We start from the raw sequence: 57671 nt of genomic DNA, 5'->3' as shown, positions 1-57671 counted from the left end.
GCGGTACAGCGTTCCGGGATCCCACGCGCCGGCGTTCGCGGCCGGCTCGGTATAGTAGAAGGCGCCGTTCGCGAACCGGACGTTCTGCGCCTTGCGGGCCGTCAGCGTACGCGGATCCCCTCCGCCAAGCTCGACGCTCTTCAAGCCGGCGGACGCGCCGTCGACGTAGACGATCCGGCCGTTTACCAGCCAAAACGAGCTCGCCGCGCCCGTAAGCTTGACCTGCGTGCCGTCGGAAAGCTTGATTTTGTACACGGCCGCAACATCCTTCGGGTCGTTCTCCAGGTAACCGAGCGTGTAGAGCCAGCCGTCCTGAATCGCCAAGCTCGCGTTCCCCCCGAGCCCGATGCCATAATCGTTGATCGTGCGGGTGATGCCGTACGTGAACCCTTGCTGCCCGAATGCCGAGGAGGCGCCGGTCTTCCGATCGATTCGGACGAGATTGCCGCTCGCGTCCGCCATCGGATGGAAATCCGTCATGTATAGATATCCGCCGTCCTCCGCATAGTTGATGACGCTTTTCGCGTCCGCGACCTCCGTCAACGCCGCTCCGCTTACCTTGTACAGCGTCTCGCCGCCCATCGTCAAATCCCCGGTATGCAGGATCACGCGCAATTCCCCGCCGTCGCCGCGAATATCCGTTACCCAGCCGTCCTCCGGCTTCCATTGCGGAATGGCGGCGATCGTCCGGGATTGGCCGGACGCGAAATCGTAAGCATCCAGCTCGGAGGCGCCGCCGACAGCCGTCACGAAGTACAGCTTGCCGTCGATCGCCTTCGCGGCATGTAATTGCGGATTGCCCGGAAGCTTGACCTCGGCCGCCTTCCCGCCGTCGGCTTGGCGGTACAGCGTTTCGAAGGCGCCGTTCGTCCGGTACGCGGTTTTGTAATAGTAGGCCGCGTTGCCGAATTTGCCAAGCGGCGTCGGCGCGTTCTCGTACGCGACCGGCTTGCGGGGATCGGTCAGCACCCGCTTGATGCGGTCCTTGACCGCCAGCGTATCCGGACTCGTCAGATCGATGCGCTCGCTGCCGATCAAGATGAGACCGTCGAGCCAATCGATCTCCTTGTCCAGCGCCTCCGCCGCGCCGCGAAGCGGCAGCACGATCCGGCCGTCCACCCGGAGCGGCGCGGCGTCCATGCCGACCGGCTCGCCGTTGACGAGCATCGTCTTGCTGCCGACCGTGAACTGGACGCGCTTGTGCAGGTTCGGGTTGCTCAGCAGCACTTCCTTCGGGCGGGCCGCCTGCCACGCCGCGTCCCAGCTGCCTTTCCCCAGGTCGGCATTCGTCGCGAGCGTGCTCAACAGCCGAATGGGCACGAAAACGCGGCCGTTCCGCTCCACGATGTCGTAATCGCTGTACAATAAATCGGTCAACTGCCCGTTCAGGAACGCCTTGTCGCGGTAATCGAACGGCAGCACGATCAGCCGGTCGAACGCTTCGCGCAGCGTCGCCTTGCCAGGCGCATCCGCCGCCGCGCCGTTCGGCGCGAGTCCGAGGACGCCGCTCATCAAGCCCGCGCACGCAAGCGCGGTAATCAGCCGTTTCTTCATGCATCCCACTCCTTGGTTCTGAATTCGCCTAACCTAATCCCCCCAATAATGGACGCAGCTGGAATGGGATTGTTGCAGCGGATCGGCGGCTCGTTCCTGCGCATGTCAAAAAACCGCCGGCAGTCGCCGACGGTCAAGGGAGCTGGCGGAGCTTATGGACACCGTGCGCAGAGCCTGCCTTCGCGTTCGGACAGCGCGTTCGGTTGGCGGCGGCGGACGGAACGCTAACCGCGTTTCGCGATCTCGCTGCGAAGCATAAAGGTGAAGGCGAGCACGAAGATGCCGAGCCATAACGCCGCGAACAGGACGAGAAACGTGCCCAGGCCGAGCCCGAGCTTCTTCGAAGCGTAGACGGATACGGCGGTGGCGCCGAGCACGGACAGCACCAGCGCGTTGTTCTTGATTCGTTTGATCGGCACGCGAATGTTTTTCCGTTTCATTGCGACGCGCTTCGCGCGCGGTACGCGGATTTCGGGTACGGCACGGAAGCTTCCTCCCATCGATCGGGCAACCGGACGAGCAGCCGGGCCCAGCTTCTTTCGAACCTCAAGTGAACGATCCTGCAATAACGAACTTCTTTTGTACGACGATCCTGTAATAACGAACCTCTATTGTACGACGATCCTGTAATAACGAACCTCTATTGTACGACGATCCTGTAATAACGAACCTCTATTATACATGAAATCCGTCGTTCGGTGTCCGAATCCGGCGAAATCTTGCCGGCGCGGCGCAAACCGGTCGGACGCCAGCCGAAAAAAGCCCGCGCCACGCGCGGGCTCCCGGCATTCGGAACGTGAACGGATACCAACGCGTCAAAACCCATGCCCCGCTTGCGCCTGCGGCCGCCGCTACCGATAGGCCCGTTCCGCGGACAGCGGAGACAGCGCCCGGGTCCGATCGAAATAAATAAAGGCGTCGTAGCGCTTCGGTATCACGGTCGGCACATAATTGCCGCGTTCTCTCGACGGACGATACACGACGCCGATCGCCCGATGGCCGAGCTCGGTCTCGTCGAGCGCGGTCGCGGCGCCGCCGAAGAGCAGCAGCTTGTCCGACGCGCCGCTTCGATGCAGCCGTTCCTCCCAACTGCCGGCGATCGCTAGCGGAACGGCCATCTCCTCCGCCGGCGCACCCCAATCCTTCCCCGCGATAACCGTGCCGCCATAGCTGCCGTAGCCGACCGCGAACACGGCGTCCCCGCGCTTCTCGCGCAGCAGCTGGCCGACGTTGACCATCCCGTCCGCGGCCATGTCGGTCGCGCGCGCGTCGCCGACGTGCGTGTTATGCGCCCAGACGACCGCCCGGGCGCCGGGTCCGTGGAACGCGGTCAAGCGCTCCAGCGCTTCGACCATGTGGCGGTCCCGCACGTTCCACGATTCCGCGTCATGCCGGATCATCGTGCGGTAGTACGCTTCCGCGCCCCGGACGGCGAGCGCGTTCATCTCCGCCGCAAGCGCTCCTTCGCGGTCGCCCGCAGCCGCGTCCTTCCACTCGTCCTGCAGGCGGCGGAGCAGCTCCACGACCTCGTCTTCGCAGCCTTCGCCGTAGAGGGCGGCCGCCGCGCCGTACCGCTGCTCGTCTTCCCCGTGGGGCTCGAAGCAGGCAAAGGCGCGCTTGGCGGCCTCCAAATCCGAACCGGGCCGCGTCTCCAGGTAACGCAGAATCGCGTCCATCGACTCCCACAGGCTGTACACGTCGATCCCGTAGAAGCCGGCCTTGTCCGCTTCCGCCCGTCCGGCATTGTAGGCGCGAAGCCAGTCGGCGAGCTCGGCGATATCCCGGTTCGCCCACATCCACGCCGGCCAGCGTTCGAAATCGCGAAGCGCGGAACGGGCGTCCGCGCCGCCCTCCGGATGGCCTTTGACGTAGCGGTTCAACGTGAAGCAGGACGGCCAATCGCCCTCGACGGCGACGAAGCGGAAGCCATGCTCGGCAATGAGCCGCTTCGTCAGCGCGGCCCTGTCGGCATAATAATCGGTCGTGCCGTGGGACGCTTCTCCCAGCAGCACGTAATCGGCCCGGCTCGCCAGGGCCAGCAGCTCCCGCGCGTCGTCCGGTCCCCGGTACGGTTTCGCCAGCTTGCCGATCGCCTTCAGCACGGCATCTTCCATGTTCCCAATCCTTTCGCTTGCGACTTGCTGAGATCAGAAGGAGTTTGCGCGAAAAGGATGCGGGCTATGCGGAAACGCGGTCGTAGGCGCGGGACGATGGGCGGGTCAAATGAGCAGACGCGTGCACGGGACGAATAAGCGGAACGAATAAGCGGGACGAAAGCCGCCGGCAATCATCGGACTGCGAGCCGGCGGCCCTTCGTCGTACGGGCTACCCGAGCAGTCCCCGCGTCAGCATCGACTCGGCGAGCAGCACCGCGCCCTTGCCGGCGCCCAGCTTCGTGTTGTGGGAGACGAGGACGTACTTCACGCCGCCGAGCACCGGTTCGTCCTCCAAGCGTCCCATGCTCGTCGTCATCCCGCCGCCGAGCTCGCGGTCGAGGCGCGGCTGCGGGCGGAACGGGTCGTCGAACAGCCGGATGAGCCGGTCGGGCGCCGAATGCAGCGCGCTGCCGGCGAACGGATTGTACCGTTCGATCGCGTCCTTGATCTCAGCCAGCTCCGCTTGCCGCTTCAAACCGACGAACACCGACTCCGTGTGGCCGTCCGAGACGTTCGCGCGCGTACAGATGCAGTTGACGTCGATTGCCGCGGGCGAGATGCCGTCTACGTCGTAATCGCCGAGAATCTTCAACAGCTCCCGGCGCACCTTGCCCTCCTCGTTCGGAATGTACGGGATGATATTGTCCAGAATGTCCATCCCCCGCACCCCCGGGCTGCGCCCGGCGCCGCTCAGCGACTGCATCGAGACCATGAGCACGCTGCGGATGCCGAATAGCGCGTGCAGCGGCTTCAGCGTGACGGCGAGCCCGGTCACCGTGCAGTTCGGCACGGGCAGCACGAACCCTTGCCAGCCCCGTTCCCGCTGCTGCCTGCGGATCAATTCCGCATGGTCGTCGTTGACGCCCGCGATGAGCAGCGGCGTATCGTCGAAATACCGGAAGGCGGAAGCCGTCGAGAAGGTCGGCGTCGTCCGCGCGAACCACGGTTCCAGCTCCTGCGCGAGCTCCGATTCGATCGCCGTGAAGATCACGTCGACCGCCTCCGGGCGGAACGTCTTCGAGGACGTCACGGGAACGTCCAGCATATCGTCCGGTACCGGCGCTTGCTGAACCCACCGGGAAGCGCCGTTCGCTTCCCGCAGCGCTTCCCGGTACGTGCCGGCCGTCCGGGACGTCACCATTTGAACCACTTCGAAATTCGGATGCCGGGTCAAAGCCTGCACGAACTGCTGACCCGCCATGCCCGTCGCGCCGACGACGGCCGCTTTCAATCTTGTCATCGCTCTCACTCCTCGTTTTGTTAATCCCGCACCGCATGCTTGCCGCGCGCTCCCGAGCGGTCTTCGGATAATCCGCCCATACAAAAAAATCCCGCCCCCAAGACTATCGTAGTCTCAGGGACGAGATTGCTATGCTCGCGGTACCACCCGGATTCGCGGATTCGTCGCCTCCTCCGCCTCTTCGGGTACGGCATCTCCGCATGGCGGGACGCGATACCCTAGCTCTGTAACAGGAGCGCCTGTCGCGCCATCCCCCGAAAGGTTCCCGCGCGCTGCTCGGAGGCTTTCTTCGGCCAGGCGCGGCTTCGCTCCTTTTCAGCTGCCGGAGCTCTCTGCGGAAGCGCTGCTTGGCGTACTCTTCTCGTCGTCGCATGTCGATGTTAGCCAAGAGATTACCAGAGAACCGGGACGGTGTAAAGCGAAATGTTCGTTCCTTCGGCAGCCGGTCCGCCCGCGCGGTTCGATGGCGTCCGCGTCCGCGCGCCTACGCCCGCGGCGCGATGCGCGCGATAACGGGATAATGGTCCGACGGGTAACGGCCGTCAACGATGCCGCGGTCTACCTGCACGGCGGATACCGTTAGCTGCGCGTTGACGAACAGGTAATCGATCGGCTCCCCTTCCGTGCCGCCCCGAAAGTCGTGGAACGTGCGGCCGGGCGCTGCGTCCAGCGCGGCGTACGCGTCGGTCAGCTCCGAGCGGTCGCCGTCGATGTCGGTCTGTCCGCGAAGGAACCGGATGACGCGGTCGCCCGGCTCGGCATTGAAGTCGCCCATGAGAATCGCCGGGCGATCCTGCCCCTCGCGCGCCATGCTCCGCAGCACGAGCCGCATGCCCTGCTCCCGCGCCTGTTCCCCGATATGGTCGAGATGCGTGTTGTATACGGCGATCTCGCGTTCCGGCGACCCGGCGGCGCGGAAACGGCCCCATGTGCAGATGCGCGGCAGCGAGCTGTCCCAGCTCACGCTGCCCGCTTGCTCCGGCGTCTCGGACAGCCAGAATTGCCCCTGCTCGAGGAGGTCGAAGTCGGCCCTGCGGTAGAAGATCGCGCAGTGCTCGTCCTCCGTCCCGCCGCCGCGGCCCTCGCCGATCCAAGCGTAATCCGGCAGGAGCGCGTTCAGCTCCTCCAGCATGTGCAGGAACCCTTCCTGGATGCCGAACAGACTCGGCGCGTGCGCCCGAATCGTTGCCGCCGCCGCTCCGATACGGTTCGGCCAAGCGTTATCCCCGTCGTTCGCCGAGGAGTTCCTAAGGTTAAACGTCATCACGGTCCATGTCATTGCAAATCCCCTCCGGTTAGGTGCTGTCAAACCCGCCATTATTCTAACATGGAACCCCTTACAAGGATAGGGCTTGGCCGCAACTCTGTCGCCCTCGCCCCGCGATGCCGGGAGTTTCGCCGCCATCGGCGGAACCGGAGGCTTGCTGCCTCCGTCTTACAGATGCGAGCCGCCGCTGGCGTCGATCAGCTGCCCGGTAACCCACCGGCTGTCCGGCGACGCCAGGAACGCGACGACGTCCGCGACGTCCTCCGGCTGCCCCCATCGGCCGAACGCGGCGTAGCCGGCGCCGAACCGCTCGGCCTCGGGATCCTGCAGCATCCCGGCGTTCATGTCGGTCGCGACGAAGCCGGGCTGCACGGCATTGATCGTAATGCCGCGCGGCGCGAGCTGATTGGCCAGCGCGAGCGTGAGCGCGTTGACGGCTCCCTTCGTCATGCTGTACGCCGGGACGGCCGGCAAGGAAATGCGCGTGGCCGCGGACGACAGATTGACGATGCGGCCCTCGTTCCGAAGCCGCGGCAGCGCTTGCCGAATCAGGAAGAACGGCGCTTTCGCGTTCACCGCCATCAGCTCGTCGAAGGCGGTTTCCGTCGTATCGTCGATGGCGGCCGGCAGGCCGATGCCCGCGTTGTTGACGAGGATGTCGAACCGGACGTCGTCCGTGCGCGCGGCCAACGCCTTATCCAGCGCCTCGCAAAGCCGCAGCGCCCCGTCCGCCGAACGGAGCTCGGCCCCGATCGCGAACGCCGTTCCGCCTTCCCGTTCGATCTCCCGCACGACCGCTTCCGCGCGCTCCCGGTTCCGGCCGTAGTGCACGGCCGTCAGCGCGCCTTCCTTGGCAAGCCGCAGCGCGACCGCCCGGCCGATGCCGCGGCTCGCGCCCGTCACCACGGCGATTTTACCTTCCAGTCTGTTCATGTCCCCAGCTCCTCTCGTATCGGCGGGACCTCGCCCGCCCGCTTCCAGTTATACCACGGGGCGGATTTGGAAATATTGCGCTCTCATTGCATGAAGGCCGTGCGGGCGGGACCGCATGCAAAAAAGCCGCGCGATACGCGCGGCTCCCTCCGGTTCGCTTAAAGCTGAATGAACACTTTATTCGCTTCGACCTTGACCCGGTACGTCTGCAGCTCCTTGCAAGCGGGCACGCGAACCGCGGCTCCGCTCGGGATGTCGAAACGCCCGTTATGCTTCGGGCATTCGATCAGGTTCCCCATGACGAGGCCGTCCGCCAGATGGAACCGGCCGTGCGTGCAGAAGCCGTCGGTCGCGTAATAATCGCCCTTCTCCGTCCGGTAGACCGCGAAGGTCCGCTCGGCGAGGTCGAAGCGGATCACGTCTTCGACGTCGATCTCGCCCGCCTCGCATACTTCCACCCATTCTCCGTTTGTCATTACGCTTCGCTCCTTGTGAGATCGTCCGCTTCCGGTACGCGCTCGGGGCCGTACCGGTACGGCTGCGCCGTGACCGGCAGCGGCTTCACGACGACGTACGCCGGGTCGCGCTTCTGCTTGCGCAGCGCGGCGAACACTTCCGTTAGCGCGGCCCGGAAGCTCGGACGCGCCTGCGGGCAGTCGTGCTTCATCGCGTCGTGCAGCTTCGGCAGCGCGTGGAACGGCACCATCGGAAACATGTGATGCTCGACGTGGTAATTCATGTTCCAGTACAAGTAACGGAAGATCCGGTTCATATAGATCGTCCGCGTGTTCAGCCGGTGGTCCAGCACGTCCTCGTAGAGCCCGAGATGCTGCGTGATGCCGAACAGAAGCACCAGCAGGCCGCCGTAGAACGACGGCAGGACGATATACATCGCCGGCAGGATGCTCCCCGTGAACAAGCAGGCGGCGATGACGGCGAGGAAGATCAGCAGGTAGACGCGGGCTTCGCGGAACGCCTTCGGATACTCGGATGCCGGAATGTAGTCCTTCTCCTGCGCTTCCATCCGGCCGACGGCGTGCAGCGCGAACCGTTTGATTTCGATCGGGCCGCCGTAGAGATGGAACAGCTGCATGTACAGGATCTTCCAAATCGGCGGCCTCGGCGTAATGATCTCCGGGTCCCGGCCGACGATGATCGTATCGGTATGATGGCGGGCGTGGCTCCAGCGCCATGGCGTGGCGGACCGGAGCACGCAGAACGAGGCGATATGGTAGACGACGTCGTTCATCCACGGCGTCTTGAACGCGGTGCCGTGCCCGCATTCATGCCATCTCGAATCGCCGGGCGTCGCGTAGAGCAGACCGTAGAGGAAGAACGCCGGAACCGCCCACCACGTCCCCCAGGATAGATAGCCGAGGTAGCCCAGCACGATCAGGCCGCCGAACCAGATCAGCGTATCCCGGATCGCCGGGCCGTCCTTCCGCTTCATCAGTTCCTTCATCTTCGCGCGCGGAATCGCCGTCGCGTACCATTCCGCGGATGCGAGTCCCTTCTCCTCCGCCCGCTTGCTCTCGATGCCCTGCAAGCCGTAATCCCTACGCTGCACGACAACAGCCATCGTGTACGCCTCCTTTTTTCGTAGCCATACTTCATGTGCCCGGGCACGGACATGCCCAAAAAAGAAAGCCTTACAGGCTTTCGGGAATATAAATGTGCGTCTCCGTAAAATGGTGCTCCGCCTCGGGCTGCTTGCCGGAAAACACGTGGTCGAACAAGATCCGCAGCGATAAGTAGCCCTGCCGTTCCGGGTTCTGGACGATCGTAAAATCGATGATCCGCTCGCGCAGCCCCTGCTCCGCCGCCGGCAGCAGGTCGTTGCAGACCACGCGAATCCGGCCTTCCCTTCCGTGCCGCTTGATGGCGTCGACGCAGGCGGCGACGTCTCCGGTCGCCATATAGATGCCGGCAAGGTCCGGGTGCTCGGCGAGGACGCGGTCCAGCCGTTCGAACGTATCGGCGTAGCGGTCGAAGCCTTCGATCACGGCCACCGCTTCCAGCCGGCTGCCCCCTTCGGCGAGTCCCTGCCGGAAGCCTTCGACGCGCGAGCGATGGGCATGGAACTTCAGGCTGCCCGTAACGATGACGACCTTCGCTTCCTCCCGCAGCACGCGGTTCATGAGCCCGGCCGCGACGAGGCCGCTCTTGCGCAGGTCCTGGCCGACGAAGCAGAGCCGCTTGCTCCCCTCGACGTCCGAATTGAACGTGACGACGGGGACGCCGCGTTCCGCGGCGAAGTCGATGCTTGCCCGGATCAGCTCGTCGTCCATGACCGAGAACAAGATGCCGCTCGCGCCCGCCTCGACGAGCTCGCGGATCGCGGCGGCCCCTTCGTCGGGGCGTTCGTTGTCCACGTAGCGGTAATCGAGGCGGACGCCGAGATCCTTCAGCTCCTCGGCGGCGGCGCCGATGCCGCTGCGGATGAATTCGAAGAATTGGATGTCCTTCGGCGGCATCACGATGCCGAATACGATCGGTTTCTTCTGATAAGCCAGCGCCTTGGCGGCCAAATTCGGGACATAGTGCAATTCGTTCGCGATCTCGAGGATCCGGTCGCGGACATTCGGCTTGACGCCTGGCCTGCCGTTCAGCACCCGGTCCACCGTGCCCCGCGAGACGCCCGCTCTTCGTGCGATTTCCCTGATGGTTACGGTCATGATTCGCTCCTAATCCTGGTAGTGTGCTCGGGCACATTTCTCATTATAGAGCGAATCGCCGGCGCTCACAAGCCTATTTTGCGGTCAAGCCTTCCTGTTCGGAGACTTCTATCGGATACGCGGCGAGCCATGGCGCGGCTAACCGGCTCATGCCGGCGCGAATGCCGCGCTAGACGCCTGCCTGCTTGAGCTTCCCGTCGAGGAACGCTTTCGCGCGCGGAATGTCCGCCTCGTCCAGATGCTCGATGATGATCGGGATGTTCGGGTGCAGCTTCGCCAGCCGCTGCAGGTACAGATCGTAGTTCAGGTCGCCGAGCCCCGGCGCGGGCAGCTCGACGGCGCCGGCGCCGCGGAACGAGTGGGATTCCGAGGCGTCGATGGCGGCATGCTTCTCGCCGGTGTCCTCGGCCCGCTTGCAGTCTTTGGCGTGCGCGATTTTGATGCGATCCCCCAGCGTGTTGAAGATGCGGTTCAGCGTCTCGTCGACCCGGTCGATGTTGTCGTCGGTGAAATAATTCGTCGGGTCCATGAGCAGGCCGAGGCCCGGATGGTTCACGTCCGCGAACAGGCGCGCGACTTGGTCGACGGAGCCGATGACGTTGTTCACGTAGTTTTCGACCAGGAATACCGCGCCGTGGTCATAGGCGAATTTGGCCAATTCCTCGAGCTGCCGGCACGTCTCCTCGTACGCCTCCTCGGTGCCGTTGCGGGGATCCCACACCCAGTCGCTTTCGGTATTGAACGTGCCCGTCTCGCTGACGACGTAGGGGCTGCCGAGCTCGCGGGCGAACTCCAGGATCTTCTTCACGCCCTGCACGTTCTGCCGGCGCTTGGCCGGGTCGGCATGGATGAGGTTCGTATAGCCGGAGATGCAGACGATCGGCAGATTGGCGTCGCGGAACGCGTCGCGGATCACTCGGCATTTGTCCCGCGTCAGCGATTCCGGGGCCAAGTCCATGTCCTTGAAGGCCAAGTCGAGCTGCACGCAGGAGAAGCCGTCCTTCTTGATGCGCGCGATCGACTCCTGCAGCGTGTACGGATAATACGCGTTGAAAATGCCCACTGAAAGCATGAAGCATAACCTCCCGTAACGGTTAGTGTTCGCCGAGCGCGTCGGCGAACCGGATCGTCCTTCCTTCGGCGATCGACCGGTAGCAAGCGTCGACCGCGGCCATCGTGCGCAAATTGTCCCGCCCGCCGATTTCCGGCTCGGTGCAGGTCTCGACGGCTCGCAGCAGCTGCGCCATCGTGCCTTGGAACGCGTCCGGGAACCAGACGCGGTCCCAGCGCGGGCGAATCCATTCGTTCGGCGCTTGGCGGGTCGTGAACGCCAAGGTGCTCGGGCAGCGCTCCGGGTATGCCGGCCAGCCGATCGTCCCCGCGGCCATGCCGTCCAGCCCCTCGACGCGCCATTTGATGTACAGGTCCTTCTCCGTGCCTTCGCCCGGCCATGCCCAAACGTCGTCGAGGCTCGTCGCCATCAGCTCGCCGGCGTACCCGAACGTATACTGCGTGATGCCGTCGAGATGCGGGAACGCCGTGCGCGGATCGCGGCGCGCCACCGCCGTGACGGTCTCCGGGTCTCCGAACAGGTAGCGGAACGCGTCGATGTGATGAATGCCCATGTTGAGCAGCTCGATGCGGTCGTACTGTTCCAGAAACGGCTGCCAGTGCGGAATGGCCCGCATCTCGATCGTCGCGAGTACCGGCTCGCCCAGGAGGCCGCGGTCGAGAATCGCTTTCAGGGCGCGGATCGACTGGTCGTAGCGCATGTTGGAGTTGACCGCGAGCTTGATGCCCGCCTCTTCGCACAGCGCCACGATTTCGCGGGCTTCGCGCGTGTTCATCGCCAGCGGCTTTTGGCACAGAATCCCCCGGATATGGGGCTGCTTGACGGCTTCCCGCACGATCTCCAGCTGCCGGTCCGGCGGGAAAGCGACGTCGAGGATTTCGATGTCCGGATCCCGGACGAGCTCCTCCCACGCGCGGTGCACCTTGGGTATGCCGCGCAGCTCGGCGGCGGCCCGCGCGTTCCCGTACGTGCGGGAGGCGATGGCGACCGGGTTGAAGCCGGCGTCGCGGTAGGCGACCAGATGGCAGTCGCGCATGATGAAGCCCGAACCGATGCAGCCGATCCGGTAATCCATTCGCTTCGGCAGCTCCGGCGCGATGATCGATTCGAAATCGATAGGTTCCATGCGATCTTCCTCCTTCGCGTCTTACGTTTGGCGGTCTTCGATCCAAATGTCCGTCTCGAGGCGTCGTTCCTCGCCCGCGGGAAGGCCCTGCGCTCCCGTCAGCTCATGCTCGTAAGGCAGATTGAAGGCGTCCGTCACGTACGTGTAGGGCTCGATCGAAAACGCATCGTCCCAATCCGGACGGAACAGCAGCACGAACCGGAACGCGCGGTCGAGTCGGTACGCGATCGAGTAGCCGGCATCGCCGAGCGCGATGCGGCAGACCGGGTCGGCCTGCGGGTCGAGCGTCAGCATCGCGCAGCCGAGCGGCGGAATCTCCGCGAGCGGCGCGCCGCCTTCGCCGGCGACGGCACGGCTGAACGCGGTGGCGGACGGCCTGCCGGTCGCGAACGACAAATTCGTGATCGGCCATTGTTCCCGGGCCGGCACGTTAAGCGCCGCGCCGGCGGCGCCGTCTTCCGGGACCGCGAAGTACGGGTGCAGCCCGTAGGCGAACGGAGCCTCGTCCGTTCCCTCGTTCCGGATGACGCTCTCCATGCGCAGCCGGCCGTCCCGCAGCCGGTACGTGACCGTAAAGGTCAGCGCATGCGGAAAATAAGCCAGAATATCGGGGTGGTCCGCGTACCGGAACCGGCTGGTCGCCCATGCCCCCTCGGCTTCGTCGGCGCCGAAGCCGACGATCTCCCACGCGCGGCGGCACAGCTCGCCGTGTAGGTGATGGTCGGGCGGCTCGTTGAGCGGAAGCCGGTAATCGCGGCCGCGGAACGCGAAGCGGCCGTCCCGGATCCGGTTCGGCGGCGACAGCACGGGCGTGCCGTACCTCGATCCGGCCTCGTCCCGAAGCGTCCGGAGCGGGACCGGCGTCCGGATCGCGTCGCGGCCGCCGCTCGCGAAGGCGAACAGGTTATTGCCCGCATCCGGAAGCAGCCTCGCTTCGGAGCCGGTCCCCGCGTCCGTCAGCACGACGACGGACATGCCGTCCTCGTCGCGCAACGCCGCTGCGTATCGATGCATGCGACTTCCTCCCTTTACGTTAGCATTGCGTTGAACCGCCTTCTGATAGCGGTTACATTAATTTCGTGCTCGGGCACATAGATTATATAACGGACTTTGGATTCGTACAATAGCGTTTTTCGATGCGGCCGGCATACGAAAACCCCGCCGGACGTCGAGCCGTCCGGCGGGGTTGCGGGCATGACGATATAGGGATACGGGCTGCTGAAGCAACATCCATCATTTCGCCATGCGGCGCATGAACCGGCGATGCCATCTCGCGAACAACAGCGCGCAAGCATAGAAGCACGCCGAATACGCCAAGTGCCAATGCATATAAACGATAAACCGAACGTGAACCAACAGCGCTTCGAGCAGAACGGCAAAAACCAGCCATGCCGCGGCATAGATCAAAAACCGTCGCCTGCTCTCCGGCATGAAGTTCACGTACAGGATTCCGAAGGACGGCCCCAGCACGAGCTCGAGTACGTGCACCCAAAGCTGAATGCCGGGACCGTTGATTTCGTAGAGCTTGAAGTACAGACATAAGATGATATCGACGCTCAAGTTAATCGCCGCGACCGTGAACCACGTCGCGTAAATTTCGAGCCCGGACATCCGCTTCGGCATAAACCAGATAATCAGCAGGTTGATCGCGGCAACCGCGCCAGGAACTGCCCATACCAACGACATCGCCTAATTTCCGTCCATTTTCTTAGCCAGTATTGCCCAAGCGCCGGGCGGTTCATACTTGCCGTTCATGATAGACATCACACCGCCGACGCCCCCGGTTCGCCAAGCCGCCTCTCAGCGTTCGCGCAGCGAAAAAAGCAAGTCCTTCACAAGGACTTGCCCGCTGAAAAGCCCGTTGCGCTAAACGGTTGCCATCGCGTCGGCCGAAGCTTCAGGACGGCTCGCGCTCGAGATCGCCGATCATGTTCGCGAGGCGGCCCGCGAGCTTCACGATATCCGCATAAGCGGCGGCGGTCAGCTTCTGCCGTTCGGCGACGGCCTTCTGCCTCGCGGCCCGCGCCGCCGGCCCCGCGTCGTAGCCGTCCTCGCCGTCCTCGTCGGCCGCATGGGCGCCGCCCTCGGCTGCCGCCAGCCGGCCGATCGGCCGGCCTTCCGCCAGCAGCGACCGCATGTCGGCGACGTCCCCGGGATGCAGCTCCCGCCGGGCTCCCTTCAGCGGATTGCTGGCGTCCAGCCGCGCCGCGAGTTCCGCCAACTCCGCGTAATCGTCGGCGGTGACGGGGGATGGCTGCTCGTAGCCGCCGTCCTGCTCCAGCGCGGCCTCCAAGCGGGCATGCAGCTCACGGAGCGCCTGCAGCATCTCGTCCCGGTCCAGCCCCGGGTCGGTGTCCAGCTCCGTCAACACGTCAACGGTCGTTTCCTCGTCGATGCTCGCCTTGTAGACGGTCCGCCGCTCGATGACCGCCTCGGCGGCCGCGGGCAGTACGGGCAGCGCCGCCTCCGGCCGGATGTACCGGCGCCGGAGCTCGGCGGACAACTTGCCGGCATAGCTGCGCCCGTCGTCTCCCTCCAAGCGGAACGTCCGACCCGCCGCGTTCAGCCCGGTCAAGCTGCCGCGGACCGGGACGAAGACGGACGTCGTCTCCGTCGCGTCGATATAGGCGCTCACCTCGCGCAGCAGGCGCGCGTCCGCTTCCACGGCGCGGCGGCCGCCGGCCGGCGTCGCCCACTCGAAGACGACCGGCGCATCCGGCTGCGCCAGCACGGCCGCAAGCCCGCCGAAGGCCAGCACGGCCGGCGCGCGCAGCTCCCGCAGCCGCGCCCGCAAAGCATCGGTCACGCCGCCGCCGGCCGCTTGCATGAGGTCGAACAACCGGCCGGCGGCTCCGGTCGCGGCCGTGACGCCGAACAAATCCGCCGTGCCCGCCGACGCCAGCCGGACCGCGTTCGAGGCGCGAGCCGTCACGACGAGCGCGTTGTCCCGGCGAATCGCCGCGGCGGCGGTCTTCGTCCCGGCCGTCCAACGAACGTCGAGCGACGCGAGGACGACCTGCAGCGCGGCGGCCGGATCCCCGTCCCCCTGCGCGCCGAACGCCGCCGCGCCGCCGTCCGTCCGCGCGTACAGGCCGATGACGTCGCGGCCGGTCTCGGCCGCTTCCGCATCGGCCGTTTTCCAATCATGCCGTTCCAAGTCGGATTCACCTCAAAGCCATTCCATAATCGCGGGCCGCGGCCCGTTATAGCTCGCTCGCTTCAACCCTGCCCGGCTCGGCCGGAAACGCAATGACGGCTTCCGTGCCGAAGGAATCGGCATGCAGCGTCAGCTCGCCGCCCATCTCCAGCACGATCTGCCGCGAAATGAACAGACCGAGCCCGTTGCCCGAAGGCTTCGTCGTGAAAAACGGCATGAACAGCTTCTCCAGCACGTCCGGGGGAATGCCCGGCCCGGAGTCCTTGACGACGATCGACGCCTTGCGGCCGTCCCGCTTGACGGCCAGCGCGAGCGTGCCTCCGCTGCCCATCGCTTCAAGGCCGTTTTTGCACAAATTCAATATGACCTGCTTCAACTGCGCGCCGTTCGCTAGGAGGCAGGCATCGTCGCCAGTCAGCCCGGTTAGGTCCAACTGCGTGTTTTGCATGTTCGCGTCGACGTAGATAAGCGGCAGTACTTCCTGCAGGAGCGCCGAGGCGCTCAGCCGGGCGACGGAGCTCTCCTTCGGCTTGCGCAGCCGCAGCATTTCGCTGACGAGGTCGTTGATGCGGGCGAGTTCCGACAGGATAAGCGGAATGTAGGATTGACCGCCGAGTCCCTGCGCTTTCAGCTGCTCCCCGAGCAGTTGCACGAAGCCGCTCACGGCCGTCAGCGGGTTGCGGATCTCGTGGGCGGCGCCGGCCGCCAGCTGGCCGAGCGCGGCGTTCAGCTCGGAGACGCGCAGCATTTTCTCCATGTTTTTGCGCTCCGTGATGTCGACGGCCGATCCGAAAATGCCCGTAATCGTGCCGTGCTCGCGGCTCGGGCTCAACGTTTTGTATAAAATCCGCCCCATCAGCTCGAATTCGAGGCTGACGGTCTCGCCCCGCCATACCCGCTCGTAAAGATCGCCTTCCTTCTCCATGCGCCCCGGGAAGAGCTCGCGCACCGTCCGGCCGTAACTGTTCGCCGTCGTGTAGCCGAATTCTTCCGCGATTCGGCCTTCGGCAAGCACGTAATAAAACTCGTTGTCCGCGCGGCGCTTCATCTTGATGACCAAGGCGTCCATGGAGCGGATCGTCTGCAGCAGCTCTTCTTGCACGGACTCGTACCGGTAGTTCTCGATCGCGGTCACTTTCGTGATGTCCCGGCCGACGGTCAAATTGCAATGGACGCCGTCGATCGTCACCGTCTCGACGGATAGAATGAACGTCAGCGTCCGGCCGTATTTGTCGCGCAAATTCAGCACCAGATCCTCGACGCAGCCGTTTGCCGCTAGCTTCGCCTTGAAGGCATCGCGCGGCGCGGCGCCGTCCCACGCGCGCAGATCGAACACGGTCATGCCGTTCAGCTCGTCCGAACCGTAGCCAAGCCTTTCGGTAAACGATCGGTTCGCATAAATGATTTCGCCGTTATCGAAAGCCGTCACGCAAATGAATTCCGACTTCATGTTAAAAAAACGGTTCAGCAGCAAATGCAGCAGCTGCGGATTTTTTTGATGGAACAGCTCGTGCTCGAATGTCTCCCGGAATTCCCCCATGCCTGCCCCCAACTTCCCGTATCGTGTCCCTTGGTGTCATTATAAACGCTGGGCGGTTTTCGGCAAAGTGGCGTATTTTGACTTCCGGTATCCGTTATCGGCTTGCGGCGCCGCCGAGCATAAAGGCACGATGTGCGCCGCGATGGTCAATGCGGTCTTCCGGGCGGCTTCGATCATCGCGTCGCAATGGGCATCGCCCCGCCCGTATTCGGGAATCGGCAATGCCGTTCCCGGTTCAACGCCTCCTTCGGCCGCCGCGCGTATCCGCCCCCGTCTCGCGGCGCCGGCGTCCGCCGTTACATCGTCATTCTCTCCTATCCTTCTCTTTCGGCGGCCCGCCTTCCTGCCTGGGGGCGAAAGATCGGGCACCGGCGCGGCTCGCCGCCCTCGACAACGCGTTAGCTCCGTCATAGAATACCCCAGCAAGCCTGCTTGATCATTTCGCCAATCGGAGGTGCGCCGTGAAGAAGAATCGGACCCTGCAGCGTTCGTCCAGGGTCAAACGGAGCAAACCGGCCGCCGCTCGCAAGTCGGGCAAGAAGTCCGGGCGCGGCGCCGCCCGGTCGATGAAGCAAGCGCGGAAATCGCGCCGGCCCGCGCTCGCGGGACGTTCCCGCAGCCGCGCGGCAGGCGGGCCGTCCGCTCGCCGCAATGCCGAATCCGCCAACGAGAGCGCCGTCTCGCTCCGGGCTCCGGCGCTGCAGCTGCCCGAAGCGCGTCCGTTCGTTCCGCAGCCGCCGAATGCGCGCATGCTGTCGGGCGAGCGGCTGTCGATCCTGTACGTCGTCCATGCTTTCTACCCGGATGCGTATACCGGCACGGAAAAATTCGTCTTGAACCTCGCGCGCGGCATGATGCAGCGCGGGCACCGCGTGACAGTCGCGACGTACGGCGACCGGCTCCCGGAGGACGCCGCGGATGCGGACGGCATCGCCAGCGCGTCCTACGAGTATGACGGCGTACGCGTCTTGGCCTATCGGGACGTTCGCGAAGATCCGGCCGGAACAACCGACGTCGCCGAGAACCCCCGGTTATCGGCCTGGGCGGAAGCGGTGCTGCTACGGGAGCAGCCAAGCCTCGTCCATGTCGCGCACGCGATGCGCGGCTTCGCGTTCGTGCAGGCTTCGCAACGGCTCGGCATTCCGTACGTGATGACGCTGACGGATTATTGGTCCGTCTGTCCCCGGCTCAATCTGGTCCGGGTCGACAAGCAGCTGTGCGGGGGACCCGAAGGCGGGGCGGCTTGCCAGACCCACTGTCAAATTCCGCAGGCCGGGGACCGCTTGCAGGCGATCGCTCCCCTGCTGCAAGGCGCGCGGCGCCTATTCTCGCCTTCGATGTTCCTTGCCGCTTACGTGCGGCACGTACTGCCGGATTTGACCATCGAAGCGCTGCCGCACGGCATGCGAAGCGACACGCTCGCCGCCAATGCCCGCACGTACCGGACAGGCGCGCCGCTGACGCTCGTCTACGGCGGATCGCTGAGCGAGCACAAGGGCGTGCACGTGCTCGTCCGGACGATGTCTCTCGCGCGTTCGCGCCGGCTTCGGCTCCGCATCTACGGCGACGGCAAGCCGGAGTACGAGGCCGCGCTGCGGAGACGGGCCGCCGGCGACCGGCGCATCTCGTTCCACGGCGCGTATGCCGAGTCGGATCTCCCCCGCCTCTATCAGGAGGCCGATCTCGCCGTCGTGCCCTCCGTCTGGTACGAGAATTACCCGCTCGCGCTGCATGAGGCGCTGGCATCTCATGTGCCGGTCATCGCCTCCAACGTCGGAGGCATGGCCGAGAAAATCGTCGACGGGCTGAACGGGTATACGTTCCGGGTCGGAGACGCCCGGCATTTGGCGGACCGGCTGCGCCTGCTGCTCCGCAAGCCCGGGTTGATCAACGGTCTGAAGGCGAACATCCGGGCCAATCCGCTGCCCGCGGCGGAGGAAGAGCTGGGCGCGTACGAATCCGTTTATTTCGAGCATGCGCGCTGACGGCGGCGGGATTCCGGGCAGCGATTCGGCTGCCGGATCCGGCTGGCGCGTATGAACCGTCCAGCCCCGCAAGAACCGGAACGCAAAAGAGCCGCCAAGGATGAACCTTGGCGGCTCTTATCGCGGGCATCGGCGACACAGCGCCGAGCCTGGTCGCTTCAATCGTAGGGCAGCGTCGCGCCGTCCTGTTCGGCCGACTGCGTCACGCGCTCCACGAGCCGGAGACTGGCAAGCCCTTCGGCGATCGGACACCGTTCGGGCCCTTCGCCCCGCAGCGCCGCGACGAACGCTTTCGTTTCCTCCAGATAGACGTCGCGCTCTTCGCCGAACGCCTTGCGCACCGGCTCGGAGCCCGACGTGAAGACGAACTCCGCCCGGTTCGGGCCGTCGAAATACGCGGTCAGCTTGGCGCAAATGACCGTGAACGAGCTGTTCCACTCCGACGGCACCGCGCCGTTGGACGCGCAGATCGAAGCCATCGCGCCTGACGCGAACCGCACGACCGCCGCGCTGGTGTCCTCGACGGTATAATCGGGCACCTCGCGGTGCGCCAGATTCGCCATGAAGCCGCTGATCCGCGACGGCGTACCCAGCAGATGCATCGCCATGTCGTACGTATGGATCGCTTGCTCGAACACTTGTCCCCCGGAACGGCTGCGGTCCCGCCACCACGGCGTATGCAGCGAGTTGCAGTCGTAGCGCCCGTCGAACAGCATCGGCGCCCCGGCCGTGCCGTCCGCCAGCATCCGCTTCAGCTCTTGCACCGCCGAGCCGAACCGGTTGTGATAACCGACCTGCGACGCCACGCCGGCCTGCTCGACCGCGCGCGCCATGCGGGCCGCCCTGTCCGAATCGAGCGCGATCGGCTTCTCGACGAAGACGGCGATCCCCCGCTCCGCGGCGGCTTCCGCTTGGCCGATATGGCCGTCTGGCGGCAGACAGACATACACCGCGTCGAGCTTCTCCTTCTCCAGCATGTCCGCGTACCGCCCGTATGCGGCCGCGCGGCCGCCCGCGTGCTCGGCGGCGAACGCCTCGGCCTTCGCCTGCGTCGTCCCGCAGACGGCGGTTACGTTCACGCCCGGCAGTCCGTTCAAATGCTTGGCATGCAGCCGGCCCATTCCGCCCAAGCCGATAATGCCGACTCGCAATTCTTTCCCCACGTCCCCCGCACCTCCATGCGTTTTCCCGTACTTCCCATTCATTATAGGGTGGACGAAGCAAGGCGTACACTGCATCTTTACGACGCTGACGGGCGAAAGCCCTTTCGTCAGTTATTCGATTCCTGATCGCATTCGTTGCGGTATTTGAGCGGCGAGACGCCCGTTTTGCTTTTGAAGAAGCGCGAAAAATCGTCGGCATCCTCATACCCCGTCAGCTTCGCGATCTCGGCGATCGGCCGCTTCTCCGTCTCGAGCAATTGCTTCGCTTTGCGCAGGCGAAGGTGCAGCTGCAGCTGCATCGGCGTGATGCCGAAAATGCGCTTGAATTGGTTGGAAACGTAAGTCGGGTGCATGTGGTACCGTTCCCCTAAACCGGCGAGATCGATGCGCGCTTCCGGAGCTTCCAGCAGCTCGATCAAAATCGCCGTGAACGCGTCCGCGTAGACCGCTTTCAGCCGGACCTCGGGCCGCGCGAGCGCGCTCTCGATCAAAATCGCCGCGAGCTCCTGCGCTTTGGCCCCCGCCATCAAGCTGTCCGCGAGCGACCGCGGCTGTTCCGTGCATTGCCGGTACTCGAGGAAGATCCCTTCGAACCGCTCCGGCTCGGAAAGGCGGAAGACCGGCGGAAACTGAAACCATTGCAGCGCGTCGATGCAATCCGCGATCGTAAGCATGAAATGCCAAGAGAGGAAGGTCGCCGGCTCGTCCGAATCTTTCACGAGATCGTGAAGCGCGTGCGGCGGGACAAAGAGCGCTTCTCCTTTCCGCGCGCGGTAGTCCTTGCCGCCGAAGCGAAGACGGCAGGCGCCTTCCCGAACGAAGGCGACGACGTAAAACGGCAGGACGCGCTCGCGCTGCTGAAGCTCCGTACGTCGATGTAGATCGTGCTGCAGGATTCGGAGCGAAGCTTTCTCGATCAGCTGCAGCCATGGTTGCATGCCGTTCATTGATGCCTCCTGATGAATGATGGATTGAGAATGATAACAAAATAGACTTCTTTACATTATAAGTGACATTACGAGAATAGAAAGGGGGAAATTTGTACGGAATATATCATCCACAAGAACCATATTTAGGAATTACAAGCGGATAGACGGCATATTTCTCGCCCGTATTCGACGTCGGCGGACAAAATTCTCCCTTGCTTTCCGACTGCATATTGAATCCCTATTCCGCTGTTGCTTCGAAGTCTCGTTACTCGCTCGCCTAACCTTCGTCGCCGCTCCCGGACTGCCGCAAGGAACCGAAAGCGCAAAAAAGGCGCTCCCGGGCGAACGGGAAACGCCGTATTCCTTCTTCGTCTTGCCGCGTTTAGCCGGAGTGCGGCGTTTGGCCCTTCGGACCGCCCGGATTGCGCGCCGCGAACGTTACGCAATCCGTCGCCAGGTTGACGGCCCGGCCGTTCCGTTCGATGCCGAACGCTAACGGCTTGACGGACCGCATCAGGATGTCCCACCCGGCAAAGCGGCCGTCCAACAGCGCCAACAGGTCCGGCGTCGGCAGATTGATCTCGAACATCGGCTCGAGCGGCTCCCCGCTCAGGACATCCGTCTCCGTATTGCCGGTGCCGGCGATGATGCAGACGATGCCGCCCGCCCGCGTGCCTCGGACCATGTCGCCGAGTTTCGTTTCGAGCGCCGGCCGCGAGCAGAGATGCTCCAGCGTCGAGACGGCGATGATGAAGTCGTACCCGCCCGGTTCGATCGCGAAGGCTTCGATGCTCGACAGCGCGGGCCGCAGGCGCGATTCGACGCCGTACGTCCGTCCGTATTCGGCCAAGCGGCCGATAGCCGATTCCAGCAGATCCACGCAGACGACGGCGCCTCTTCGTCCCGCCAGCTTCTCCGCGATCGGGATGCCGTTCCGGCCGACGCCGCAGCCGAGGTCGAGCACCTGCAGCTCCTCCCGGTCGTCGAACGCCGCGAGCAGCTCCATGACGGTCCGCACGGGCTTATGCAGCCAAGAGCCGGGCGCGAACAGCCGGTGATTCCGGTAGCAATCGTCGTGATATGTCTTCTCCAGTCCGCGGATCATGGCGATTCGCTCGTCATCCCGACCCGGCGCAAGCTCCGGGTCGGCATTTTCCGTCGAGACCGGACGTTTCGCCGCCTCGTGTTCATTCTTCGTCATGTCCCCGCTCCGTTCGATAGGTCATTAAGGCTGCAGCACGCCGACGAGCCCCGTTCCTCGGGTGTAGCCGCCTTGCGCCATCGCCGGATCGACGCTCCACAGCCCGGCTATGCGCAGTACGTCCTCCTCGTCCGGGAGTACGGGGTCAGCCGCTTCCGGCCCCGTAAACAAGCGGTTGTCCGTTCGTTCCTCTTCGCTTGGCTCGCCCCGATCGAACACGATTTCTCCGCGTTCGCCGGCATACGCGAAGCCGCGAACGATTACCCCGTCCACCGACCTCGCCCAGGCGTGGTAGCCGGCGACGCGGTGCGTCCCGAAATAGCACGCTTCGCCGAAGGCGCGGCTGAGCGCCTCCAGCGCCGGAAGCGGCCCCGATTGCCCGTCGACGGTCCATTCCGGCATAGCCGGATGAATGACCAGCGTCCAACCGCGGACGGGCGGCGTCACGAAGCAATAGCCGGCGTCGGCCCCGGCCAGACCGGTTCGCCAATTGGCGCGCTGCCGCCCGTTCAGGCGAAGCAGGTCGGCGACTGCCCGCGTATCCGTCGTACGGACGGCGAACCATTGGCTCTTATAGCCGAACGGGAGCGGAAAATCGGGCTCGTCCGCGAACGCGGCCGGGACGGCTTCCCCGCCGGACTTGCCGGCGGGCGGCCGCATGGCGCGCTGCCTGCGCTGGTAATGCCATAATCCGTAGATCAACGCAAAAAACAAGACGGCCGGAACGGCCGCCGCAACGATTGGACTCACGATCGGTTATCCCCTTCATGCTGCAGTTTCTTGATGAAATAATAATGCCGGTGTCCGGCCGGCGCATCCTCGATGACGGCCAGCTCGGCATAGCCGTGTCTCGCGTAAAACGCCGGCGCCTGGAACGAGAACGTATTCAGCTTCACGAACGCGCAGCCCCGCTTCCTCGCCTCGCGTTCCGCCGCCTCCAGCAGCGCGGAACCCGCGCCCCGGCCGCGATAGGCGTCATCGACCCAGAGAATGTCGACTTCGAGCCAGGTCCAGCAATAGACGCTCAAGACGCCGCCGATGATTCGGCCGTCCGCATCCCGCTGGACCAGGTTGATCTCTTCGTAGCGGTCGCGATACGCTTCCGGCAGCCGGCTCGCGTTATACGCGATCAGCCGGTCGCGGACGTAGCCGCTCTCTTCCGCCGATGCGGCCGCTTCGGGCTTCGGCAGGTTCATGGTTCGTTTCTCTTCTTCACGAAGCTCTTCCTGCACGCCGGGCCGCACGGTCAGCGTGCCCGCCGCTTCCTCCGGGCTTGCGCCCCACATGCGGTCCAGCTTGTCCGCGTAGAAGCCGATCGCCTTCCCGTACGCCGCGATGCCCGAATCCCCGCTCGTCTCCGCAAGCTGGCTCAATAAGATGGCCATCGCTTCGGCATGCCGGTTCAGGTTATGCAGCGTCATCGCCCGGAACGTCTGAAACTCCCGCCGGCCGGGATACTCCCTGACGGCTTCGTCGAACAGATCCAGCGACTGCTCGTACCGTCCCAGCGTCCGCAGCGTGCTGCCCAAACCGAGCAAGGCGCCCGCCCGGTCTTCGCCCGCCAGTCCGCAGCGAAGCGCCCGCTCGTAGTGCGGGACCGCTTCCCGTTCCAGCTCCATGACGTCGTGTACCCAAGCCAGCTGGTACCACGCTTCCGCGTTGTCGGGCTCCTCTTCGACCAATTGCTCGAGGAGCCGCTTGGCCGCCTCCGGCTCGCCTCGTTCGCGCAGCGCGATCGCGCGCTGCAAGTTCGTTTGCTTCATGCGTAATGACATCCTTCTGTCTTTGGATTCTGACTGACTTTGGCTTCTGTCTTTTGCTTCTATCTTTGGCTTCTGTCTTTGGCTGCTGTCCGATTCGGCCGCCTACATATCGGAAGCGCCCGGCCGCCATCCGGTTTGCTGGCTCCATTTGCTCGCGCTGCGCAGCATGTCCCAAATGTACGGTTCCTTCTCCTCCACATAACGGTCCCGCTCATGGCGATGCGACTTGGCGAGCGAATGCTTGATCGCGGCGTACCGCTTCGCCTCGTGCGCGTGCGCGCGGACGTAATCGCGGAACAGCAGCGACAGCTGCTCCGAGAAACTGCCGTGCTCGCGAACGTGGATATGCGTCCGGCGCATGCCCTCCGACTCGCGGTAATACCGCTTCGTCAAATCCGGATTATCGGCGCGCAGCACGTACCCGAGGCCGGTCAGCGCATCGGAAATCGCCTCGAGATCGGTTAGCCCGCGGACGGAAACTTGCACGTCGATGACCGGTTTGGCATCCAAGCCGGCGATCGACGTCGATCCGATATGGTCGATGCGAACCGCACGGTCCGCGAGCGCGCGTCTCAGGTTGGCGCCGATGTCGGCGAATTCCGACCGCCAGTTCGCGTCGAACGGCACGATGACGACGGACTCCCTCATGATTTCACCTTCTTGACGGCTGCGAACAGCACGTAGCCGATCGCCAGCAGCACGAAGCAGACGGCGAATCCGATCGCGTAGCCCGTCCAGCCGACGTTCAGCACCAGGAAATAGCTGTCGTGATATTGAAAATCGTTTTGCTGGCTTTGCATCCGGGCTTGCAGCCCCAACGCGATAAAGTAGACAAACCACGGCATGACGGCGGAAATGCCGATTCCTTTCAGCAGCAGACGCAATTTCATAGTCAATCTCCTTTCGCGGATGAACGTCAAATAAGGAAACGCCGATGCTTTGCGCCAAAACGATGATGACACTTGTTACGCTAGACGGACGGAAAGCTTGCAGCCGTTAGACGGCCCGGCGGTCTGCGGTCGAACGGCACTTCGGGGAACCGCGCTTTGGGCAAACCGCTGCCGATCGTCCGAGTCAGGCGCCGGACCCGCCGAGCCTGCGCAGCGCATGGCCCAGCCGGTACAGCTCGGCCAGCTCCAGCCGGCCGCCGTCCAGAAAACGCCGTACCGCTTCGTCGATCGGAACCGGCTCCACGAGGACCACCCGCTCGCCGTCCGGAGGGTTCAGCGGCATGCCGACCAACTCGACCTCCCCGTGCCCGACAAGCCGGCGGAACCGGGGATGCGGAATGTACGGCCGGTACGGCGCCGGCGCGCTCGAAATGCAATCGAAATAGCCGAATACTTGATAATCGGACACGAGCTCCGCGCCCAGCTCCTCCCGCAATTCCCGCCGGAGACCGTCCCGATGCGGCTCGCCTTTCTCGAGCGTGCCGCCGGGCAGCTCCCAACGGCCGTTATCCAGCCGAATCATGACCACGCGGTCGCCGATATGCGGCACGATGCTGACGTTGCTGACGAGCGACAGGTCCCCGGGATCGTCGGCTCGCACGAAGCGTCCCGTCACCGGTCCCCAATCGACCGTCCCGGACAAGGTCGGATACTGAATGGCATTCCATGCGACCAGCTCGTTCTCCTCCTTTTTTCCGTCGGCCCGCGCTCGATCACGTCCAAGCCGACGATAAGATCGCGCCCGAGGCCATAAGGATCAAGCCCATCGTCCAAGCCCGTCCCAGCCTGCGCGAGCGTTCCGACTTGTACCAGCCGTTAAACTGCAGCGCGTTACGATACAGCACGACGAACAGGGCGAAATTGCCGACGCCCCGCAATAACGACGGCCGGGGCTCGCCGAACGTCCCGAAAACGGCTCGTTCCAGCCCGTCGAGCAGGAAGAGCGTCAGGAAAAGCAAAACGACGATTCGTGCCAGTTCGAGCAGAAAAGCGGCTCCTTTAACCATGCTGACCTACCTCCTTCTCTCCCGCGCTCGACGATTGACCGGCGTTGCCGCTGCGCTTCGCTGCCGTTATCCTAGACGGCATGATGTTGAAAAGGGTTACAATTTCCGGCAGATGACCGGATGCGCGGCCATGGGCACGTCAGGAACCGTCTTCCGGTCGTCTGTCGGCCGGCTCCGCGTCGATTCCGTCCCGCTCCATCGCTTCCTTGGCCGCGTTCCGGCGCGGCAGGCGATGAAGCACCTCCGCGAGCTGAAGCACGATGACGGCCAGCAGCGCCACGACGACGATCTTGAACAACATGCCGCACTGCCCTCCTTCGGCTAGGCGCTACTCGGCGCCGATCTGCGCTTTGACCAGCCGGACGAAGGTCTGCTGCTCCGCTTCGGGCGGCCGCTCCGTCAACCGCGCGGCCGCAAGCGGCAATATCCAAGACTCCACTTCCCGCAGCTGCATGCCGGTCCGTTCCAGATATCGCGTTAAATAACCGTTGACCAAGCCTTGCCGCAGCGCGTCGACCGTGCTGACGAGCGCTTCCGGCATGCCGGGCGGAAGCGCGCCGTACCGCAGCAGCAGCATCGTCCGCGCCGCGTCGCAGGCCGGATGTCCGCTTACTCCGTTCATCCAATCCATGATCCAGGCGCGATCCCCGATCATGATATTGTCGGGATGGAAGTCGCCGTGGCACAGCTTCGCCGCGTCCGGCAGCGCGTCCAGCCTTCGCAGCGCCGCCTCCTTCTCCGCCTCCGTCAGCCGCTGCGCTTCCCGGATCCGCGCCTGCAGCGTCCCGCGCTGCGACGGAAGCCCAGGAGGCGCATCCAGCTCGTGGACGGCGGCATGCAGGTCGGCCATCTGGCGGACCAACCCGGCCGCGCGTTCGGGCCGGGCGAGCATGGCGGCGAGCATCGTTTCGCCGGCGATTCGCTCGAAAACGATGCCTTGGCGCCCGTCGATCGCCAGGCGCTCGAGCGGAAGCGGCGTGGCGATGCCGGCTTCGCGCGCGCCCCTGCCGACGCGGAACTCGTCTTCGATGAGCGGCACCGGGATCCCGGGGCGGAAGAGCTTCAGCACCGCGGACTCGCCGTAGGGGTACACCTCGGCCGTACGGCCTTGCGCGAACGGTTCCGGCAATTGGCGCATGCGTTCGCTCCTTTCTCGGTCAGAGATCGATTCCCATATGAAACGTCAGCACCGCGCGCTCGTCCGTTGTCCGTACGGTCTTCAGATCGAACGGCAGGAAGCCGCGCTTCCGGTAAAAAGCGAATACTGAAACCACGGGCTGAAATCGAACAGGTCATCGGCGGATTGCGGAAACGAGGCGATCGCGTCGAGATCGGTCTTCCGCATCGGTCTGTCCGCGAAACGGTCATGCCTCGTTCTTAAACCTCAAGCCTTTAACGGCCATCGCTTCGCGGATCAGACCGACCGCCTTCGGCCCAATGCCGTGCAAGGCTTGAAACTCGCCGGCGGACAGCTTGGCCACCTGCGCCAGGCCGGTCAAGCCCGCATTCGCCAGCGCGCGCTGCGCCGGCTTCGACAAGCCGGCCGGCAAGTCACTGCCCGGCAATCTGGCGGGTTTGGTTTCCATCATGTCATACCCCCGTTTCGTTTATCAAATCCGGCGACAGCGGCAAAAGAACCTTTCGCGATCCGCCTCATCCGCCGTTCACCTGCCCGCTTCCTGCCAAACCGGCTCATTTGTACTTCCGGTCGAATTCGGCGCTTCTTTCTTTAACTACGTCGGAATAGCGCCGAATGATCCCTATAAAAAAACGACTTTCATACACGAGGATAGCCAATCCGATCACCGCGAGACCGATCGCCAGCCCGTGCGCCCAGGCGCCGCCCGTCTCGCGCAGCGCGGCCTTGAACCGCCCGTCCGACGGCTCCCGGAACGTCATGTTCGAAGCGTAGACGGCCGCCGCAATAGCGGTCCCGACGTACAACAGAATGCCCCCGATCAGCAGGAAGCCGCCCATCAGCATGCGTTTCATCGCGTTCACCTCGCTTTGCGCGTCCCCTCCTATTATAACGGCATTCTAAATATTGGAAAACAAAAAAAGGCCGAATTGTCCAAAATTGACAACCCGCGCCTTCCTTTTTCATCCATGAATCGCGCCCGTTCGGCTCAATCGCCCCCGCCTCGCGTCCCCAATCGGGCCCAAATGCGGTTGCCGGCATAGACCGCGAGCAAAAACGCCGCATAGACGCAGACGGCCGCGATCAGCGATTTCCGGTCTCCCGCGAGCTGTCCGCCGATGAAGGCGAAGACGAGCATCGCCGGCATTTTCCCGAGCAGCGACGCTCCGGCATAGACGGCGAAGGGGATCGGCAGGGCGGCGGCGTACACGTTCACCGCCTGCTGAGGGACGACCGGCAGCAGCCGCGCCGCGACGATCGAGCGAAACGGGTAGCGCTCGACGAGCGCCGTCCACCGCTCCGTCGCGCGATGCTTGCCGAGCAGCCGCCGCGCCCGGCCGTGCAGCGCGTACCGGAACAGGCCGTACATGACCAAGGCGGCCAGCCAGGCGCCGGTCAGGCTGATCAGCGCCCCGGGAAGCGCGCCGTACAAAAATCCCATCGTGCCGATGACGACGCTGAACGGGATCACGGGCACGAACGCGAGGCCCGTCACGAGCAGCAGCATGAGCGCCGGCGAGGCGTCGCCGGACTGCATCCAAGCGAGCAGCGCCGCTCGGTTCGCCCATACGGCCGCCAGCAGCGCGAGATAAGCCGGAATAGGCAGCCAGCGCTTCCAGGCGGTCGCGACTCCGTTGGGGGATCGTTCCATGTCGGCATCTACTCCTTGCGCAAGCATGCGTGAGGAAGCCGGCTTGTCCAGCCGGCCCGCATCAGGTACCTCCCATTATAGCGCCAATCCGCGGCGGGAGAAACCGCCGGGCCGCCCGGCCCGAAGAATATGCGAGCGCGAAGGATAGATTCGCCCCGCGAGCCGCCCCGAATCGCGAACTTCCGTCTATCCGTACATCCGTGCGCCGTGCCGAAAGCCTCCGAAGCAAGCGCCGCATGAACAAACAAAACCGGCGACCGCCTAACGAGAAAACCTCCCCGTTCGGCGCGCCGCCGGCCAGTTGCCTATGATCGCTGAGCCGTCAGCTTCAGCAAGACCGATTCCGCGGCCTCGAGCGGCACGCGCAGCTCGCCGCGCGCTTCGGAGACGGCGCCCGACCACAGCTCCTTGACCTGCCACCCGGCGGCGTCGCCGTCCGGAACGACGCGGCCGAGCGGGATCGTTTTCGTCGCCGGCGCCGACTTGTCGAAGTTGAATACCGCGAGCAGCACGACGCGCGTTCCGTCCTCTTCCTCCGACTCCAGCATGAACGCGTCTGCCGCGCCGGAGCCCGAATGACTGTCCACGGGCACGAAGGTCCGCCCGAGCCGGGCAACCGCCAGCACCTCCGCGTTCGGCAGCCACGCGGCCGCCCGTTCGCGCGCCTCGGGCTTGCGGAAATCGTCGCCCAAGAGGAGCACCGTGCCGCTGACGACCGACGCGTTCAGCCGGCTGCGCCCTTCCTGGGGTGCCGTCGGATCCTGGTTGAAGCTCTTGTACAGCACCGTGTGGTCGGGATCGTTGAACCGGTACAGCGCGTCGTTCGCCCACCAGGCGCCGGTCAGCGCGTTCAGCATGTATTCCGTGTCCGTCAGCAGGCCGAACGCGTCGCAGGAGATGCGCCGGCTGTGCCCGTATTCCGACGGGAAGAGCGGCGCGATCGACAGGTTGATATGGAACGGCCGGCCGATGCGCGCGGGATCGAGCAGCGCGCGGATATAATCCATGCCGACACGGTACGCCTGAATGCCCGTCTGCACGGACGCGTCGTAATGCCGCCCCTCCAGCGCCCCGTGTCCGAGAAAATCGAGCTTCACGTATTCGAAGCCCCACTCGACGAACCGGTTCAAATGATAGGCCGTGCGCTGCAGGTTGCCGGGATGCGTCGGGTCGATCGCGAGCCCGCCGTCGAGATCCGGCAGCAGCCGTCCTTCGCGGTCGCGCAGCAGCAGCTCGTCGTAGGTATGGCGGCCGTCGGTGCCTTCGACGACGCGACCGGCCTCCTTGCCCCAGAAGGCAAAAGGCGTCCAATAAATGCCCGCCTTCTGGCCGTTGCCCTTGACATGGGCGACCGCCCGCTCCAGCTCCTCCGGCGTCAAGTTCGTCCAGAACGAGTCGAAGTTGAGATAGACGACGCCGTCGTTATGATAACCCCGATCCTGCATCCCGCGCAGAAAATCCGAGGTCGACGCGTACAGGTCGTAGTCCAGCTTGTCGGCCGCCGCGGACCAGCTGTTCCAGCCGAACGGCACGCCGTGCGCCCAAGGCAGCGCCGGGGCGATCGCCGCGTTCGCCCGGCCGAACGCCTCGAGGCCGCGCCGGTAATCGGCATAGGCGCCGATCCAGATGTCCGGCGAAGCGATCGACCGGCCCGACAGCGCGCCGTGCGGAACGCTGTCGCGCGTCAGCTCGTCGGCGGCGCCGCCGAAGACGGCGATCGACTCGACGGCCGCCGCGCTGCCGCTCGAGAGCGTCAGCCCCGTTTTCCACGCGTCGTGGCGGATCGAGCCGAGCACGACGCCCCGGCGGGACGCCGGCTCGTATACGGCCGTCGCCTCGTAGCTCGCCGCGGCGCCGGGCAGCGCGACCGCTTCGTAGCGGACCCACTTGTCGTTGTCGAACGGCACGCGCAGCGCCGCGAGCGCTTCCCCTTCGCCTGCCGGCCCAACGCGCAATGCGCCGTCCATGGAGCTCGCGAGCAGCGGCGCCAAGCAGTTGGACGCCACTTCCCCGCCGCCCTCCGCTTCGAGCTCGAACGACGCGACGAAGCACGGCTGCGTTTCGTATACCGTGAACTGCTGTCTTACGGCCGGCAAGCCCGCCGCCTCGTGCCGGACGGTCGCCCGCACGCCGCGTCCCAGCGCGTCTTCGACATCCCGGACCGTCCCGCCGACGACCGCGCGCATCCGGTAATCCTTCTCCGTGCTCAGCAGCCGGTCCCCCAGCCGGTACGCCGCCGCCGCGCCGGCCAGCGACGCCCCCTCGCGCCAGACGGCGCCGTACGTCCCCGCAGCCAAGTCCACGGTCAGCGTCAGCGCGCCGTTGTCGATCGTCAGCGCCGTCTCCCCGATCGCCGCCGCGATCCGCGTTTGTTCGCTCTTCATCTCGCATCGCCTCCGTATGGACGGATAAGAGGGGGCTTCGCAGCCCCCTTCGTCATCCGGTTATTTCCAAAGCTCCATGCGCGTTTTGTAATTGTCCGTGATTGCCTTCTCGACGCTCTCGTCGCCCGCCGCCTTCATCTCCGCCAGCATGGCGTCAAAGCCGGCGTTCGCTTCCTGCTCGGACTTCGAGATGATGATCTTGGTCAGCGACTGCTTCATGATGTCCTGCACCTTCTGGTAGCTCAGCGATACCGGCGTGCCGCCTTCCGGGTTCAGGTTGTCGTACGGCGACGTGTCGTAGACGGAATCCAGCAGGTTCTTGGTCGCCATCTGCTCGATCTCGCCGCGGTTCAAGCGGGAGACGTCGTACGGCGTGCCGTCGGAGCCCAGGCCGTTCTTGATGAACCAGGTCCACGTCCGGATGCCCGTCTTCTTCGTCTCGCCCGCCCAGTCGTCCTTCAGCGCCTGCAGCACGTCCGGCTTCGGCGTATGCTTGCCGTCCTTCAGGTCCCACGTCTGGCCTTCGACGCCCCACATGAGGAGGTACTGGCCTTCTTCGCTCGCCAGGTAGTTGATGAACTTCATCGTCTCTTCCGGATGCTTGTTCTTCTTCGTGATCGCGATCGCGTCCCAGCCGAGCGGGCTGCGCGGTCCGAACGTCGTCTGCGACGGGTCGGTGCCCGGCGCCACGACCTTGTAGGCAAACAGCTGCTTATCCGCGCCGCCGTCCTTCTTCAGCGCGCCGTTGGCGTTGCCGAGATCCCAATACGCCGATACGGTCGAGAACACGATGCCGTTCGAGATCTTCTGCTCCCACGTCTGCGACTTGTTGACCGCCCAGTCCTGCTCGATCAGCCCTTCGCGGTACAGCTTGTTCATATAGAGGATCATATCGCGGTATTTCGGGTCCTTCACGTCGAATTTCAGGCTGTCGCCGTCCTCGTAGTACGGCTTCATGCCCCACATGCCCTTGAACGTGCCCAGCACCGCGCCCATGTTCTCGGCGTTCAGCGTCAGCGGAATCGAAGGCTTGCCGTCGATCGTCGGGTACTTCGCCTTGAAATCCTTCAGCAATTGCTCGAACTCGCCGGTCGTGAACGGCTGGCCGCCCTCCGCCTTGTCCGGCGCGAGCTCCTTCAGCATGTCCTTGCGCATCTGCACGCCGAACACGGGATCGTTGTCCATGCCGTACCAATTCGACAGGTAATAGTTCTTGCCGTCCTTGAAGCGCGTCTTCGATAAAATATCGCCGTACTGCGATTGCACGTCCGGCCCGTATTTGTCGATCAGATCGTTCAGCGGGATGATCGCGCCGGCCGCGATGTACTTGTTCACGATGTCGCCGCCGCGGTCCATCAGGATGATGTCGGGCAAGTCGTTGCTCGCGAGCATGAGGTTCAGCTTCTCCGACGGATTGCCGGTCGGCTGCTGGATTTCGACCTTCACGCCGGTGCGCTTCATGATTTCCTGGGCGACCGGATTATCGAACGCGGCGCCGGTGTTCTTGTCGAAGAAGGTCAGCGTGATCGGCTCCGACGGCTTGTTCGCGTCCGTCTGGTCGCCGCCGTCGTTCGCGGGCTGCGCGTTCGTGCCGGCATTCGAGCCGCCGTTCGCATTCGAATTCGTATTCGCCGCGTTATCGGACCCGCCGTCGCCGCAGCCGGCCAGCAGCGCGGGCATGAGCGCCGCCGCGAGCACGACGGGCAGTACCTGTTTTTTCTTCATGGAACGTATCCCCCTAGATCCGTAGTGGTTGCGATCCGCCATGCGGACCATCCTGTCTCGGTGATGCGCGTGTTACGAATTCGGCAGGCCGGGCGCGAATATGGCCGGCGGTCACCCCTTTCATGGCCGGCATTGCCGGCGCCGTCGCGGATCAGCTCTTGACGGAGCCGAGCGTCATGCCTTTGACGAAATACCGCTGCAGGAACGGGTACACCATGACGATCGGCAGCGTGGCGACCATCGTGGCGGCCATCCGGATCGTATCCGAGGACACCGCCAGCCGCTTGCTGGAATCCGCCAGCTTCTGGGCGTCCGACACCATCGCGCCGGTCTGGTATTGATTGAGGATCTTGACCAGCACCGCCTGCAGCGTCTTGAGATTCGACTTGTAGGTGAACACGTACGAATCGAACCACGCGTTCCAATGGCCGATCGCCGTGAACAGCGCGATCGTCGCCAGCACCGGCGTCGTGAGCGGCAGGATGATCCGGAAGTACACCTGCAGGTCGTTCGCGCCGTCGATCTTCGCCGACTCCGAAATTTCCTGCGGCAGCTGCTCGATGAACGTCCGCACGAGAATCATGTAGAAGACGTTCATGAGCCCCGGCAGGACGAACACCCAGAACGTGTCGATCAGATACAGATTCTTCAGCACCATGTAGTACGGGATGAGCCCGCCGCCGAAATACATCGTGAAGATGAAGTACAGCGTGACCGGCCGCCGAAACGCCAGCTCGCGGCTGCTGAGCGGGTACGCCAGCAGGCTGATGACCATGACGGTCAGCGGCGTGCCGATCACCGTCCGCGCGACCGTAACCCAGACCGCGTGCAGGATCTCATGGTCGGTCAGAATTTCTTTGTAGCTGGTGAAGTTCAGCTCCCGCGGCCAGAAATAAACGCCGCCCTTGATCGTATCGGACGCGCTGTTGACCGACAGCACGAACACGTTCCAGAACGGATAGAACGTCACGAACACGACCGCGATCAGGAACAGATACACGATGCCGGTATACAGCACGTCTCCCGTCGATTTGCCTCTCATGTCTCCACTCCTTTGCGTGATGGCTGCGGCTTAGAAGAGCGCCTGGTCATTGACCTTCTTGGCCAGCCGGTTGACGGCGAGCACCAGGACGAACGCCACGAGCGACTTGAACAATCCGACCGCCGCGCCGTAGGAGAACATGCCGTTCTGCAGGCCGTACCGGTACGTGTACGTGTCGATGACGTCGGAATACTTCAGCACGAGGTCGTTCTGCATCAGGTACTGCTGATCGAAGCCCGCGTTCAGCACGCCGCCGACCGCGAGGATGAGCAGGATGACGATCGTCGGCCGGAGCGCCGGCAGCGTGACGTGCAGCATTTGCCGGACGCGGCTCGCGCCGTCGACCTTCGCCGCCTCGTACAGCTCGGGATTGATCGACGTGATCGCCGCGAGGTACATGATGGCGTTGAAGCCCATGTCCTTCCACATGTTCGAGAAGCCGATGATCCACCAGAAGTACGGGCCGTGCTGGAAGAAGGCGATCGGTTTGTCCGTGACGTGCAGCACCATGAGCAGCTTGTTCACGAGGCCTTGCGTCGACAGCACCGAGATGATGATGTTGGCCGCGATGACCCACGAGATGAAGTGCGGCAAGTACGAGACCGTCTGCACGAACTTCTTGAACGCCCCGAAGCGCACCTCGTTGATCGCGATCGCCAGGATGATCGGCGCCGGGAAGCCGAGCAGCAGGCTGAGCAGGCTTTGCGCCAGCGTGTTCCGGAGAATGATCCAGAAGTCGCCGCTGTCGAAGAAATACTTGAACCACTGCAGCCCCACGAACTCGCCGCCGAAGAACGACGACGCGAACGAGCCTCCGGGGGTGTAATTGATGAACGCCATATACAGGCCGAACATCGGCGTATAGGAGAACAGCAGGGTGCAGATAAAGGCGGGCAGGATCATCAGCCACAGCAGCTTCTGGCTGCGTAACCGCTTCCAATTGCCCGGGCGCCGTACGGCCGGCAGCGGGCCGAGCGCTTCCGCGTCGGGTTTCACGATTGCTTTCCTCCGTCCACTTAAGTTGTCGTCTCGCATCGGAACAATCCCCATTATAGGAGACGGCCGCCCTCCCATCCATGCAAACATTCGCCGATTCATGCTCCAAACCGCCGCAGTTGCTTTCGTCCCATTGTTGAAATCCGCCGGCCGCACTACAATAATGGAGCGGCGATCGCCACTGCCGGGCGCCGCGCCCGCGCGATCTTCCGTTTCATATCGATAAAGGGATAAAAGGGGGCAGCACCATGTATTCCATCCTGCTCGTGGACGACGAAAAAATGGAATTGGATACGCTTTCGCGGTACGTTCCGTGGGACGCCATGGACATCGCGGTCGCCGGCACGGCCAAGAACGGCCGGGAAGCGCTCGAGCTGGCCAAGACGCTGGACCCGGACATCATCCTCACCGACGTGCGCATGCCGATCATGGACGGGCTCGAATTCGCCAAACGGGCGAAGCAGCACAGCAAGCGGGTCAAGATCGTCTTCCTGAGCGGCCACGACGAATTCCAATATATCAAGGCCGCCATCGCCGTGGAAGCGTCCGGCTACCTGCTGAAGCCGATCGATCTCGACGAGCTGCGCCAGCTGATGGAGAAGGTAAAGCTGAAATGCGACGAGGCGCGCCTCGCGGAGCAGACGATCGCGATGGCGAAGGAGAAGCTGCTGCGCGCGCTGTTCCTCGAACCGGGCGATGACGCCCGCGAAGAAGCGGCCGCGAAGCTGCTGCGCATGGACGGCATGCCGGAGCTGCTCCGGGGACCGCTCAAGGTCGCCTCCCTATCGGTCGCCTGGACCGGGGACGACGGCGGCTCGGCGTCCGGCGAGCAGACGCCGAAGCAACTGGAAGCGAGCATCACCGAAGCCGTCCGGGCCCGGCTCAAGGCGCTCGGCTTCGCCGGCGGGCTGATCGACGGGGAATACGGCGATTTCGCCGCGCTCTTCCCCGCCGCCGACCCTCGGAACGACGAAGCGTTATGGACCGGCCTGCAGCGGGAAATGGCGGCGAGCTTCCCGGTACGCCTCACGATCGGCCTGTCCCGGCCGGGCGAGCGGCCCGAGGACGCGTATGCCCTGCTCAAGGAGGCGCGCGCCGCGGCGGAGCACGCCTTCTACGTCGGCAAAGGCGCGCTGATTCGCGCGGACGCGGTCCGGGAGCCGAGCACCGGGGAGGTCGGCGTCGAAGCGTACCAAGCGGCGCTGATCCGCGCGATCGGCCAGCTGAAGCCGGACGAAGCGGAGGGGGAGATCGACCGTTTCATGGAAGAGCTGAAGACGCGCCGCGTTCACCGCCATCCCGCCCGGGCCGCCGCCGTCCGCCTGCTCTCGGGCGTGAAGCACCAGCTCGGCCAGGCGGTCAAGGACGCCGAAGCCGCCGGCCCCGTCCGCGGCGAATGGGACCTCATGAACGGCTGCGAGGTGCTGGGCGACATCGGCGATTGTTTGAAGCAGGCGTGCGGCAGCCTCATCCTGGTCCTCTCGGAGAAGGACCGCGACCGGCATCTCGGCATCGCCCGGAGCATCGAGGCGATTATCGCGCGCGATTATCCTTTGCCGCTGACCGTCGAGGACATCGCGAAGGAAGTGTACCTGTCGCCGAACTACATCCGCACGATTTTCAAGGAGAAGACCGGCCGCACCATTCTCGAGGCCATCACGGACATGCGGATGGCGCGCGCTTCCGCCCTGCTCGCGGACCGCTCGCTGAAGATCCACGAGATCGCCGGGCGGGTCGGCTACGAGAACGTGTCGTACTTCTGCTCGCTGTTCCACAAGACCGCCGGCGTCACGCCGAATCAATACCGCAAACAATTTTATTGACGCCGGAGGAGAATTTTTGTGCGACGCCCGCTGGAACGCTACCTCATCCGCCCCTTCCTGGACATGCGCCTGCGCAACAAGCTCTTCGTGGCGCTCGGCCTCGCGTCCGTCGCGCCCCTGCTCTTCTTCGCCGTCTACTCCTACGAGACGATGAAGAACGAGCTGAGCCGCCAAGTGTACGCCAGCATGGCAACGACGACCGACCAGATCGGCGCCAACCTGAAAATGAAGCTGGACTCGTATTCCAAAGTGTCCTCCTCCCTGTACCTCGACCGGCGGCTGCGCGATTTCTTGTCCGCCGACTACACGGACAGCAGCGCCTATATCGACGGCTACGATTACCTCGACGGCGTGTTCCGGAACATGCTCGTCACCAATTCCGACATTACGAGCATCTCCGTCTACCTGGACAATCCGACGCTGCCCGTCGACGAGGTCTACGTCCGGCGCGCAAGCGCCGCCGACCGGCTGACCCCGTGGTACGAAGCCGCGGGCAAGGCCTACGGCAACGTCACGTTCACCGCGATGCCGGCGACGAACCCGACCGACCAGCAGGTGACCCAAGGGGTGGAGGAACGCAAACCGTCGCGCATCGTGCTGGCCCGGCTGCTCGACAACGACAGCCTCAATTACCCGTACGGCATCTTGACGATGGACATCCCGGAATCCGACCTGTACGCCCTCATGGCGAAGGAGAACCGCAACAAGGACCTGTTCATCGTATCCGATAAAGGCGTCATCATCTCGGCGCGGGACAAGGCGAAGCTGAACCGTCCCCTCGCCGCGTTCGTGAAGGGCGCCGACGCAAGCGGCGGACGGACGGGCAGCTTCCTCGGCCAATACGGCGGCGAGCGCGTGTACGTCGTCTACAACGTCATCGAGAACGGCTGGAAGGTCGTCTCGATCGTGTCCTACGACAGCCTGCTCAGCAACGTGAAGCTCGCGTTCTCCCGCCTGTTCACGATCGCGATCGTCTGCATCCTCATCGCCATCATCCTGATCTATATCGCGGCGCGGATGTTCACGAAGCGCATCGAGAAGCTGCTGCAGATCACGCGCCGGATCGAGCGCGAGGACTTCGACGTCACGGCGGGCTCCGTCTCGCAGGACGAGGTCGGCCGGCTCATGTTCGCCATGACGAAGATGGCGGGCCGCATGAAGGCGCTCATCAACGAAGTGTACAAGAAGGAGATCGCCAAGAAGGAAGCCGAGATGAACATGCTGCAGGCGCAGATCAATCCCCACTTCCTGTACAACACGCTGGCGTCCATCTCCGCGCTCGCGATGCGCAGCGGCGACGAGCGAATCCAGTCGATGGTCACGCATCTCGCGAAGTTTTACCGGATCTCGCTCAACAAGGGCAAGACGATCGTCAGCCTCGGCGAGGAGCTGCGGCTCACGAATTCGTACATCGCCATCCAGCAGCTGCGGTTCAACGGGCTGCTTCACCTGCACGACGACATCGACGAAGCCGCGCTGCCGTATCCCGTCGTCAAGCTCGTGCTGCAGCCGTTCATCGAGAACGCGATCAATCACGCGATCTGGGACGACGATGCCGGCTTGAACATTATATTGAAAGCCCGGATCGAGGACGTGACGCTCGTGCTCGAGGTCATCGACGACGGAATGGGCATGCGCCCGGAGACGCTGCAGCGGCTAATCGCCGGCATGGCCGGCGACGCCGGAGGCGCGGCGAGCGAAACCGCAGCCGGCGCGGCCGGGCTTCCGGGCGATCCGGGCGGCGCCGCGAGCGGCGGGTACGGCATCCGCAACGTCGACCGGCGCATCCGGATGACGTTCGGCGATGCGTACGGCGTCCGGATCTACAGCTGGCTCGGCATCGGCACGACGGTCCAGCTGCGGATGCCGCTGAGCGGTCCGCTGTAAACCGCGGCGCGGTTGGACACGGAAACGCATGGATGCTGGATGCGCATGGATGCGTATGGAGCGCATGGATGCCGCAACGTCAATCGGGTCGCGCGGCATGCCGGGCGCCAAGCCGGCTTCCGCCGGAAGCGCGGACGATGAACGCGGCTTGGGGCACCTGCGGATGCGCGAACGGCGCCGGTACCGAAGCGCCTTGTTCATTCGACATCACGCAAAGAGACCCGGGGGGGAATCGCCCCTCGGGTCTCTTCTCTTGTTCACGCCCATGGCCTGCGCTGTTCCGCCGGTGTCCGTCCTACTTCGGCTCCAGCTTGAACAGCTTCGATTCCGCGGCGCCGAGCTGCACCGTCAGTTGGCCGGATACGGTCGAGGCGGCATTCGCCCACAGGTCGGTCGCTTTGTAGGCCGCGGCGCCTTTCAAGGCCGCCCGGGCCAAGTCGATCGTCTTGGCGGCGGCCGTCTTGTCGTAATTGAACACGGCCAAGTAATACGCGTCCTTGTCCTTCAGCACGAACGCGTCCGCCGCCCGCGCGCCCGTGTTGCCTTCGACCGGACGGAACGCTTCGCCCTTCTTCGCGAGCGCCAGCACGGCTTTGTTCGTCAAGAGCGCCTTCATGTACTCCTGGGCCCGCGCGTCGTGCACGTCGTCGGAATTGAGGAACACGGTGCCCGAGATGACGGCGGAGTTCACTCGGGAACGCGCCTCCTCGAGCGATCCCGCGCGGGTCAGCGCCATATGGTCGGGATCGGTGTAATGGTAAATCGTTCCGTTCTGCCACCAGCCGTACGTCAGCGCGTTCAGCTCGAATTCCGTGTCGGATATGCTGCCGAACGTGTCCGTCGCGATTCGGCGGCTGTGCGCGTACTGGCTCGGGAACAGCGGCGCGATCGACTCGCTGATGAACATTTGGTCCGCGACCAGCTTGTCGACGTACGCCATGCCCTGATTGTACGCCTGGGTGCCCGTCAGCACGTTCGGATCATTATGCTTCCCTTCAAGCGCGCCGTGCGTCAGGAAGTCCAGCTTGATGTATTCGAAGCCCAGCTGCTTGAATTTGTTCAAGTAATAGTCCATCCGCTGCTTGGCGCCGGGATGCGTCGGGTCGATGGCGTACGCGCCGTCGAGCTTCGGCAGCGGCTTGCCGGCCTTGTCCCGCAGGATGATGTCGCCGTATTTATACGTCGTCGAGCCTTCGACCGGCTGGTCCATGTTGTCGCCCCAATAGACGAACGGTCCCCAATAGATGCCGGCCTTCTGCCCGTTGCGCTTGATCGTTGCCACCGCGTCCTTCAGCTGCGCGTCGGACAGATTGTCCCAATACGAATCCATGTTCACGTACGTCGTGCCGTCGTTGTTCAAGCCCTGCTTCTGCAGGCTGGACTTGATGAAGTTCGAGGTATCGATGACGTCCTGGAACGTCAGGCGGCTCTCGAACGCGGCCCAGCTGTTCCAGCCTACCGGCACGCCTTTCGGGACGCGTTTGCCGAACGCGAGCGGCGGCGCGATGACCGCGTTCGCCCTGCCGTAGGCTTCCATGCCCGCGCGATAGTCGTCGTAGTAGCCGACGAACGCCGTCGGCGACTGCACGAGCGTGCCCGTCACCGTGCCGTGCGGCTGCGAATCGTGAGTCTTGGCGGAAGACGCGCCGCCGTAGACCTCGAGCGCGTTCAGCTTGTTGTCGCCGCCCGCGAAGCGGATGCCCGTCTTCCACGTGTCGTGCGTCACGGAGCCGACGACGAGGCCGCTCCGGCTCGCGTTGTCGTAGACCGCGGACACTTCGTAGCTCGTGTCGGAGGAGTTGATCGGCACGCCTTGGGAGCGGATCCACATGTCGTTGTCGTACGGCACCGCCAGCACGCGGCCGTCGTTCGCGACCCCGGCGTCGATGCCCCCGGCCGTATTGGTGACGACCGGCGCGAACCGGTTCGTCGCGATCGGGGCCGCGCCCTGCGCGTCCGTCCGCGTCAGGAAGAACGTCTCGCCGGCATAGATCTGATAGACCTGCGTCAAATCCGGCTGCCCGTCCTGCTTGTTCACGATCTTGAACGAAATCCCCTTGCCGAAGCCGTCCTTGATCGGCTTCACGTCGGCCATCGCGAACGTATGGGTGCCGTAACAGCTGCTGGCCAGATCGCCGAACTTGCTATAGACGCCCTTCGCGACCGTCTTGCCCTGCCACGCGTAGGACGCCATGCCCGTCTTCAGATCGACCGTGATGGCGTACTTGCCGTTATCGGCGACCACGGTGCCGGCAGATTGCTTGACCGCGATCGCTTGCACCGTCTTGCTCGCGACGCTCGCTCCCGGCTGCGCCGTCGTCTCGGCCGCGCGCTCGCACGGCTGCACCGCGCTGCCGTCATCGGCCGTGACGACGAGCTTGTCAAAGTCCGGCGCGTAGCCGCCGCCGTCGGAGAACAGGATGGCGTTCTCGCCCGCCTTCAATTGCGCGGTGAACGCATACGCGCCCGTCGTGTTCCAATCCGCCGTCGCCGGGAACAGGATGTTTTGCGCCGCGCCGCCGTTCACGCTGACGTCGGCCGCGCGGGCGTCGCCCGAAATGTAATGCACGGTCACCGTGTAGCTGCCCGCGGCCGGCACCTCGATGCCGTTGAACTGCAGCGAGGCGCCCTGGTACACATTGCCGACCTTTTTCCCGCCGGAGCAGCCGCCGCATTCCGCGACCTTCGCGTTGCCGGTCAGCGCGTTCGCCGGCGCTTCGGCTTCATAGCCGGACGCGAGCGGGGCGAGCGCGATGCGGTCGATGTCCGGCGAATATTGCCCGCCGTCGGAGAAGAGGACGTCGTTCTCGCCTTGGTTCAGCGTGACCGTCAACGACTGGCTGCCGACCGTGTTCCAATCCGCCGTTTTCTCGAAGTCCACGTGGCGCGCTTCGCCGCCGTTGACCGAGATATCCGCGCTGCGCGGATCCCCGGAGATGTAGGATACGGTCATCGTGTAGGCGCCGGCCTCCGGCACCGTCACGTGATTGAACCGCAGCGAGGCGCCCTGATACAGGTTGCCGACCTTCTTGCCGCCGGAGCAGCCGCCGCAATCGCTCACCGCCGCGTTGCCCGTCAGCGCGTTCCCGGGATCCTCGGCTTCGAAGCCGTCGTTCGCGGGCTTGACGTCGAGCTTGTCGATGTCCGGCGAATAGCCGCCGCCGTCGGAAATGTCGATCGTGTTGGCGCCCTGCTTCAGCGTCATCCGGATCGTCTTGGCGCCGAGCGTGTCCCAATCGGCCGTCTTCGCGAAGTCGTAGTGCTCCGGCGCGCCGCCGTTGACGCGAATGTCGGCGCCCCGCGGATCGCCGGAAATATAGGCAAACGAGACGTCGTATTGGCCGGCCTCCGGCGCTTCGACGTCCGCAAAGCGCATGCTGCTGCCCTGGTACAGCCCTCCGACCTTCTTGCCGCCCGAGCAGGCCGCGCAATCGGCCGCCGACGCGTTGCCCGTCAGCGGATTGCCGGGCGCTTCGGCTTCGTAGCTGGCGATCGGTTCGTCCGCCGCCGCTTCGGCGGTCAGCGCGGTCTGCTGCGCGCCGTCCGGTACGGACGGATCGGCCTTCAGCGTCGGAAGCGAGCCGGCGCCGTAGCCGATGCAGCTGGCCGCCAGCAACACGGCCGCGATCTTCGAAAGCGTTCTCATCATGGTCATCTCCTTCTCCTGTGCGAGTTGTGGTCGTACATGTCTCACTCTAATGGAGCTTTCGCGGAGCCGCCATATCCGAATCCTCCGAAACATGCCGCAAACCGACCGAAAAAAAGGCCTTGAAAGGTCCTTGCGCGCAAAAAAGGACGAATGGCCCAAGCCGTTCGTCCCTTCGTTCGATTGCTTCGATTTACAAAGCCTTGCGCATGTTCACGTGCGGAATGCCCGCGTCCAGAAACACGTCGCCGGGCTCGGTCTCGTAACCGAGCTTATGATAAAAGCCTTCCGCCGTCACCTGAGCGCCCAGCACGGCTGCCGAATAGCCCGCTGCCTTCGCGTCTTCCTCCATCGCCGCCAGCAGCTTCCGCCCGATGCCCGTGCCGCGGTACGGGAGCAGGACGGCGATCCGCTGCATCTTCGCGACGCCCGGCTCGTATGCCTTCCACCGGCCCGCCGCGATCGCCTTGCCGTCCTCCTTCACGACGAAATGATGGCACGAGGCCGGCGTCTCGTCGTACTCGTCCCGCTCTTCCTCGGGCGGCACCTTCTGCTCCTCAACGAAGACGGTGAACCGGACTTCGATCGCTTCTTCCAATAATTGGGGTGTGTCGATTTTTAAAATTTCCATAAAATGACTTCTACCTCTTTCCGTTGTCGATGAATCCGTTGGCGTTGGGCTGCAAATCCGCCTGCTGCCCGGCCGAATCGCTGGCGTAATAATCTTCGATCGGCCCTTTGAGAAAAGGGCTCACGGTGCCGAGCGCGAACAGGTGAAGCTCGTGCATCGCCCGGGTGCACACCGTATAGAAAAGCCGGCGTTCGCTTTCCTTGCCGTAGCCCGACGGTTCGCCGGACGCGTCGTAGACGAGCACCGCGTCGAACTCCACGCCCTTGGCCAAGTACGACGGGATGACGACGATCCCCGGCTCGAACGTCGACGTCTCCGACTGCACGAGACGCAGCGGCACGCGGTCGCGCAGCGCTTCGTAAACCGCCTTGCTCTGGGCGCCGGTCTTGCAAATGACCGCGATCGTGCGGTTGCCGTTCGCCGCCAGGCGCGCCAGCCGGCCTTCGATCAAACCGTTCAGCGCGTTGGAATCCGCCGCGACGGTCAATACCGGCTTGTCGCCGCCCCGGTTGAACGGCTCGATCCCGTCGCCGTCCGGGATCAGCTTGCTCGTGAATTCCACGATCGGGCGCGTGGAGCGGTAGCTCTGCCGGAGCACGATCGTCTCCGTCTCTTCCGACGCGTAGAGCGAAGCCAGCGCGGTGAAGCCCGTGCTCGCCTCCTCGGACGCGTGCGCTTGAATCGACTGGTTCAAGTCGCCGAGCGCCGTGATTCGGCTGAACGGGAACAATCGCTGCAGGTAGGCGAACTGGAACGCCGTATAATCCTGCGCTTCGTCGATGAGCACGTGCCGGACCGACGTATTCGTTTGAAAGCCGCGGATGCGCTCCACCACGTACAGGAACGGCGTCGCGTCCTCGTAGGCCATCTTCTTCACGAGCAGCCGGTCGATCGTGTCTTTGCAGATCGCCTCCCACTGCCCGGGCAGCTCGATGCCGGCTTGAGCCGCCGCGGCGGCGGCCATCTCCGAATCGAGGAACAGCTTCAGGAACGTCGAGCGCACGTCGACGAACGTGAGCTTCTTGATGCGCGTCCGCGTCGGCTTGACGGCTTCCATGACGACGTATTGCCCGAGCAGCTCGCGCTCGCGGTCGAAGTCGTCGAAGGATTCGTCCTTCAGCTGCCGGTTTTGGCGCCGCAGCGTCTGGTACGCTTTCAAGTACGTTTCTTTGTCGAGCAGCTCGACCGCGCCGTCGACCCACGGCTCCGTCCGCGCCGTCTTTTGGCGTTCCTTCAATAAACGCAGCAGCCATTCCGCCGTCAGGCGCATCCGGTTCGGCACGGAGATCGAGCGGTCCAGTCCGTAGAAATGCGCGCCGATCGCCGCGCCCGACACGAGCGTCTCCTCGCGGAACCGGACGTCGCGAAATACGAGGCCTTCCCGGCCGAGGACGCCAAGGAAGCCGTCGATCAACCGCACGAAGCCCGTCGTCGCCTTGTAGCGGATGCCTTCCATCCGGGAGCTGTAGCCGGGCTCGAGCTCGGCGCGCAAGGCGTATTCCAGCTGCGCGTAGGGATTTTCCAGCTTGAAGGAATGGCCGAGCCGAGCCCCCAGGTAGTCCTGGAACGTCGTCTGCTGCATGTTCTCCTCGCCGAGCTCGGGCAGCACCGTGGAGACGTAGCTGTTGAACATCGGGTTCGGCGAGAACAGCACGATCTGGTCCGCGTTCAGCGTCCCCCTGAAGCGGTAAAGCAGGTAGGCGACGCGCTGCAGCGCCGCGGACGTCTTCCCGCTTCCCGCGGCCCCTTGCACGAGAAGCAGCCGGCTTCGCTCGTTGCGGATGATCCGGTTCTGCTCCCGCTGAATCGTCCCGACGATGCTCCGCATCTGCGCGTCCGACTGCCGGCCGAGCACCTCCTGCAGCAGCTCGTCGCCGATCGTGACGCCGGTATCGAACAAGCTGACGATTTCGCCCTCGCGAATGACGAACTGGCGCTTGAGCAGCAGTTCGCCTTCGATGAGCCCCGACGGCGTCTTCAGCTCGGCCGGCCCCGGCGGGTAGTCGTAATACAAGCTTGCGATCGGCGCCCGCCAATCGTAGATCAAATAATGTTCGTCCGCCCGGTCCCGCAGCGAGGCGATGCCGAGATAGACCCGGTCCGCCTGGGCCTCGCCGTTCTCCAGAAAATCGATGCGACCGAAATAAGGCGAGGATTTGAGCTTGCGCAGCGTCTTCAGCTGGCGAGCGGCATGGCCGTGCGCGCGCTCCCGTTCGGACAGGATTTCGGCCTGCTGCTTCAAGCTCGCGAACGTCTCGGCCATCTCGGCCGAATCTTCGAAATTGACGGTGACGTCGTCCCAGAAGTTTTTGCGGATGTCGACCATTTCCAAGTGCGTGCCGGACGTCTGCTGCTCCAGCGCTTCGATGCTCCGGTCGACCTGCCGGACGACCTCGTCGACGCGCCGCTGCTCGGCCGTCCATTCCGGCTCTCTCTCGCTCACCTTCATCACCCTTTCCCCGTTATCGCCACAATGGCTATGTAGACATGCGACTCCCCTTCAACCGCCGTTCGCGCGAACGACGGAATCGAAGGGGAGCCGGTGCACCGCTTATGGTTACGCGTTGACTTTGCTATGTCCGAACGTCTTGGCCGCCTGCTTGGCTTCTTCGATCGCCTTGGCCTTGATCTGCTCGGCCTTGTCCGCCATCGCCGCCATGCCTTCGCAGAAGAGGCCTTTGAAATCCGTCACGCCCAGGAAGGACATGATGCTTTTCAGGTGGCGATGTCCGCTTTCCATGCCCATGGCCGGACCTTCTGAATATATACCGCCACTCGCTTGAATATGAATGGCGGCTTTGTCCGGCAGCAGCCCCACCGGGCCTTCCGCCGTGTACTTGAACGTTTTGCCCGCGACGCAGATGGCGTCGATATAAGCTTTCACGATCGGCGGGTACGAGAAGTTCCACATCGGCGAGACGAAGACGTACTTGTCGCCGGCCACGAATTCGTCCACCAGCTCGTTGAGACGCGCGATCTTCGCCTGTTCGCCGCCGGACAGCGCCGTGAACTCGCTCCCTTCGCGGAGCTTGCCCCAGCCGCTGAAGACATCGGCGTCGATATGCGGAATCTGCATGTTGTATAAGTCCAAATGCTTGATTTCATCCTGCGGATGAGCGTCCTTGTACGCGTCGATGAAAGCCTGTCCCACGGCCATGCTGAACGACTTGGAATGGTCGTGCGGATGCGCGGTGATATACAATAATTTCGCCATGGTCGAATGCGATCCCTGCCTCTTCGTTAAAGTGGGTTGACACGCCCTATAGGGTGCGCCGCCGCGAAGAGGTTCATGTAACGGGAAAGCGCGCAGACGCTCGAATGTTGCTGGTCGGTCTGCTTGATTTACCCGAGCGTTTCGGCCCCGCCTTGACGGTACGGCCCAAGCGCATAACGCATGGCGAGTCCGCGAAAACTAATCGAACATTCCGCGCGTTCGAACCGCAGCCGTCGTCCGTTTCCGGTCTGCCGTCTTACTGTTATAGCATAGTCTGAACGAATATGCCACTCGCATGCCTCAGGCCGGCCGGCTCGACGAATCGTCCTTCAGCATGCCGAGGAATCGCGCCGCCTGAGGAGGCAAATCCTCTTCCGCCCGCGTGTACAGCATGACGGGACTGCGCAGCTCGACGCCTTCGGCCTTCACGCGAGCCAGCTCGCCCCGGCCGACCGCCTTGCGCGCTTCCAGCGCGGACATGAGCGCGAGCCCGATGCCGGCGGCGGCCGCATGGAGCGCCTCGTGGGCGCCGCTGACCTGAATGGCCCCCCGCGGCATGGGCATTCCCCGCACCTCGCACAAGGCGGCGAGCTGCTCGCTCGCGTCGCAGTCTAACTCCCGCATGACGAACGGCTCGTTCGCGATCGTCCGGAACGGGACGCGCCGGCCCGCCAGCGGGTGATGCGGCGCGGCGACGAACCACAGTTCCTCCTCGCGCAGCACCTGGCCGAAGAGGCCCGGATGATTGCGGCAGCCGCCGCTGACGAAGGCGGCGTCCGCGTCGTAACGCCGCAGCGCTTCAAGCGCATCGTCCGGGCGCAAGGTTCGCAGCGCGATCGCGACGCCGGGGTGCGTCTCCCGGTATGCCGCCAGCAGCTCCGGCAGCAGAAAGCTGGCCGCCAGCGAGGTCGCGGCTAGGCGAAGCTCGCCCGCGGCTCCCGCGGCATAGGCGTTCATGTCGCGCGCTATCTCGCGCTGCAGCGCGTATAAGCGGGCCGCATGCGCCGCGAGCCGCGAGCCCGCTTCCGTCAGGAAAATCCCCCGCCCTTTCGGCGCGAGCAGCGCCTGGCCGAGCTCGGCCGACATGTTCCGCACGTGCGCCGTCACCGCCGGCTGGCTGATGCCGAGCGCTTCCGCCGCCTTCGTTACGCTTCCCGTAGCCGCCACATGGTGAAAGACGATCAATCCGTATAAGTTCATCCCGCGTTTCTCCTCGCTTGCCGGTTACTTGCCATCTCTTTACAATCATAATAATTTCTTATACCACTCTTACTATTTCGAGATTGGGCTTATTAAATGATTGTTATATATTGTAGGTTTCGTCCCGGACAGCCACAAGCGAACACCTATTAAAAAAGCGCTAAAGTCCGCGCGTTCATCGCCTAAGCCAAGCCGGCGGCGCGCGTTCGACGACAAGGATGCGGTCCAAAAGCAAAAGGCCGATCCGGTTTCGGAACGGCCCTGGATTTGGTCAAGAAGCAATCGGGAAGCGAGTGCGCATCCGCAATTGGCTTTCGTTCGGAATTCAGCGCATGCTTACCGTTCACGTCGAGCGCGTCGGCTGCGCAGGTGGCTGAGTTTCCTGATCCGCGAGCGGCAAGTCCGGCAGCGTCACGGTAATGGTCGTGCCGGCGCCCGGCTTGCTGCTTGCTTTCACCTCGCCGCCGTGCAGGTCGACGATGACTTTGACGATGGACAGCCCGAGCCCGCTGCCGCTGCCGTTCATCCGGCGCGACCGGGATTTGTCGGCCTTGAAGAATCGTTCGAAAATATGCGGCAGATCCGCCTCGGAGATCCCGATGCCGTTATCCGACACGCAGATGACGGCGCCGCCGGCGCCGCGCTTCGCCTCCACGGACACGGTCCCGCCCTCCGCCGTGAATTTCAGGCTGTTCGTCAAGAGATTCATCCACACCTGGGAGAGCAGCTCTTCGTCGCCGTTCACGAGCACTTTCTCGTCGAGATTGACGTCCATGTAAATATCCTTCTCCGACCAGACCGGCTCGCAGGCAAGAATCGTCGACCGCAGCTGCTGGTCCAGCCGGTACGTCTTCGGATGCAGCTGCTGCTGGTCCGCTTCCAGCGTCGTCAGCTTCATCAGGTTGTCGCTGAGCCGGGACATCCGCACGCTCTCCGCTTCGATGATGCCGGCGTAATGCTGGCGCTGCTGGTCGTCCAGCCCCTCCTGCTGGAGCGCCCGGGCGAAGCCCCGGATCGAGGTGAGCGGCGACTGGATTTCGTGCGACACGTTCGAGATGAACGCCTGGCGCATTTGCTCCATTTGGTTCAACTCCGCCGCCATGTCGTTGATGCTCGTCGCCAGCTCCCCGAAATGGCCGCGCATCCGGTCGGCCTTGTCGATCGACACCGTGAAGTCGCCCTTGGACATCCTGCGTATCGCCGAAATGTAGACGGAGAAGCCGCCCTGCTCCCGCCAAGGCCGGCCGATGAGCAGCATCAGCACGAACATGAGCAGGAAACCGAAGAACACCGTCATGACCTGCTGCCAGAAGTCCTGGTACAAGCTCGGCGCGGGCTGCTCCAGGAAGAGCGCGTACGGCTTGCCGCCGAGCGAGACCGGCACGCCCGCCAGCGCGGCGCCTTTGGAGAACGGATATTTCCGCTCGACGTGCGCCAACGCGTCTCCGGCCAACACCAGATCGAGGTTGGCCGGGCTTATGACCGGCTCGGCGGAAGAGCCGGAGCCGCCGCCGGACGCGGCGATCCGGTTGCCGGACGCATCCGCCAGCGCGACGGCATATCCCCGCTCCCGCGCGGCCGCCTGCAGCGTCGCCGGCCATTCCCCGGGCGGGCGGCTCGCCAGGGTGGCGCCGATCAAGCGGCCGTCCTGCGCCAGCCGTTCCGTGACGGCCGCGCGGCCGTGGCGCTCCTTGACGAAGCCGATGACGGTGAACGAGGCGGCGAAGCAGGTGTACGTCAGCAGGTTCATGAGCAAAATGCCCGCGATGATCTTCAAGGTTTGCTGCCAGATCGGCGGCCGGGATGCGGAGCCGGACCGGCCGCCCGGCGCTTTCGGGTTCGCGCGGGGGTTGAAGCCGGTCTTCGCGCTGCGCTTCGCGCCGACAGTACCATCATGGCCGGTAGGGTCCATGGGCGTCACACCTCCAGCCGGTAGCCGAGCCCGCGGATCGTCTGGATGCGGAAGTTGCACCGCTCCTCGGGAAATTTCTCGCGCAGCCGCTTGATATGCACGTCGACCGTGCGCTCGTCGCCTTCGTAATCGAAGCCCCACAGCTGCTCGATCAGCTGCTCGCGAGAGAACGTTTTGCCGGGGTAGCTCGCCAGCTTGAACAGCAGTTCGAACTCCTTGAGCGGGAGCGACACCGTCTCGTCGTCGGCCGTCACCGCGTACGTCTCGCGGTTCAGCGAGACCCTGCCCGCCTGCACGCTCCGCGACGTCGCGATCCGGTAACGCTTCAGCAGCGCTCTCACCCGCGCCACAAGCTCGAGCGGCTCGAACGGCTTGACGAGGTAATCGTCGGCGCCGAGCTCGAAGCCTTTGATTTTCTGGCTCGTCTCGCCTTTGGCCGTCAGCATGAGAACCGGCAGCTCCGTATCCCGCCGAAGCTCCCGGCACAGCTCCCAGCCGTCCATGTTGGGCATCATCACATCGAGAATCACGAGCTGCGGCTGGGTCGTCTCCAGGATGCGGAGCGCTTCCTCGCCGTCCTCCGCCTCGACGACCTGAAAGCCCTCGCGGACCAGAAACAACCGCACGAGCTCGCGAATATGGGGATCGTCGTCTACGACCAGCAATGTCGTCATGGCCATCATCTCCGCTTGTAGTCTAAGTCGGACCTGCTTACGCCGGTCCTTGCTGATTAACTATAGGACCGGTTCGTGAACGGAATATGAACGCGGGGGCGGGATTACGCCGGTTCTTGAACGCGAAGCAGCGAACCGTTCGGATGGTTGCACCCAAGCAGCCGGATCGCTTCGGCCGCGACGCGCGCGGGCGGCCAAAGTCCAGCCCTCACGCCTCCTTCGTGCTCCGTTCCAGCCGCTCGGTCTCCTCCTCGATCCGGCTCGGATCGATCCGCTCGAACAGCAGCTCCAGTCCTTCGACCGGGCGGCCCGCCGGTACGGACGCCGGACGCCAAGCCGGCGGGTCCAGCGCGAGGAAGCCGCGGAGCTTGCCGCAGGCGAACGGCAGAAACGGCTCCAGCAGCCGGGACAGATTGACGATCATCTGCGTGCAGGCGTGCAGCGTCTTGCCGCAGTCCTCGCGGCTCGTCTTGATCTGCGCCCATGGCTTCTGCTCGTCGTAATACTTGTTCGCGCTGCGGATGAACGCGAAGATCAGCTCCAGCGCCTCCTTGAACCGGCCCTGCTCGATCAGCGCCCCCGCGTCCGCGTACAGCCGCGCGATGGCTTCCTCCCATTCGCGGTCGAGGCTGCCGTCCGGAATGCGGCCGTCGAACGACTTGGCGACGAACACCAGCGTGCGGTTGACGAAATTGCCGAACGCGCCCAGCAGCTCGCCGTTATGGCTGTGGATGAATTCCCGCCAAGAGAAATCGGTGTCGCGCTTCTCCGGGCCGTTCGCGAGCAGAAAATACCGCACCGAGTCCGGCTGGTACCGGCTCAATACGTCCGGCACCCACACCGCCCAGTTGTTGCTCGTCGAAAATTTCTTCCCTTCCAGCGTCATGTACTCGCTCGACACGATGCGATCCGGCAGATGGAGACCGCCCCCGCCCATCAGCAGCGCCGGCCAGATGAGCGTATGGAACGGAATGTTGTCCTTCCCGTGGACGTAATACGCCGTGATCGGGTCTTGCCCGTCGAGCCAGAACGGCTCCCAGGCGCCGCCCGTTTCCTCGCTCCACTGCCGGCTCGCGGACAGGTAGCCCGTAACGGCCTCGATCCAAACGTAAATCTTCTTGCCCTCGAAGCCGGCGAGCGGCACGTCGATGCCCCAGGCCAGATCCCGTGTCGCGGCGCGGTCCTGAAGACCTTCTTCCAAATACCGCTTCGTCAGCTGCTTCGCGTTGTCCTTCCAGTCTTCGGATCGCTCCGCGTAGGCGGCGAGCGCCTCCTGGAACCGCGACAGCGCCAAATAATAGTGGTCGGTCTCCCGCTCGACCGGCGGGTTGCCGCACAGCTTGCAGGTTCGGTCGGTCAGATCGGACGGATCGAGCAGCGTCGAGCAATAATCGCATTGATCGCCGCGCGCCCGGTTGCCGCAGACGGGACAGGTCCCCTCGACGTACCGGTCGGGCAGAAACCGCCGGTCCGTCTCGCAATACGTCTGCATTGTCGATTTCGTATACAGCCAGCCGTTCGCGAGCAGCTTCAGGAACTGCTCCTGCACGACGCGCCGATGGACGGGCTGATCCGTGCGGGTATACAGATCGTACGAGAATCCGAGCTGCCGGAAGCAATCGGCGAACTCCGCATGATAACGGTCCGCGATATCGCCCGGCTCGACGCCTTCCCGGATCGCCTGCACTTCGACGGGCGTTCCGTGGCAGTCGCTGCCGGATACGTAGAGCACCCGATCGCCCTTCAACCGGAAATACCGCGCCAGCACGTCGCCCGGCAGCACGCTGGCCAACCGCCCCAGATGGAGCGAGCCGTTCGCGTACGGCCACGCGCCTCCGATGAATATCGTCGCCATTCCATTCCCTCCTTTGATGAATCGAAGCTTGCTCCGCCGCCTCATGGCGTGCCGAGATACGGAAGGCAGGCCGATTCGGCGCCGAAACGCCAAAAAAGCCCCCGTCCCCAAGGGACGGGAGCTGCATGCTCGCGCGGTACCACCCAAATTCGCCAATGCCTTGCGGCATTCGCCTCTGCGGGTACGGCGCCTGCGGCGCGTACCCAGCACGGTAACGGGTGCGGAACCCGGCGCAGCCTACGTCCGCGAACGGATTCGGTGCGCGGCTCGGAGACCATGTTCCCCGGGTCGTCTTCGCCCCTTCTCAGCTTTCCGGGGTTCTCTGTCGAAAGACGGCGAGCGGGTACTCTTTCTCTTCTTCGCCTGTGCGGATTTTCCAAGTTAGTGTAAATCATAGACAATCGCCTCGCCGAAGTCAAGCGGACGGCCGCCCGAATGCCGCCTGCGTGGCGCTTGGTCAAGCCCGGTTGCCGCGCCCGGACAGCACGCGGTCGGCCAGCCAGGCGAGACCGATGCCGGCGGCATAGCGAAGCAGGTCGACGGCCAGAAAGCCATGGCCGAGCGCGAGTCCGCCGAGCGTCGTTTCCCGCAGCCGGTCGATCCAAGCCGCCCGGTACAGCTGGCTGAACTCGTCGGCGTAGCATGCCAGCAGCGCCGCGAGCGCGGTCCCCGCCGCGGCGCCGGCCCCGCGGCCCGGGCGAATCGTCCGGAAGCCGAGGTAAATCATGGCCGCCCAGAGCGCGTCCCCCGCGTGCTCCGCCAGCCATGCCGGCAGCGCGTCCGCATATCGCCTGGAAGCAAGGCCGAGCAGGACGACGGCGACCGTCGCGGAGGCATAGCCGACCCGCAGCCGCCTGGTTCTTTCGCTCAAGACATGTCCCCCCTCGCCGGGCCGCGAAGGCCATCAATACGGCAAATTATCCGTTGGATTGCCGTTGCCGCCCGCGCTGCCATTGCCGTTCTGCGGGCTGTCGTCCTTCTCCTTGCCGCGCCCGACGACCTCCAGCACCTCCAGCAGATCCGGCGGCGTCAGCAGCTCGACCGGCGACACGCTGCGATCGAATTGAAAGAAGTCGCCTTCGATCAACGCCACGTAACGGCCGTTGTACGTCGCGAAATGAACGGATCGGCCGAACTCCGCCAGCGGTCCTTTGACCGACACGTCGCCGAGCTTGAACGCCACGGTCAGGTTCGGCTGCTGCTCCACGAGCCGGTCCGCCGCGGCGACCACCTGCTCATGCGACCAAGCTTCCTGCAGCTCCCGCTTCTCGCTCGCCGCCCATGCCTCGTACTGATGCGCCTCCTGCTGGCGTTCCTCGCTTTCGTGTCCCTGCCACTTATCCTCCATGTATTCGTGCACCATCGTCAGCACCTGCTCGTTCATGAGCTCGGGCATCGCCTTCTCGTAGCTGACGAACCGCAGGAAATCCTCGAAGTAGCGCGCGTGCGACGCCTGATGGATCTTCAGCTCCCAGTACTCCAGCATCCCTTCCTCCGGCATGTACGGGTATTGGATCGACTTCATGTTGCGGGCGCTGATGGCCATCTCCACGTGGGAGATCAGATTGCGCTCGTCGGTGATGCGGGCGATCTTCGGCTCGAAATCGCACTTCAGCACGAATAGAATCGGCTGGTCCGTGTACCGGTTCGGCGTGGCGTGCACGACGATGAACGCGCCTCCGCGCACCGCGGCGGCGTCCATGTACAGGCGCACGAGCTCGTCGGCGAAACCGTGAAATTCCGTCGCGTCCGCCGCGGTGCGCAGCCGTTGAAACGTATTGTAATTCGGGTTGCTGTCGAGCTCGTAGCCCGGCTCCGCGATGAACCGGCCGATCTTGGTCGGCGCCGCGTCCGTGGCGGGATGGCGCTCCGCCTTGCGCTTCACGATCCGCGCGAACTCGCCGTCCAGGAACGATTTCAGCTCGCTGTCCGCGTAATCCTCCCGGTCCATCGTCTGATAATGGGTAAACGTCTTGGCCGCGTTGTTGTCGCCGCCTTCTCCTTGAATGACGAAGAACGATAAATAGTCCACGATAAAATCCATGCGCGTCACCGAACTCCTTTTGCGAAATGCTGCGCGTGCGCCGAGAGCGGCGCCCGAAGGTCTAGCATAGCACAAACGGCGCGCGCTGTCGTGACCCGATGCGCGCCCGAACGCCTCTCCGCGGGACGAGACGCACATGAAGGCGCATCTGATGAAGCGAAGCGGTTATCCATCGAAAACATTAGCAGCCATAACCGCCCATCGCACCCGCGCCGACGCAGGAAGCGCCTGCGGCGCCCATATAAAAATCCGCCTGCGCGAGCGCAGGCGGATCTATTCACGCATCGTCACACCGCCGCCGGCTCGGCGACCAGCGACGTCAGCTCGCCGCGGTAGAGCAGCTTCAGCTTGTGAAGCGCGCGGGTGCAGGCGACGTACAGCAGCTTGGCGTCGTTGACGCCGTAGCTGACGCCGTCGGCGTCGGCCACGAGCACGGCGTCGAATTCCAGCCCTTTGGCCAAATACGCCGGCACGACGGTCAGCCCGCCGCCGTAGGCTTCCTGCTTGCTCTGCACGAGCGCCGCCTCGATGCCGGCCTCGCGCAGACGCGCCGCGATTCCGTCGCACGAAGCGATGTTGCGGCCGAGCACGGCGATCGTACGGTATTCTCCGCTCCGCTGCCAGTCCCGGACCGTCGCGACGACGTCGTCGAGGCGCCGTTCGTCGGTGGCGGCCCGGACGACGTCCACCGCCTCGCCGCTACGGAACACCGGCACGGCCGGCTTCACGCCGTCGCCCATGCCGCCGAGGACGCGATTGGCGAACTCGATGATTTCCATCGTCGAGCGGTAGCTGCGGTCCAGCTCGTAGTAGCCGGTGTCCGCCTGGGGGAACAGCGACGTCAGCTCCGTCCAGCCGTGGATGCCCGCATAGCCGTGAATGCCTTGCTGCAAGTCGCCGAGCACCGTCATGGACGGCTGGCGCTGGCACAGCTTCAGCGCCTCCAGCTGGAACGGCGAGTAATCCTGCGCTTCGTCGATGACGATATGGTCGTACGGCGACCCTTCGAAGCCGTTCAGCCGCACCTGGACATACACGAGGGGCGCCAGGTCCTCCGGCCGGATCAGCGCGGCCTTCAGCTGCTTGATCGTCGCGGCGGCGCTTTTGGCCGGGAGCAGCGCCTGGGCGGCGGGCTCGGCGAGCAGCGACGCGTACAGCTGGGCCGGCGTCGGCGCCGGAATTTTTTTGGCATAGGCGTTCAGCTTCGCGTTCAGCTTGGCCTTCAGCTTGGCGTCCGTCTGGCGGCGCGCCTTCCATTCCGACTCCAGCCAGCGCTTCAGGCGGCTGACGAGCCGCGCCCGGCGCTTCATGTACGGCTCCCCGACGTCGTCGGTCGCGAGCCACTCGGCGATCATCGACGGCGTCACGCGCCACCCGGCCATCGGCTCGAACGGTTCGTCCGGGATGAGCGACGCCTCCGTCAGCGCCAGCTTCGCGTCGACGAGCGCCTTGAAAGCGAGGCTTCCCTTGACGCGTCCCGCCGACGCGAGCAGCTCCTCCCGCGTGCGCGGCTGCTCGAACCAGTACGCCATCGGATCGTACGCCTCGTCGAGCCGGACGGTTTGCCCCAGCTGATCCAGCCCCCAATCCGCGAACGTCGTCTGCAAAATATCGCCGACGCCGAGCTCCGGCAGCACGCCGGAAATGTAATCCAGGAACATCCGGTTCGGCGCGAAAATGACCATGCGGTCCGCGCGGACGCTGCCCGCGTACCGGTACAGCAGGTAGGCGAGCCGGTGCAGCGCGACGGTCGTTTTTCCGCTGCCCGCCACCCCCTGGATGAAGACGGCTTTGTTTTTGTCCGTCCGGATGATGCGGTCCTGCTCCTGCTGGATGGTCGACACGATGTCGCGCAGCTTGTTGTCCTTGTTCTCGCCCAGCCGGTAAAGCAGGAATTCGTCGGTGACGCTCTCGTCCTCCTGTCCCCGAACGTAGCTGTCGACGACGCGCTCGAGCTTTCCTTCGCGCACGAGCAGGTTCCGCTTCAGGTGAACGGTGCCTTCCACCTCGCCGTCCGGCGATTCGTAGGCGATGGGGGCCTCGCCGCCGCTAAAGGCGTAAAACAAGCTCGCGACGGGCGCGCGCCAATCGACGACCATCACTTCGTTGGTCCGCTGGTCGGCCACCCCGGCCTTGCCGATATAAAGCGGTTTCGGCGCGGGCTTCGCGTCTTCCTGAAAATCGATTCGTCCGAAATACGGCTCGCGCTCCGCGACGTTCAGCCGCTGCTCCCGCTGCTCGCGCTGCAGCTCGAGCATTTGCTCCGTAAAATCGTTGCCGGTATAGCGCGGCCCGATCTCGCGCAGCTGCTTGCGGATGTCGGCCAACACTTCGTCGATGCGCTTCGCCTCTTCTTGAAAGGCACTTTGAACGGTCAAGTCAGTTACCTCCCTCTTCGACGCATGCCGATGCGAACGACGCGGCCGGCGCCGCCCTCCGAACCGACCGTGCCAAGGCCGAATTTCGAAAATGAAGGCGGCGAAAGCCGCATTCGCATGCGGCTTGGTCTGTTCGTATGAGTCATGTAATCGGTGCGTCCGTTAGGAGCATGAGTGCCCACTATAGCATAAGCGGCGAAGAACTGTCAATCGATGCCATTCGCCTCGCGGATTGATCGCGAGCGGCACGGCCGTTAGCGGCGGGGTCCTCGATCGCGAGCCTTTCTCGCGGTTATCGCGAAAGGCCGGCTTACAACGACTCCAGCCAAACGATAATGGCGATGTGGGCGAGCAGCATGACCGGAATGCCCGCGGCGAACGCGGCATGCTTCGTCTTGTGCCGGAACAGCCGCATGGCCGCGAACGCGCCGAGCGCGCCGCCGGCCGCGCTCGTCCCGAGCAGCTTGCGCTCCGGGATGCGGTGCCGGCGGTCCTTGACCGCCCGGATCTTGTCGATGCGCATGAGCGCGAACGCATAAATATTGATGATCAGCAAGTAGAGCGCGGCGATTTTTTCGATCGTCGTCATGGGTAGGCATTCTCCTTTGGCATGGCGGGCGGCTTGAATCGCAAGCCGCCGGATAGGCGTGACGCATGCGAGGCGACCGACGGAGCGTTCGGCATGCGGCGCGGCGCTGCCGGAACGGCAATCGCGGGGCCGACGGATGACCGCTCAACGCGGCGGACGCGGCTTGGCCCGATTGGTCGCCGGCGCTTCGAGCGGGTTATCCGGCCAGTAATGCTTGGGGTAACGCCCCTTGAGGTCCTTCTTCACCTCGAAGTAGGCGTGCTCCCAGAAGCTGGCCAGATCCTGCGTGACCTGCACCGGCCGATGCGCCGGCGACAGCAGGTGAATGGTAACGGGCAGCTTGCCCCCGGCGATGCGCGGCGTCTCCCGCAGGCCGAACAGCTCCTGCAGGCGGACCGCCAGCACGGGGGAAGCCGGATCCGCGTAATCGACCGGCACGCGGGAGCCGCTCGGCACGGTCAAATGCGTCGGCACTTCCTTCTCCAGCCGCTGACGATCCTGCCAGGACAGCAGCGATTCCAGAATCGCGACCATGTCGAGCCGCGCCAGATCGCCCCGGCCGCGCATGCCGCCGACGTAAGGGCCGAGCCACTCCGGCAGCGCCGCCAGCAGCGCTTCGTCGGAAACGTCGGGCCATTCCGGATTGTGCGCGTGCATCAGGTTCATCCGGTCCCGCAGCTGCTTCGCCGCTTTGGACCACGGCAGCAGCCCGAGCCCCTGCTCCGCGAGGCCGGCGAGCAGCGCCGCCTGCACGAGCGCCGGATCGGGATCGGCCCACTGCGTTTCCTTCAGCACGATCGCCCCGAGCCTGATCCGGCGGCGGGCCCGCACGGCTTCCGCATAGCGGTCCCATCTCGCTTCCGTCTCGACGAGCAGCTGGTCGCCGAAGTACGTCTCCAGCTCGTCCGGTCCGAGCGGCGCGGCGAGCTGGATGCGGCCGTCGCTGCCGCTGTCCTCCAGCTCGGCGACGGCGAGATACGCCGCGGACGAGAGCGGCTGCAGCTCCTGCACGGCGGCGCCCCGCCCGTTGCGGAGCAGGAAGCGGCCGTCGGCGCGCCGCTGCGCGATGCGGTCGGGGTACGCGAGCCCGAGCAGCACGCCGCAGGCGGCATCCGGGTGCGGCGCGGCTTGCGGCGGCGCGGCCGAGCCCGCGCTCGGCGATGC

49 protein-coding genes (1 of these 49 running past the window's edge) are annotated in these 57671 nt (G+C 64.4%); 3 read left to right on the top strand and 46 right to left on the bottom strand.

All coding sequences use genetic code 11. From position 1 onward, the window contains the following. The 15 genes from I8J29_RS03550 to I8J29_RS03480 all read right to left on the bottom strand — a co-directional run. Positions 1 to 1554, bottom strand: partial view of a stalk domain-containing protein gene (locus tag I8J29_RS03550; RefSeq protein ID WP_208846302.1) — the 5' portion only. It extends 237 nt beyond the left edge of the window; 1554 of the gene's 1791 nt are visible here — the first part of the coding sequence; it begins with the start codon at positions 1552 to 1554; its stop codon lies beyond the left edge, outside the window. Between the two features lie 224 nt (positions 1555 to 1778). Next, entirely contained in the window at positions 1779 to 1994 is a 216-nt protein-coding gene (locus I8J29_RS03545) for a hypothetical protein (RefSeq protein ID WP_208846301.1), read from the bottom strand. A 411-nt stretch (positions 1995 to 2405) separates the two neighbouring features. Beyond that, the gene (locus tag I8J29_RS03540) at positions 2406 to 3668 is read right to left on the bottom strand and encodes an erythromycin esterase family protein (RefSeq protein WP_208846300.1); all 1263 of its coding nucleotides are present in this window, start codon (positions 3666 to 3668) and stop codon (positions 2406 to 2408) included. Positions 3669 to 3879: 211 nt separating this feature from the next. Further along, a complete protein-coding gene (gene asd, locus I8J29_RS03535) occupies positions 3880 to 4950 on the bottom strand; it encodes an aspartate-semialdehyde dehydrogenase (protein ID WP_208846299.1) in 1071 nt (356 codons plus the stop codon). A 484-nt stretch (positions 4951 to 5434) separates the two neighbouring features. Continuing rightward, the gene (locus I8J29_RS03530; protein WP_208846298.1) at positions 5435 to 6229 is read right to left on the bottom strand and encodes an endonuclease/exonuclease/phosphatase family protein; all 795 of its coding nucleotides are present in this window, start codon (positions 6227 to 6229) and stop codon (positions 5435 to 5437) included. Positions 6230 to 6385: 156 nt separating this feature from the next. Next, on the bottom strand, positions 6386 to 7150 hold the full coding sequence (locus I8J29_RS03525) for an SDR family oxidoreductase (RefSeq protein ID WP_208846297.1): 765 nt from the start codon (positions 7148 to 7150) through the stop codon (positions 6386 to 6388). 158 nt (positions 7151 to 7308) lie between these two features. Further along, positions 7309 to 7626, bottom strand: a complete 318-nt coding sequence (locus I8J29_RS03520; RefSeq protein ID WP_208846296.1) for a MocE family 2Fe-2S type ferredoxin — start codon at positions 7624 to 7626, stop codon at positions 7309 to 7311. Continuing rightward, the gene (locus I8J29_RS03515) at positions 7626 to 8729 is read right to left on the bottom strand and encodes a fatty acid desaturase family protein (protein WP_208846295.1); all 1104 of its coding nucleotides are present in this window, start codon (positions 8727 to 8729) and stop codon (positions 7626 to 7628) included. Before I8J29_RS03515 ends, I8J29_RS03520 begins: the two co-directional genes overlap by 1 nt. 70 nt (positions 8730 to 8799) lie before the next feature. After that, positions 8800 to 9825 carry a LacI family DNA-binding transcriptional regulator gene (locus I8J29_RS03510; protein ID WP_208846294.1) on the bottom strand — a complete coding sequence of 342 codons (1026 nt, stop codon included), beginning with the start codon at positions 9823 to 9825 and terminating at the stop codon, positions 8800 to 8802. A gap of 169 nt (positions 9826 to 9994) precedes the next feature. Beyond that, a complete protein-coding gene (locus I8J29_RS03505) occupies positions 9995 to 10897 on the bottom strand; it encodes a sugar phosphate isomerase/epimerase family protein (RefSeq protein WP_208846293.1) in 903 nt (300 codons plus the stop codon). Positions 10898 to 10919: 22 nt separating this feature from the next. After that, a complete protein-coding gene (locus I8J29_RS03500; protein WP_208846292.1) occupies positions 10920 to 12023 on the bottom strand; it encodes a Gfo/Idh/MocA family protein in 1104 nt (367 codons plus the stop codon). Positions 12024 to 12044: 21 nt separating this feature from the next. Then, positions 12045 to 13037: an aldose 1-epimerase gene (locus I8J29_RS03495; protein ID WP_208846291.1), complete on the bottom strand. Its 993-nt coding sequence runs from the start codon at positions 13035 to 13037 to the stop codon at positions 12045 to 12047. Between the two features lie 219 nt (positions 13038 to 13256). Continuing rightward, positions 13257 to 13709: a hypothetical protein gene (locus I8J29_RS03490; protein ID WP_208846290.1), complete on the bottom strand. Its 453-nt coding sequence runs from the start codon at positions 13707 to 13709 to the stop codon at positions 13257 to 13259. A gap of 211 nt (positions 13710 to 13920) precedes the next feature. Next, complete coding sequence (locus I8J29_RS03485; protein WP_208846289.1) at positions 13921 to 15180, bottom strand: hypothetical protein; 1260 nt, start codon at positions 15178 to 15180, stop codon at positions 13921 to 13923. Between the two features lie 46 nt (positions 15181 to 15226). Beyond that, a complete protein-coding gene (locus tag I8J29_RS03480; protein WP_208846288.1) occupies positions 15227 to 16720 on the bottom strand; it encodes a PAS domain-containing sensor histidine kinase in 1494 nt (497 codons plus the stop codon). Positions 16721 to 17181: 461 nt separating this feature from the next. Between I8J29_RS03480 and I8J29_RS03475 the strand changes: the two genes are divergently transcribed. Continuing rightward, complete coding sequence (locus I8J29_RS03475) at positions 17182 to 18705, top strand: glycosyltransferase family 4 protein (protein WP_208846287.1); 1524 nt, start codon at positions 17182 to 17184, stop codon at positions 18703 to 18705. A gap of 158 nt (positions 18706 to 18863) precedes the next feature. Here the strand turns inward: I8J29_RS03475 and I8J29_RS03470 are convergent, their stop codons facing one another. The 18 genes from I8J29_RS03470 to I8J29_RS03380 all read right to left on the bottom strand — a co-directional run bounded on the left by I8J29_RS03470 (position 18864) and on the right by I8J29_RS03380 (position 34561). Continuing rightward, complete coding sequence (locus I8J29_RS03470) at positions 18864 to 19868, bottom strand: Gfo/Idh/MocA family protein (protein ID WP_208846286.1); 1005 nt, start codon at positions 19866 to 19868, stop codon at positions 18864 to 18866. A 107-nt stretch (positions 19869 to 19975) separates the two neighbouring features. Beyond that, positions 19976 to 20815: a helix-turn-helix transcriptional regulator gene (locus tag I8J29_RS03465; protein ID WP_208846285.1), complete on the bottom strand. Its 840-nt coding sequence runs from the start codon at positions 20813 to 20815 to the stop codon at positions 19976 to 19978. A 364-nt stretch (positions 20816 to 21179) separates the two neighbouring features. Beyond that, a complete protein-coding gene (locus I8J29_RS03460; RefSeq protein ID WP_208846284.1) occupies positions 21180 to 21998 on the bottom strand; it encodes a class I SAM-dependent methyltransferase in 819 nt (272 codons plus the stop codon). Positions 21999 to 22022: 24 nt separating this feature from the next. Continuing rightward, positions 22023 to 22748 (bottom strand): hypothetical protein, encoded by a 726-nt coding sequence (locus I8J29_RS03455; protein WP_208846283.1) that lies wholly within the window; start codon positions 22746 to 22748, stop codon positions 22023 to 22025. Then, on the bottom strand, positions 22745 to 23761 hold the full coding sequence (locus tag I8J29_RS34385; RefSeq protein WP_338113027.1) for a tetratricopeptide repeat protein: 1017 nt from the start codon (positions 23759 to 23761) through the stop codon (positions 22745 to 22747). The genes I8J29_RS03455 and I8J29_RS34385 overlap by 4 nt, the downstream gene beginning before the upstream one ends. Before the next feature lie 102 nt (positions 23762 to 23863). Continuing rightward, complete coding sequence (locus I8J29_RS03440; protein ID WP_208846282.1) at positions 23864 to 24409, bottom strand: GrpB family protein; 546 nt, start codon at positions 24407 to 24409, stop codon at positions 23864 to 23866. Continuing rightward, positions 24406 to 24651 (bottom strand): hypothetical protein, encoded by a 246-nt coding sequence (locus I8J29_RS03435; RefSeq protein ID WP_090637413.1) that lies wholly within the window; start codon positions 24649 to 24651, stop codon positions 24406 to 24408. Before I8J29_RS03435 ends, I8J29_RS03440 begins: the two co-directional genes overlap by 4 nt. 184 nt (positions 24652 to 24835) lie before the next feature. Next, positions 24836 to 25354 carry an NUDIX hydrolase gene (locus tag I8J29_RS03430; RefSeq protein WP_276316240.1) on the bottom strand — a complete coding sequence of 173 codons (519 nt, stop codon included), beginning with the start codon at positions 25352 to 25354 and terminating at the stop codon, positions 24836 to 24838. 70 nt (positions 25355 to 25424) lie between these two features. Next, positions 25425 to 25718, bottom strand: coding sequence for a hypothetical protein (locus I8J29_RS03425; protein WP_208846281.1), 294 nt, complete (start codon positions 25716 to 25718; stop codon positions 25425 to 25427). A gap of 139 nt (positions 25719 to 25857) precedes the next feature. Then, positions 25858 to 26019, bottom strand: coding sequence for a hypothetical protein (locus I8J29_RS03420; protein WP_208846280.1), 162 nt, complete (start codon positions 26017 to 26019; stop codon positions 25858 to 25860). Between the two features lie 27 nt (positions 26020 to 26046). Next, positions 26047 to 26856, bottom strand: coding sequence for a phosphotransferase family protein (locus tag I8J29_RS03415; RefSeq protein ID WP_208846279.1), 810 nt, complete (start codon positions 26854 to 26856; stop codon positions 26047 to 26049). Positions 26857 to 27082: 226 nt separating this feature from the next. Continuing rightward, complete coding sequence (locus I8J29_RS03410) at positions 27083 to 27307, bottom strand: helix-hairpin-helix domain-containing protein (RefSeq protein ID WP_240545879.1); 225 nt, start codon at positions 27305 to 27307, stop codon at positions 27083 to 27085. 103 nt (positions 27308 to 27410) lie between these two features. Further along, positions 27411 to 27710 (bottom strand): hypothetical protein, encoded by a 300-nt coding sequence (locus I8J29_RS03405; RefSeq protein WP_208846278.1) that lies wholly within the window; start codon positions 27708 to 27710, stop codon positions 27411 to 27413. A gap of 134 nt (positions 27711 to 27844) precedes the next feature. After that, positions 27845 to 28507 carry a TVP38/TMEM64 family protein gene (locus I8J29_RS03400; protein ID WP_208846277.1) on the bottom strand — a complete coding sequence of 221 codons (663 nt, stop codon included), beginning with the start codon at positions 28505 to 28507 and terminating at the stop codon, positions 27845 to 27847. A gap of 305 nt (positions 28508 to 28812) precedes the next feature. Further along, on the bottom strand, positions 28813 to 30891 hold the full coding sequence (locus tag I8J29_RS03395) for an alpha-amylase family protein (RefSeq protein ID WP_208846276.1): 2079 nt from the start codon (positions 30889 to 30891) through the stop codon (positions 28813 to 28815). Positions 30892 to 30951: 60 nt separating this feature from the next. After that, positions 30952 to 32616 (bottom strand): extracellular solute-binding protein, encoded by a 1665-nt coding sequence (locus tag I8J29_RS03390; RefSeq protein WP_208846275.1) that lies wholly within the window; start codon positions 32614 to 32616, stop codon positions 30952 to 30954. A 151-nt stretch (positions 32617 to 32767) separates the two neighbouring features. Beyond that, positions 32768 to 33658: a carbohydrate ABC transporter permease gene (locus tag I8J29_RS03385; protein WP_208846274.1), complete on the bottom strand. Its 891-nt coding sequence runs from the start codon at positions 33656 to 33658 to the stop codon at positions 32768 to 32770. Between the two features lie 30 nt (positions 33659 to 33688). Beyond that, positions 33689 to 34561, bottom strand: a complete 873-nt coding sequence (locus I8J29_RS03380; RefSeq protein ID WP_420831096.1) for an ABC transporter permease — start codon at positions 34559 to 34561, stop codon at positions 33689 to 33691. 341 nt (positions 34562 to 34902) lie between these two features. On the opposite strand from I8J29_RS03380, the gene I8J29_RS03375 reads away from it, so the two are divergent. Together I8J29_RS03375 and I8J29_RS03370 are read left to right on the top strand one after the other, a co-directional pair. Then, complete coding sequence (locus I8J29_RS03375) at positions 34903 to 36477, top strand: response regulator (RefSeq protein ID WP_208846272.1); 1575 nt, start codon at positions 34903 to 34905, stop codon at positions 36475 to 36477. Between the two features lie 18 nt (positions 36478 to 36495). Continuing rightward, complete coding sequence (locus I8J29_RS03370; protein ID WP_208846271.1) at positions 36496 to 38364, top strand: cache domain-containing sensor histidine kinase; 1869 nt, start codon at positions 36496 to 36498, stop codon at positions 38362 to 38364. A gap of 295 nt (positions 38365 to 38659) precedes the next feature. Here I8J29_RS03370 and I8J29_RS03365 read toward each other — a convergent pair whose 3' ends face one another. From I8J29_RS03365 to I8J29_RS03305, 13 genes are all read right to left on the bottom strand, one after another. Beyond that, positions 38660 to 42013, bottom strand: a complete 3354-nt coding sequence (locus I8J29_RS03365) for a carbohydrate-binding protein (RefSeq protein ID WP_208846270.1) — start codon at positions 42011 to 42013, stop codon at positions 38660 to 38662. A gap of 190 nt (positions 42014 to 42203) precedes the next feature. Next, positions 42204 to 42641: a GNAT family N-acetyltransferase gene (locus I8J29_RS03360; protein WP_208846269.1), complete on the bottom strand. Its 438-nt coding sequence runs from the start codon at positions 42639 to 42641 to the stop codon at positions 42204 to 42206. A 10-nt stretch (positions 42642 to 42651) separates the two neighbouring features. Beyond that, positions 42652 to 45090 (bottom strand): RNA polymerase recycling motor HelD, encoded by a 2439-nt coding sequence (gene helD, locus I8J29_RS03355; protein ID WP_208846268.1) that lies wholly within the window; start codon positions 45088 to 45090, stop codon positions 42652 to 42654. A 108-nt stretch (positions 45091 to 45198) separates the two neighbouring features. After that, positions 45199 to 45855, bottom strand: a complete 657-nt coding sequence (locus tag I8J29_RS03350) for an FMN-dependent NADH-azoreductase (RefSeq protein WP_208846267.1) — start codon at positions 45853 to 45855, stop codon at positions 45199 to 45201. A gap of 300 nt (positions 45856 to 46155) precedes the next feature. Then, positions 46156 to 47055 (bottom strand): LysR family transcriptional regulator, encoded by a 900-nt coding sequence (locus tag I8J29_RS03345; protein WP_208846266.1) that lies wholly within the window; start codon positions 47053 to 47055, stop codon positions 46156 to 46158. A 343-nt stretch (positions 47056 to 47398) separates the two neighbouring features. Beyond that, on the bottom strand, positions 47399 to 48967 hold the full coding sequence (locus I8J29_RS33625; protein ID WP_240545878.1) for a HAMP domain-containing sensor histidine kinase: 1569 nt from the start codon (positions 48965 to 48967) through the stop codon (positions 47399 to 47401). 5 nt (positions 48968 to 48972) lie between these two features. Next, positions 48973 to 49641, bottom strand: coding sequence for a response regulator transcription factor (locus I8J29_RS03335; RefSeq protein ID WP_208846265.1), 669 nt, complete (start codon positions 49639 to 49641; stop codon positions 48973 to 48975). 208 nt (positions 49642 to 49849) lie between these two features. Further along, positions 49850 to 51496: a methionine--tRNA ligase gene (gene metG / locus I8J29_RS03330; protein ID WP_208846264.1), complete on the bottom strand. Its 1647-nt coding sequence runs from the start codon at positions 51494 to 51496 to the stop codon at positions 49850 to 49852. Between the two features lie 457 nt (positions 51497 to 51953). Next, positions 51954 to 52367: a ribosomal maturation YjgA family protein gene (locus I8J29_RS03325; RefSeq protein WP_208846263.1), complete on the bottom strand. Its 414-nt coding sequence runs from the start codon at positions 52365 to 52367 to the stop codon at positions 51954 to 51956. Between the two features lie 33 nt (positions 52368 to 52400). After that, positions 52401 to 53540 carry a DUF3900 domain-containing protein gene (locus tag I8J29_RS03320; protein WP_208846262.1) on the bottom strand — a complete coding sequence of 380 codons (1140 nt, stop codon included), beginning with the start codon at positions 53538 to 53540 and terminating at the stop codon, positions 52401 to 52403. Between the two features lie 287 nt (positions 53541 to 53827). Further along, positions 53828 to 55918, bottom strand: coding sequence for a HelD family protein (locus I8J29_RS03315; RefSeq protein WP_208846261.1), 2091 nt, complete (start codon positions 55916 to 55918; stop codon positions 53828 to 53830). A gap of 310 nt (positions 55919 to 56228) precedes the next feature. Next, positions 56229 to 56507 carry a DUF1294 domain-containing protein gene (locus I8J29_RS03310; protein WP_208846260.1) on the bottom strand — a complete coding sequence of 93 codons (279 nt, stop codon included), beginning with the start codon at positions 56505 to 56507 and terminating at the stop codon, positions 56229 to 56231. 144 nt (positions 56508 to 56651) lie between these two features. Further along, positions 56652 to 57671: ATP-dependent helicase C-terminal domain-containing protein (locus I8J29_RS03305; protein ID WP_276316239.1), on the bottom strand; the 1020-nt coding region annotated here is incomplete at its 5' end.

Source organism: Paenibacillus artemisiicola, from assembly GCF_017652985.1.
Lineage (GTDB): Bacteria > Bacillota > Bacilli > Paenibacillales > Paenibacillaceae > Paenibacillus_Z > Paenibacillus_Z artemisiicola.
This window is presented reverse-complemented; position numbering and strand designations above follow the sequence as displayed.

What these genes read in the sequence shown, in the direction of transcription:
- I8J29_RS03520 (WP_208846296.1), bottom strand. Translation starts at nt 7,626, where the DNA reads ATGACAAACGGAGAATGGGTGGAAGTATGCGAGGCGGGCGAGATCGAC.
- I8J29_RS03525 (WP_208846297.1), bottom strand. Translation starts at nt 7,150, where the DNA reads ATGAACAGACTGGAAGGTAAAATCGCCGTGGTGACGGGCGCGAGCCGC.
- I8J29_RS03410 (WP_240545879.1), bottom strand. Translation starts at nt 27,307, where the DNA reads ATGATGGAAACCAAACCCGCCAGATTGCCGGGCAGTGACTTGCCGGCC.
- I8J29_RS03345 (WP_208846266.1), bottom strand. Translation starts at nt 47,055, where the DNA reads ATGAACTTATACGGATTGATCGTCTTTCACCATGTGGCGGCTACGGGA.
- I8J29_RS03365 (WP_208846270.1), bottom strand. Translation starts at nt 42,013, where the DNA reads ATGATGAGAACGCTTTCGAAGATCGCGGCCGTGTTGCTGGCGGCCAGC.
- helD (WP_208846268.1), bottom strand. Translation starts at nt 45,090, where the DNA reads ATGAAGGTGAGCGAGAGAGAGCCGGAATGGACGGCCGAGCAGCGGCGC.
- metG (WP_208846264.1), bottom strand. Translation starts at nt 51,496, where the DNA reads ATGGCGACGATATTCATCGGAGGCGCGTGGCCGTACGCGAACGGCTCG.
- I8J29_RS03440 (WP_208846282.1), bottom strand. Translation starts at nt 24,409, where the DNA reads ATGAGGGAGTCCGTCGTCATCGTGCCGTTCGACGCGAACTGGCGGTCG.
- I8J29_RS03350 (WP_208846267.1), bottom strand. Translation starts at nt 45,855, where the DNA reads ATGGCGAAATTATTGTATATCACCGCGCATCCGCACGACCATTCCAAG.
- I8J29_RS03415 (WP_208846279.1), bottom strand. Translation starts at nt 26,856, where the DNA reads ATGCGCCAATTGCCGGAACCGTTCGCGCAAGGCCGTACGGCCGAGGTG.
- I8J29_RS03335 (WP_208846265.1), bottom strand. Translation starts at nt 49,641, where the DNA reads ATGACGACATTGCTGGTCGTAGACGACGATCCCCATATTCGCGAGCTC.
- I8J29_RS03490 (WP_208846290.1), bottom strand. Translation starts at nt 13,709, where the DNA reads ATGTCGTTGGTATGGGCAGTTCCTGGCGCGGTTGCCGCGATCAACCTG.
- I8J29_RS03500 (WP_208846292.1), bottom strand. Translation starts at nt 12,023, where the DNA reads ATGGAACCTATCGATTTCGAATCGATCATCGCGCCGGAGCTGCCGAAG.
- I8J29_RS03510 (WP_208846294.1), bottom strand. Translation starts at nt 9,825, where the DNA reads ATGACCGTAACCATCAGGGAAATCGCACGAAGAGCGGGCGTCTCGCGG.
- I8J29_RS03425 (WP_208846281.1), bottom strand. Translation starts at nt 25,718, where the DNA reads ATGGTTAAAGGAGCCGCTTTTCTGCTCGAACTGGCACGAATCGTCGTT.
- I8J29_RS03405 (WP_208846278.1), bottom strand. Translation starts at nt 27,710, where the DNA reads ATGAAACGCATGCTGATGGGCGGCTTCCTGCTGATCGGGGGCATTCTG.
- I8J29_RS03540 (WP_208846300.1), bottom strand. Translation starts at nt 3,668, where the DNA reads ATGGAAGATGCCGTGCTGAAGGCGATCGGCAAGCTGGCGAAACCGTAC.
- I8J29_RS03360 (WP_208846269.1), bottom strand. Translation starts at nt 42,641, where the DNA reads ATGGAAATTTTAAAAATCGACACACCCCAATTATTGGAAGAAGCGATC.
- I8J29_RS03465 (WP_208846285.1), bottom strand. Translation starts at nt 20,815, where the DNA reads ATGAACGGCATGCAACCATGGCTGCAGCTGATCGAGAAAGCTTCGCTC.
- I8J29_RS03420 (WP_208846280.1), bottom strand. Translation starts at nt 26,019, where the DNA reads ATGTTGTTCAAGATCGTCGTCGTGGCGCTGCTGGCCGTCATCGTGCTT.
- I8J29_RS03320 (WP_208846262.1), bottom strand. Translation starts at nt 53,540, where the DNA reads ATGGATTTTATCGTGGACTATTTATCGTTCTTCGTCATTCAAGGAGAA.
- I8J29_RS03545 (WP_208846301.1), bottom strand. Translation starts at nt 1,994, where the DNA reads ATGAAACGGAAAAACATTCGCGTGCCGATCAAACGAATCAAGAACAAC.
- I8J29_RS03505 (WP_208846293.1), bottom strand. Translation starts at nt 10,897, where the DNA reads ATGCTTTCAGTGGGCATTTTCAACGCGTATTATCCGTACACGCTGCAG.
- I8J29_RS03435 (WP_090637413.1), bottom strand. Translation starts at nt 24,651, where the DNA reads ATGAAATTGCGTCTGCTGCTGAAAGGAATCGGCATTTCCGCCGTCATG.
- I8J29_RS33625 (WP_240545878.1), bottom strand. Translation starts at nt 48,967, where the DNA reads ATGGACCCTACCGGCCATGATGGTACTGTCGGCGCGAAGCGCAGCGCG.
- I8J29_RS03380 (WP_420831096.1), bottom strand. Translation starts at nt 34,561, where the DNA reads ATGATCCTGCCCGCCTTTATCTGCACCCTGCTGTTCTCCTATACGCCG.
- I8J29_RS03480 (WP_208846288.1), bottom strand. Translation starts at nt 16,720, where the DNA reads ATGGGGGAATTCCGGGAGACATTCGAGCACGAGCTGTTCCATCAAAAA.
- I8J29_RS03310 (WP_208846260.1), bottom strand. Translation starts at nt 56,507, where the DNA reads ATGACGACGATCGAAAAAATCGCCGCGCTCTACTTGCTGATCATCAAT.
- I8J29_RS03530 (WP_208846298.1), bottom strand. Translation starts at nt 6,229, where the DNA reads ATGACATGGACCGTGATGACGTTTAACCTTAGGAACTCCTCGGCGAAC.
- I8J29_RS03515 (WP_208846295.1), bottom strand. Translation starts at nt 8,729, where the DNA reads ATGGCTGTTGTCGTGCAGCGTAGGGATTACGGCTTGCAGGGCATCGAG.
- I8J29_RS03390 (WP_208846275.1), bottom strand. Translation starts at nt 32,616, where the DNA reads ATGAAGAAAAAACAGGTACTGCCCGTCGTGCTCGCGGCGGCGCTCATG.
- I8J29_RS03400 (WP_208846277.1), bottom strand. Translation starts at nt 28,507, where the DNA reads ATGGAACGATCCCCCAACGGAGTCGCGACCGCCTGGAAGCGCTGGCTG.
- I8J29_RS03375 (WP_208846272.1), top strand. Translation starts at nt 34,903, where the DNA reads ATGTATTCCATCCTGCTCGTGGACGACGAAAAAATGGAATTGGATACG.
- I8J29_RS03385 (WP_208846274.1), bottom strand. Translation starts at nt 33,658, where the DNA reads ATGAGAGGCAAATCGACGGGAGACGTGCTGTATACCGGCATCGTGTAT.
- I8J29_RS03395 (WP_208846276.1), bottom strand. Translation starts at nt 30,891, where the DNA reads ATGAAGAGCGAACAAACGCGGATCGCGGCGGCGATCGGGGAGACGGCG.
- asd (WP_208846299.1), bottom strand. Translation starts at nt 4,950, where the DNA reads ATGACAAGATTGAAAGCGGCCGTCGTCGGCGCGACGGGCATGGCGGGT.
- I8J29_RS03460 (WP_208846284.1), bottom strand. Translation starts at nt 21,998, where the DNA reads ATGACGAAGAATGAACACGAGGCGGCGAAACGTCCGGTCTCGACGGAA.
- I8J29_RS03495 (WP_208846291.1), bottom strand. Translation starts at nt 13,037, where the DNA reads ATGCATCGATACGCAGCGGCGTTGCGCGACGAGGACGGCATGTCCGTC.
- I8J29_RS34385 (WP_338113027.1), bottom strand. Translation starts at nt 23,761, where the DNA reads ATGAAGCAAACGAACTTGCAGCGCGCGATCGCGCTGCGCGAACGAGGC.